Origin of the sequence: Escherichia sp. E2661 (assembly GCF_004745185.1) — a bacterium.
Classification (GTDB): Bacteria; Pseudomonadota; Gammaproteobacteria; order Enterobacterales; family Enterobacteriaceae; genus Escherichia.
Window position 1 is genome coordinate 1 of the sequence record NZ_PDIG01000018.1, and the last position, 57,671, is coordinate 57,671.

50 protein-coding genes, 1 tRNA gene, 12 pseudogenes and 1 CRISPR repeat array (1 of these 64 running past the window's edge) are annotated in these 57,671 nt (G+C 50.9%); of the genes and pseudogenes, 15 read left to right on the plus strand and 48 right to left on the minus strand.

What is annotated here, in order from left to right:
- The 10 genes and pseudogenes from CRI63_RS09250 to CRI63_RS24330 form a co-directional block, all read right to left on the minus strand.
- On the minus strand, positions 1 to 188 hold a 188-nt coding region (locus CRI63_RS09250), incomplete at its 3' end, for a transposase domain-containing protein (RefSeq protein ID WP_205713405.1).
- 111 nt (positions 189 to 299) lie between these two features.
- Positions 300 to 518 carry a prophage transcriptional regulator OgrK gene (gene ogrK / locus CRI63_RS09255; protein WP_000468308.1) on the minus strand — a complete coding sequence of 73 codons (219 nt, stop codon included), beginning with the start codon at positions 516 to 518 and terminating at the stop codon, positions 300 to 302.
- 81 nt (positions 519 to 599) lie between these two features.
- A complete protein-coding gene (locus CRI63_RS09260; protein WP_135519300.1) occupies positions 600 to 1,763 on the minus strand; it encodes a phage late control D family protein in 1,164 nt (387 codons plus the stop codon).
- Positions 1,763 to 2,242, minus strand: coding sequence for a phage tail protein (locus tag CRI63_RS09265; protein WP_016249379.1), 480 nt, complete (start codon positions 2,240 to 2,242; stop codon positions 1,763 to 1,765). Before CRI63_RS09265 ends, CRI63_RS09260 begins: the two co-directional genes overlap by 1 nt.
- A gap of 14 nt (positions 2,243 to 2,256) precedes the next feature.
- Positions 2,257 to 4,704 (minus strand): phage tail tape measure protein, encoded by a 2,448-nt coding sequence (locus tag CRI63_RS09270; RefSeq protein ID WP_135519303.1) that lies wholly within the window; start codon positions 4,702 to 4,704, stop codon positions 2,257 to 2,259.
- Complete coding sequence (locus CRI63_RS09275; RefSeq protein WP_000143830.1) at positions 4,697 to 4,852, minus strand: GpE family phage tail protein; 156 nt, start codon at positions 4,850 to 4,852, stop codon at positions 4,697 to 4,699. Before CRI63_RS09275 ends, CRI63_RS09270 begins: the two co-directional genes overlap by 8 nt.
- Complete coding sequence (locus CRI63_RS09280) at positions 4,849 to 5,124, minus strand: phage tail assembly protein (protein WP_001031303.1); 276 nt, start codon at positions 5,122 to 5,124, stop codon at positions 4,849 to 4,851. The genes CRI63_RS09275 and CRI63_RS09280 overlap by 4 nt, the downstream gene beginning before the upstream one ends.
- 56 nt (positions 5,125 to 5,180) lie before the next feature.
- Entirely contained in the window at positions 5,181 to 5,699 is a 519-nt protein-coding gene (locus CRI63_RS09285; protein WP_001251408.1) for a phage major tail tube protein, read from the minus strand.
- A gap of 12 nt (positions 5,700 to 5,711) precedes the next feature.
- A complete protein-coding gene (locus tag CRI63_RS09290; protein ID WP_001286716.1) occupies positions 5,712 to 6,902 on the minus strand; it encodes a phage tail sheath protein in 1,191 nt (396 codons plus the stop codon).
- Positions 6,903 to 7,052: 150 nt separating this feature from the next.
- A pseudogene (locus tag CRI63_RS24330) lies at positions 7,053 to 7,357 on the minus strand (hypothetical protein).
- Positions 7,358 to 7,944: 587 nt separating this feature from the next.
- Here CRI63_RS24330 and CRI63_RS09305 point away from each other — a divergent pair.
- Complete coding sequence (locus CRI63_RS09305) at positions 7,945 to 9,234, plus strand: glycosyltransferase family 2 protein (protein ID WP_240782738.1); 1,290 nt, start codon at positions 7,945 to 7,947, stop codon at positions 9,232 to 9,234.
- 222 nt (positions 9,235 to 9,456) lie between these two features.
- On the opposite strand, the gene CRI63_RS24335 is transcribed toward CRI63_RS09305, so the two are convergent.
- From CRI63_RS24335 to CRI63_RS09390, 18 genes and pseudogenes are all read right to left on the minus strand, one after another.
- The gene (locus CRI63_RS24335; protein WP_240782739.1) at positions 9,457 to 9,894 is read right to left on the minus strand and encodes a hypothetical protein; all 438 of its coding nucleotides are present in this window, start codon (positions 9,892 to 9,894) and stop codon (positions 9,457 to 9,459) included.
- Between the two features lie 1,958 nt (positions 9,895 to 11,852).
- A pseudogene (locus tag CRI63_RS24340) lies at positions 11,853 to 12,314 on the minus strand (phage tail protein); the annotation flags it as partial.
- Positions 12,315 to 12,324: 10 nt separating this feature from the next.
- Positions 12,325 to 12,855: a phage tail protein I gene (locus tag CRI63_RS09315; RefSeq protein ID WP_001285322.1), complete on the minus strand. Its 531-nt coding sequence runs from the start codon at positions 12,853 to 12,855 to the stop codon at positions 12,325 to 12,327.
- Positions 12,848 to 13,757 (minus strand): annotated as a pseudogene (locus tag CRI63_RS09320) (baseplate assembly protein). The gene CRI63_RS09315 and the pseudogene CRI63_RS09320 overlap by 8 nt, the downstream one beginning before the upstream one ends.
- A gap of 4 nt (positions 13,758 to 13,761) precedes the next feature.
- The gene (locus CRI63_RS09325) at positions 13,762 to 14,109 is read right to left on the minus strand and encodes a GPW/gp25 family protein (RefSeq protein WP_000127163.1); all 348 of its coding nucleotides are present in this window, start codon (positions 14,107 to 14,109) and stop codon (positions 13,762 to 13,764) included.
- Positions 14,106 to 14,747 carry a phage baseplate assembly protein V gene (locus CRI63_RS09330; protein ID WP_135519309.1) on the minus strand — a complete coding sequence of 214 codons (642 nt, stop codon included), beginning with the start codon at positions 14,745 to 14,747 and terminating at the stop codon, positions 14,106 to 14,108. The genes CRI63_RS09325 and CRI63_RS09330 overlap by 4 nt, the downstream gene beginning before the upstream one ends.
- 66 nt (positions 14,748 to 14,813) lie before the next feature.
- Positions 14,814 to 15,266 (minus strand): phage virion morphogenesis protein, encoded by a 453-nt coding sequence (locus CRI63_RS09335; protein WP_001001801.1) that lies wholly within the window; start codon positions 15,264 to 15,266, stop codon positions 14,814 to 14,816.
- Positions 15,259 to 15,726, minus strand: a complete 468-nt coding sequence (locus CRI63_RS09340; RefSeq protein WP_135519312.1) for a phage tail protein — start codon at positions 15,724 to 15,726, stop codon at positions 15,259 to 15,261. Before CRI63_RS09340 ends, CRI63_RS09335 begins: the two co-directional genes overlap by 8 nt.
- Positions 15,689 to 15,934 carry an Rz1-like lysis system protein LysC gene (gene lysC, locus CRI63_RS24345; protein WP_225103931.1) on the minus strand — a complete coding sequence of 82 codons (246 nt, stop codon included), beginning with the start codon at positions 15,932 to 15,934 and terminating at the stop codon, positions 15,689 to 15,691. The genes CRI63_RS09340 and lysC overlap by 38 nt, the downstream gene beginning before the upstream one ends.
- Positions 15,834 to 16,259 (minus strand): Rz-like lysis system protein LysB, encoded by a 426-nt coding sequence (gene lysB / locus CRI63_RS09350; RefSeq protein ID WP_135519315.1) that lies wholly within the window; start codon positions 16,257 to 16,259, stop codon positions 15,834 to 15,836. Before lysB ends, lysC begins: the two co-directional genes overlap by 101 nt.
- Positions 16,247 to 16,672: a DNZ54_00345 family protein gene (locus CRI63_RS09355; protein WP_135519318.1), complete on the minus strand. Its 426-nt coding sequence runs from the start codon at positions 16,670 to 16,672 to the stop codon at positions 16,247 to 16,249. The genes lysB and CRI63_RS09355 overlap by 13 nt, the downstream gene beginning before the upstream one ends.
- Before the next feature lie 14 nt (positions 16,673 to 16,686).
- Complete coding sequence (locus CRI63_RS09360; RefSeq protein ID WP_001144101.1) at positions 16,687 to 17,184, minus strand: glycoside hydrolase family 104 protein; 498 nt, start codon at positions 17,182 to 17,184, stop codon at positions 16,687 to 16,689.
- Positions 17,184 to 17,465 carry a phage holin family protein gene (locus CRI63_RS09365; RefSeq protein ID WP_000123124.1) on the minus strand — a complete coding sequence of 94 codons (282 nt, stop codon included), beginning with the start codon at positions 17,463 to 17,465 and terminating at the stop codon, positions 17,184 to 17,186. Before CRI63_RS09365 ends, CRI63_RS09360 begins: the two co-directional genes overlap by 1 nt.
- 3 nt (positions 17,466 to 17,468) lie before the next feature.
- Complete coding sequence (locus tag CRI63_RS09370; RefSeq protein ID WP_000846409.1) at positions 17,469 to 17,672, minus strand: tail protein X; 204 nt, start codon at positions 17,670 to 17,672, stop codon at positions 17,469 to 17,471.
- Positions 17,672 to 18,181 (minus strand): head completion/stabilization protein, encoded by a 510-nt coding sequence (locus tag CRI63_RS09375; protein WP_021517194.1) that lies wholly within the window; start codon positions 18,179 to 18,181, stop codon positions 17,672 to 17,674. Before CRI63_RS09375 ends, CRI63_RS09370 begins: the two co-directional genes overlap by 1 nt.
- A gap of 99 nt (positions 18,182 to 18,280) precedes the next feature.
- Positions 18,281 to 19,024 (minus strand): terminase endonuclease subunit, encoded by a 744-nt coding sequence (locus CRI63_RS09380; RefSeq protein ID WP_000203446.1) that lies wholly within the window; start codon positions 19,022 to 19,024, stop codon positions 18,281 to 18,283.
- Between the two features lie 3 nt (positions 19,025 to 19,027).
- Entirely contained in the window at positions 19,028 to 20,101 is a 1,074-nt protein-coding gene (locus CRI63_RS09385) for a phage major capsid protein, P2 family (protein WP_135519321.1), read from the minus strand.
- Between the two features lie 58 nt (positions 20,102 to 20,159).
- Positions 20,160 to 21,014: a GPO family capsid scaffolding protein gene (locus CRI63_RS09390; protein ID WP_001085976.1), complete on the minus strand. Its 855-nt coding sequence runs from the start codon at positions 21,012 to 21,014 to the stop codon at positions 20,160 to 20,162.
- 173 nt (positions 21,015 to 21,187) lie between these two features.
- Here CRI63_RS09390 and CRI63_RS09395 point away from each other — a divergent pair, with 173 nt between their 5' ends.
- Positions 21,188 to 22,960 (plus strand): terminase ATPase subunit family protein, encoded by a 1,773-nt coding sequence (locus CRI63_RS09395; RefSeq protein WP_000156872.1) that lies wholly within the window; start codon positions 21,188 to 21,190, stop codon positions 22,958 to 22,960.
- The gene (locus CRI63_RS09400) at positions 22,960 to 23,994 is read left to right on the plus strand and encodes a phage portal protein (RefSeq protein WP_135519324.1); all 1,035 of its coding nucleotides are present in this window, start codon (positions 22,960 to 22,962) and stop codon (positions 23,992 to 23,994) included. Before CRI63_RS09395 ends, CRI63_RS09400 begins: the two co-directional genes overlap by 1 nt.
- A 38-nt stretch (positions 23,995 to 24,032) precedes the next feature.
- Here CRI63_RS09400 and CRI63_RS09405 read toward each other — a convergent pair whose 3' ends face one another.
- Positions 24,033 to 24,218, minus strand: a complete 186-nt coding sequence (locus CRI63_RS09405) for a hypothetical protein (protein WP_135519328.1) — start codon at positions 24,216 to 24,218, stop codon at positions 24,033 to 24,035.
- Positions 24,219 to 24,372: 154 nt separating this feature from the next.
- On the opposite strand from CRI63_RS09405, the gene CRI63_RS24350 reads away from it, so the two are divergent.
- Positions 24,373 to 25,239, plus strand: a complete 867-nt coding sequence (locus CRI63_RS24350) for an RNA-directed DNA polymerase (protein WP_240782740.1) — start codon at positions 24,373 to 24,375, stop codon at positions 25,237 to 25,239.
- A gap of 28 nt (positions 25,240 to 25,267) precedes the next feature.
- Positions 25,268 to 25,921 carry a hypothetical protein gene (locus CRI63_RS24355; protein WP_240782741.1) on the plus strand — a complete coding sequence of 218 codons (654 nt, stop codon included), beginning with the start codon at positions 25,268 to 25,270 and terminating at the stop codon, positions 25,919 to 25,921.
- Positions 25,922 to 26,024: 103 nt separating this feature from the next.
- On the opposite strand, the gene CRI63_RS09415 is transcribed toward CRI63_RS24355, so the two are convergent.
- The 7 genes from CRI63_RS09415 to CRI63_RS09445 all read right to left on the minus strand — a co-directional run bounded on the left by CRI63_RS09415 (position 26,025) and on the right by CRI63_RS09445 (position 30,393).
- Entirely contained in the window at positions 26,025 to 28,310 is a 2,286-nt protein-coding gene (locus CRI63_RS09415) for a replication endonuclease (RefSeq protein ID WP_135519331.1), read from the minus strand.
- A complete protein-coding gene (locus CRI63_RS09420) occupies positions 28,300 to 28,575 on the minus strand; it encodes a DUF5405 family protein (RefSeq protein ID WP_001609311.1) in 276 nt (91 codons plus the stop codon). Before CRI63_RS09420 ends, CRI63_RS09415 begins: the two co-directional genes overlap by 11 nt.
- Entirely contained in the window at positions 28,572 to 28,796 is a 225-nt protein-coding gene (locus CRI63_RS09425) for a TraR/DksA family transcriptional regulator (RefSeq protein WP_001113273.1), read from the minus strand. Before CRI63_RS09425 ends, CRI63_RS09420 begins: the two co-directional genes overlap by 4 nt.
- Positions 28,796 to 29,098, minus strand: a complete 303-nt coding sequence (locus tag CRI63_RS09430; protein ID WP_001471828.1) for a DUF5405 family protein — start codon at positions 29,096 to 29,098, stop codon at positions 28,796 to 28,798. Before CRI63_RS09430 ends, CRI63_RS09425 begins: the two co-directional genes overlap by 1 nt.
- On the minus strand, positions 29,098 to 29,322 hold the full coding sequence (locus CRI63_RS09435; RefSeq protein WP_000557703.1) for a DUF2732 family protein: 225 nt from the start codon (positions 29,320 to 29,322) through the stop codon (positions 29,098 to 29,100). The genes CRI63_RS09430 and CRI63_RS09435 overlap by 1 nt, the downstream gene beginning before the upstream one ends.
- A gap of 63 nt (positions 29,323 to 29,385) precedes the next feature.
- Positions 29,386 to 29,886, minus strand: coding sequence for a hypothetical protein (locus CRI63_RS09440; protein ID WP_000217670.1), 501 nt, complete (start codon positions 29,884 to 29,886; stop codon positions 29,386 to 29,388).
- 177 nt (positions 29,887 to 30,063) lie between these two features.
- Positions 30,064 to 30,393 carry a Cox family DNA-binding protein gene (locus CRI63_RS09445; protein WP_240782742.1) on the minus strand — a complete coding sequence of 110 codons (330 nt, stop codon included), beginning with the start codon at positions 30,391 to 30,393 and terminating at the stop codon, positions 30,064 to 30,066.
- Between the two features lie 132 nt (positions 30,394 to 30,525).
- On the opposite strand from CRI63_RS09445, the gene CRI63_RS09450 reads away from it, so the two are divergent.
- The 3 genes and pseudogenes from CRI63_RS09450 (at position 30,526) to pflA (ending at position 32,756) form a co-directional block, all read left to right on the plus strand.
- Positions 30,526 to 30,837, plus strand: a complete 312-nt coding sequence (locus tag CRI63_RS09450; protein WP_135519334.1) for a helix-turn-helix transcriptional regulator — start codon at positions 30,526 to 30,528, stop codon at positions 30,835 to 30,837.
- A 93-nt stretch (positions 30,838 to 30,930) separates the two neighbouring features.
- A pseudogene (locus CRI63_RS09455) lies at positions 30,931 to 31,927 on the plus strand (tyrosine-type recombinase/integrase).
- Positions 31,928 to 31,958: 31 nt separating this feature from the next.
- A complete protein-coding gene (gene pflA / locus CRI63_RS09460; RefSeq protein ID WP_000067977.1) occupies positions 31,959 to 32,756 on the plus strand; it encodes a pyruvate formate lyase 1-activating protein in 798 nt (265 codons plus the stop codon).
- A 78-nt stretch (positions 32,757 to 32,834) separates the two neighbouring features.
- Here the strand turns inward: pflA and CRI63_RS09465 are convergent, their stop codons facing one another.
- Both CRI63_RS09465 and CRI63_RS09470 read right to left on the minus strand, forming a co-directional pair.
- Positions 32,835 to 34,265: an amino acid permease gene (locus CRI63_RS09465; RefSeq protein WP_135519337.1), complete on the minus strand. Its 1,431-nt coding sequence runs from the start codon at positions 34,263 to 34,265 to the stop codon at positions 32,835 to 32,837.
- A gap of 209 nt (positions 34,266 to 34,474) precedes the next feature.
- Positions 34,475 to 35,624: pseudogene (locus CRI63_RS09470) on the minus strand (MFS transporter).
- Positions 35,625 to 35,938: 314 nt separating this feature from the next.
- Here CRI63_RS09470 and ycaC point away from each other — a divergent pair.
- Positions 35,939 to 36,565 (plus strand): isochorismate family cysteine hydrolase YcaC, encoded by a 627-nt coding sequence (gene ycaC, locus CRI63_RS09475; protein ID WP_012133028.1) that lies wholly within the window; start codon positions 35,939 to 35,941, stop codon positions 36,563 to 36,565.
- Positions 36,566 to 36,600: 35 nt separating this feature from the next.
- Here the strand turns inward: ycaC and dmsC are convergent, their stop codons facing one another.
- The 8 genes and pseudogenes from dmsC to lrp all read right to left on the minus strand — a co-directional run bounded on the left by dmsC (position 36,601) and on the right by lrp (position 48,865).
- Positions 36,601 to 37,464: a dimethyl sulfoxide reductase anchor subunit DmsC gene (gene dmsC, locus CRI63_RS09480; RefSeq protein WP_130205291.1), complete on the minus strand. Its 864-nt coding sequence runs from the start codon at positions 37,462 to 37,464 to the stop codon at positions 36,601 to 36,603.
- A gap of 1 nt (position 37,465) precedes the next feature.
- Positions 37,466 to 38,083 (minus strand): dimethylsulfoxide reductase iron-sulfur subunit DmsB, encoded by a 618-nt coding sequence (gene dmsB, locus CRI63_RS09485; protein WP_135519340.1) that lies wholly within the window; start codon positions 38,081 to 38,083, stop codon positions 37,466 to 37,468.
- Between the two features lie 10 nt (positions 38,084 to 38,093).
- A pseudogene (dmsA, locus tag CRI63_RS09490) lies at positions 38,094 to 40,539 on the minus strand (dimethylsulfoxide reductase subunit A).
- Between the two features lie 240 nt (positions 40,540 to 40,779).
- Positions 40,780 to 42,072: a serine--tRNA ligase gene (serS, locus tag CRI63_RS09495; protein WP_000886683.1), complete on the minus strand. Its 1,293-nt coding sequence runs from the start codon at positions 42,070 to 42,072 to the stop codon at positions 40,780 to 40,782.
- Between the two features lie 90 nt (positions 42,073 to 42,162).
- Positions 42,163 to 43,507 (minus strand): annotated as a pseudogene (gene rarA / locus CRI63_RS09500) (replication-associated recombination protein RarA).
- Between the two features lie 10 nt (positions 43,508 to 43,517).
- Positions 43,518 to 44,129 (minus strand): outer membrane lipoprotein chaperone LolA, encoded by a 612-nt coding sequence (gene lolA, locus CRI63_RS09505; RefSeq protein WP_001295343.1) that lies wholly within the window; start codon positions 44,127 to 44,129, stop codon positions 43,518 to 43,520.
- Positions 44,130 to 44,287: 158 nt separating this feature from the next.
- Positions 44,288 to 48,236 (minus strand): annotated as a pseudogene (gene ftsK, locus CRI63_RS09510) (DNA translocase FtsK).
- Positions 48,237 to 48,370: 134 nt separating this feature from the next.
- Positions 48,371 to 48,865: a leucine-responsive transcriptional regulator Lrp gene (lrp, locus tag CRI63_RS09515; RefSeq protein ID WP_000228473.1), complete on the minus strand. Its 495-nt coding sequence runs from the start codon at positions 48,863 to 48,865 to the stop codon at positions 48,371 to 48,373.
- A 544-nt stretch (positions 48,866 to 49,409) separates the two neighbouring features.
- On the opposite strand from lrp, the pseudogene trxB reads away from it, so the two are divergent.
- The 6 genes and pseudogenes from trxB (at position 49,410) to CRI63_RS09545 (ending at position 56,106) form a co-directional block, all read left to right on the plus strand.
- Positions 49,410 to 50,376, plus strand: a pseudogene (trxB, locus tag CRI63_RS09520) (thioredoxin-disulfide reductase).
- A gap of 122 nt (positions 50,377 to 50,498) precedes the next feature.
- Positions 50,499 to 52,264 (plus strand): annotated as a pseudogene (cydD, locus tag CRI63_RS09525) (cysteine/glutathione ABC transporter permease/ATP-binding protein CydD).
- On the plus strand, positions 52,265 to 53,986 hold the full coding sequence (gene cydC / locus CRI63_RS09530; RefSeq protein ID WP_135519344.1) for a cysteine/glutathione ABC transporter ATP-binding protein/permease CydC: 1,722 nt from the start codon (positions 52,265 to 52,267) through the stop codon (positions 53,984 to 53,986). It begins immediately after the preceding pseudogene.
- Between the two features lie 44 nt (positions 53,987 to 54,030).
- Positions 54,031 to 54,734 (plus strand): annotated as a pseudogene (aat, locus tag CRI63_RS09535) (leucyl/phenylalanyl-tRNA--protein transferase).
- 284 nt (positions 54,735 to 55,018) lie between these two features.
- Positions 55,019 to 55,237 carry a translation initiation factor IF-1 gene (gene infA / locus CRI63_RS09540; RefSeq protein ID WP_001040187.1) on the plus strand — a complete coding sequence of 73 codons (219 nt, stop codon included), beginning with the start codon at positions 55,019 to 55,021 and terminating at the stop codon, positions 55,235 to 55,237.
- Positions 55,238 to 55,348: 111 nt separating this feature from the next.
- A CRISPR array of direct repeats spans positions 55,349 to 55,676; the repeat unit is 28 nt; unit sequence TTTCTAAGCTGCCTGTACGGCAGTGAAC.
- Positions 55,677 to 56,018: 342 nt separating this feature from the next.
- Positions 56,019 to 56,106: transfer RNA gene (locus tag CRI63_RS09545), tRNA-Ser, on the plus strand.
- Positions 56,107 to 56,227: 121 nt separating this feature from the next.
- Here CRI63_RS09545 and CRI63_RS09550 read toward each other — a convergent pair.
- Both CRI63_RS09550 and CRI63_RS09555 read right to left on the minus strand, forming a co-directional pair.
- Complete coding sequence (locus CRI63_RS09550; RefSeq protein WP_135519347.1) at positions 56,228 to 57,247, minus strand: fimbrial protein; 1,020 nt, start codon at positions 57,245 to 57,247, stop codon at positions 56,228 to 56,230.
- 11 nt (positions 57,248 to 57,258) lie between these two features.
- Positions 57,259 to 57,671: pseudogene (locus CRI63_RS09555) on the minus strand (fimbrial biogenesis outer membrane usher protein); it runs 2,073 nt beyond the window's last position.

The window sequence follows — 57,671 nt, forward strand, 5'->3', positions numbered from 1 at the left end:
GCCATGGCCACCACCATCCAGATAACCATGTCCCCCGGTAAACGACGGCGGCGAACGGTCGCATGCGCAGAAAGCGTCAGACAGTGCTGTATCCACTCGACGGGAAGGTGCTCTGCAAACAGTTGTGCAGAGGGCGGTGGCATAAGCGGATGGTCACTGAAATCGAGCAGATCATTTAGAAGTGGCATAAGAAAACGGCTCCCTGTTGTGGAAGCCGTTATAGTGCCGCAGTTTAAGGATCGGTCAACCGATCCTTAACTGATCGGCATTACCTCGACTGAGGGGCTTTCTGTTTGTAATTACATCCACATAATTTGCTGCCCTGACGGCAACGGGTGCGGCCTTACGGCGTGGACTTCTCCCGGCTTCACGATGTATCTCTGCACCGACTCATAGGTGATGAACGTGGCGCTGCAATTCACGTTCTGGCACTGGTGATAACGCTCTTTTGTCGTGTCAGTGATATAGCGGCTTGTACGCGCATGTGCGGCATGCTGGCATAAAGGACAATGAAACATCGCGAGCACCTCTTCCGGTTTTGTTGATGGTGCCATTTTAGTTAATTTATCCTTATAAAACAAACAGATAAAATAAAAACATCACTCATCATCTTCTGTTTCGTACTCCACATCAGAAAGCCTGACCTCAAGCTCTAAGGACGTCGTGAAGCCGCTATTATTCAGAAAATGTGTCACCTTAGTGATTGTCCAGTCCTGCTCGTCTATGACGCGCTTAAAGCCTGACACTCTGACCGGCGTTTCCGTGTAAATATCAGCCCGACCAGTGGCAAGGCTGATGGAGAACTCCGCAACGCCCCGTTGCAGTTTGTCCCACTTCGCCTGAGCGGCGCGCATTGCCTGCGCTTTCGTGGCATATACCGTGGTCAGGGCAAAAACGTTGTCAGCCTCACCGGCCATGTATTCACCTTCGCGCGCTTCCGGTACTTTTGGTGCTTTCTTCTGCGTGACCGGTTTCGCTTTCGGGTGCTCCAGTGCGCGCAGGTGTTTCTCTTTCTTTTTGCGTTTCAGTTTTACCTTCTGCTTTTGCGGCTTCGGGTCTTTGGTGTGAAGCCACTTTGCCGTTACGCCGGTATAGGCTCCACGGTCAGCAATCGCAAAATGATGACGGTCGCCGTCGCTGCGGGTGATGGTAATCTGCGGGATTTTTTTACCGCTGGCCGTCACCCCCTGCCCCGCTTTGAGAAACAACAGTTTTCCCATTTTTACCGACACCTCACCGCCGTTGCGTTCAGCAAGACGGGTCAGGAATTTCGCATCTGACTCCTGCGACTGGTCGATGTGCGGGATTTTAATTCCGGCCAGTGGCGGAGCGACACTGGCTTCCAGCCTGTTACGGGAGGCTATCGCTTCAACAATCGCACCGAGCGTGGTGTCATGCCAGGAGCCTTCACGGCGGGAATTGAGCGTCCCGCGAAAATCTGCACTCCGGGCGCGGATGGTAACCACATCCGGCGCGCCCCGGTGTTCAACCTCATCAACGGTAAATTTCCCTTTGCACACCAGGGCAAAACCTTTCCAGCCGATATACACCGTCAGGACAGCGCCACGAACCGGCAGCTCGACCTGCCCGTCGGCATCGTTCAGTTCAATATCAAGCTGGTCAGCCTCAAAGCCCCGGTTATCCGTCAGGGTCATGCTCATCAGACGGTCGCTGATATTGCCGGTAATATCCCTGCTGTCGAGCATCAGCATGTAATCCGGCGTCAGCGTACTGCCTGCATCAAATGTCAGCGTATCCAGCATTATCCCGCCCCCGTCATACCCGTGAATCTGGTCGCCATACTGCCAGCCTTACCGATGAGCGATTCCGCCTGTTTACCGATATCGCCATAAAGCGCGGCCAGTGATTCATCAACGCGGGTGAGCGACAGCGTAAAATCAATTTTCCGGGGTGTGCCGTCTGCAAAGAAAATACTCCCTGTTTCACTCACCTTGCTGATGACATACATGCCGTAAATCATGCCAGTGCCATCCAGCAACGGCCACGCCCGGCCTTCATCTGCCATCAGCCTGAGCGTGGTCATCGTCAGCTTTCCGCCGGTCAGTTCGGGATAAAGCACACCGGCAAGCGTCATGTTTTCCTCACCCACACCGAGAAACTGGTAGGCATCCCGTTTACCGATACGGGAATTTGACGGCCAGCGATAATCTGATTCACGCTGCATGGTCTGGTGTGGCAGCGTCTGGCGCATAAAAACAAACATACCTAACGCGAGCATCATTTTTCGTCACCTCCTTAACCGTCATGCATCATGCTGGCACGGGCGCGCGCACGTTTATCCCGCTCGTATTTTTCGAGCGCATCCTGTAACTGGCGGTCAAGCTGTGTCCCCGGCGCAGTACCCCCCGTCAGGCTGATGTGATATTCGTTTTTACTCTGGTCTACATAAGAGCGGCCAGCCGGTGCCGTGACCGGCTGATAAGCCTGATAACCTGCATAAGAGCTGGTCGCCGGAATATAACCACCGCTGCCATACGTGGCGGCTTGAGTTCTGGCGGCGGTCTGGTCAAGTGTGTCTGACTCTTTGTTGATGACACCGAGTTTTTCCAGTACCCAGTCAATACCGCTGCGCAGTTTGTTGAACGCATTAAGCGGCAGCATCAGCGCGTCAGCCAGTGCCTGCCCGAACATGACGCCCGTGTCACGGCAACGGTTCAGCGCGTCCTGAGTGGCTTTGACCGGGGCAATCAGGTTTTTAAACCACTGCCACGCGGCCTGTAACTTTTCGCCCAGCCAGTCAAACACCGGCTTAAGTGGCGTGAACAGTTCCCCCACCGGCGCAAATGCCGCTTTCAGCCCTTCCACCACACCGCCAAAGAATGCGCTGACAGGCTCCCAGTATTTACGGATAAGTAACGCCCCGGCGACAATGGCGGCCACCACGGCCACAACCGGCCAGCTAATCGCCCCGATGGCCGTCATAACAGCACTGCCAACCGTCGTGAAGATTGCACCCATTGCGCCTGCTGCCGCGATGATGGCATTGATGCCGGTGATAACCGGCCAGGCTACGAGGCCAATGGCACCGATGACACCAATCAGTGCCAGTGCACCACCGACAATGATGCCGATGGTTGACGCCAGTGATTTGTTTTTCTGGATCCAGCCGTCGAGTTTTAACACATACTTTGTGGCCGTCTGCGTGAGCTTACGCAGTGCGCCTTCCTGCTGGTCAAACAGGTCAGTCCCCACAGACTCATAAGCGGACTGAAACTCCTTAAAGTCACCGCCGAGGTTGTCCTGCATGATTTTAACCAGCTCTGCGGTCTTTCCGTCTGAGGCTTTAAACGCAGCGGTCAGTTTGTCCAGCTTTCCGGTTGAGGCGGCAGTCATCAGCACGGCGGCGGCTGAACTGGCCTCCTCCCCGAAAATGGTTTTCATATATTCAGCCTGCTGGGCAGTACCGAGCCGGTTTTTCTCAAAACTGGCCTGCATTTCTTTCAGAATGGTAAATATTGGTCTGGTGTTTCCCTTACTGTCTGAGGTTTTCACACCAAGCTCTTTCAGTGCATCCCATGCTTTTCCCGTCGGTGCCTGCAGGCGGCTTAACACGGCACGGCTTCCCGTCCCCGCCATTGAACCGGTAATTTTTGCATCATGCAGCGCCCCGACCATTGCGGCGGTTTCTTCAATGCTGACACCGGCATTTTTTGCCACAGGTGCGGCATAGGTCAGCGCATCGCTCATACCGTCAAAATCGGCGGCGGTTTTGTTCATCGTCATGGAGAGAACATCCCCGATATGAGCGACCTTATCGTTTGAAAGCTGAAAGGCGGATTTCATCCCCATCAGCAGGGCGGCGTTTTCTTCCATCGTGCGACGGTTCGCCAGCGCCATATTCAGCGTGACCGGCGTTGCCGCCTGAATGGCATCAACATCCCCACCGGCTTTCGCAATAATAATCTGCGCACCGGCTGCATCATCCGCCGAGGCGGCGGTATTATCGCCGAGCTGGCGCGCCTGCTTGCGGAGCGCGGCCATTTCGGCGGAGTCTTTTGCCACACCTAGCACGGCCTGCAATTCTGAGTTTTTCTGCGCAAACTCATAACCGGGCATCAGCAGCTTAACTCCGGCCATCGTTCCCGCAGCCGCAATCCCCACACCGGCAGCGCCAACTGAGGCCATATTTCCAGCCAGTTCCTTTCCGGCCTGATAACGCTGTTTGACTGCGTTAAGTTTTGCCTGTTGTGCACTGACACGCGCCAGCGCGTCACGCTGACGGTTAAGCTGTGCGGTGGTCTCACTGATACGGTTTTTCAGTCCCTGCTCATCATGTGCAAGATTGCGGGTATTAATTCCCACAGCGGCCAGTTCCCGCTGCTGGCGCTTAACGGAATCCGTCAGGCGGTTATATTTCGCCTGTAAGTCCTCCGCCGCACGCTTTGCGGATTCCAGCACTTTCGCCTGAGCACGGGTCGGACGTTCGGTGTTTTTAAACTGTGTGGCAAGGGCTTCGGCTTCCTGCCGAGCCTTTTCAAGTGCATGACCAGTCACGGCGAGCTGTGCACTGGTCTTGCGGAATCCCTCAATACGGGATGCGTGACCGTTCAGCTCGCGCAGTGATTTTTGTGTTTCCCGGATATCCCCCGACAGCGACTTGCTCGCTGTGCGGATGGATTTAAACGGGCGGGATGCCTGGTCAACAGCCCTGAGCAATACCTGTAATTTTACATTGTTACTCATTCGTGTTTCCGCTTCGCCGGAGCGCCTTTTCGCGCCATGTGATGAGTTCGGTCAGGCTCATGGGATACAGTTCTGATGGCGGCCAGTGAAATATCACTGCCACATCCGCCATCAGGTCATCGACCGACAGATTTTTCGGGAACGTCACTGCACCGAGTTCGGCGACAAAAAACCGACCACCTTACCGGCCAGCGCCACAAGGTCAGGCAGTTCCAGCGCGGCGACTTCCTGCTCGGTCAGCATCGGTGCCGTCATGCGCGGCAGCACCTTAATCAGTGCATCGACTTCGGAGTTCGCGACCGCTGCCAGACTGACACCGCGCAGCGTCCCGGCATTAGGTTTCATCAGCGTGACCTGTTCGATAACCTGCTCACCACGCTTGACCGGATTGTCCAGGGTAATCACATTTTCTTTGTTCATGGTTTTCTCACTTCTGAATCAGGGTTAACCGGTCAGCCAGGCTGACCGGATGAAAATCACAGGCCGATATTGCGGCGGTGTTGCTCCAGCCGGTCGACGCCGTTCACCTTCTCAATCATGTTGATGGTGTCAATTTCGACCAGCTCCTTACCGTCCATCGTCAGCCGGAAATAGGTGCAGACCACGGAGATTTTCGACTCGGTGTCTTCTCCCTGTTTACCCTCGCCGGTGTCGATTTCTTTCTGACGGCCACGCATGACCACTTCGACGGCCACCGTTTCGCCGGTATCGTCACGCTGGTAAGAGCCTGCAAAACGAATCGGCACGGCATCCACACCGGTTGCGGCGTAAAGTTCCCAGATAACCGAATCCGGGAAGCCCCCGAGCGACCACTCCATTGACAGCGCATCGTCATCAAGGCCGAGGTCTACCGGTGCGCTGCCGTTCATCCCCGCACCGCGATAGTTTTCGAGCTTACGGGTCAGTTTTGGCAGCGTGACGGACTTCGCGACGCCCTGATAGCTGTAGCCGTTCAGAAAGACGTTCATTAACTTGAGTTTGCGCGGCATTGCCATCGGTCAGGCTCCTTAATTGCTGTTAACCGAGGTGACCAGATTTGCCAGGTATTTATCGGTAATACGCTGGCGCAGGGTCAGGTTTTCAAGAGGAGGCACCGGGGTATAGTCGTAGTCGATATACAGTTTTCCGGCCTTGAGGGTTTCCGCATCGTTGGATTCTTCGCTGAACCAGCAGGTCGCATCCACGATATAGCCGTTTGTTTTCAGCTCACGGAATTTGGCATTGATACCGTCAACGATGTCGCGAATCAGCGTTGCGGTGATGGGCTTGTCCACCGCCCACATGTGCGCCTCAGCCATCGTGTCGGCCAGCACCTGCGCGGTGCGGGTGTAGTTTTCAAAGAGGAACAGCGGGTCATCAGAGCAGGTACGGTTACCCCAGAATCGGAAACCGTCGCGGCGAATCAGCGTAGTGACGCCTGACTCGTTAAGCAGGTCAGCATCAGTGCCGGACTCCTGCAAATCCCAGAATACAGATGCGCTGATGCCGGTAACACCGTTTACCCCGACGTTGGACAGCGTTTTATGCCAGCCCTGCTCCTGGTCGATTTTAGCGCGCAGACCCAGCGCACGGGCGGTGGCATACGCGGTGGCGGTGGTGCTGGTGACCGTATCCCATGCGAGGAAATCCGGCCAGATGACCATCAGCTCACGCTGGCTGAAATTCTGGCGGTAGGCTTTCACCTCGGAAATGGTTTTACAGCCCCATGCGCTGATATACCCGAAAGCGCGCAGCTTCTGACAGACAGATGCCAGTGCAACAGCCACCTCTTTGGTGTCCAGTCCCGGTACGCCGAGAATACGCGGTTTAACACCGGTTACCGACTCCGCCGCCAGCAGGGCTTTCAGTCCGGTGTACTGACCGTTTTCGTCGGTGGTGCCGATGATATTGGAAACGGTCTGCGCGAGTTTCGTTTCCTCGTCGTCGCCGGTGCCGTCTTCCACACGCACGACAACGGTGACCGGTTTTGACTGGTCGGCGATGGCCTGCAACGATGCCGCCAGCGTGCCTTTTTTACCGGCCTTTGCAATTGCGCTCTGCACATTGGTAATCAGCACCGGTTTATTGAGGGGGAAGGTTTCCGCATCCGCATCGCTGGCCGTGCAGACCATGCCGACAATGGCAGTGGATACGGTGGAAATGACGCGGGTGCCGTCGTTAATCTCCAGCACCTGCACGCCGTGATGATAGTCACTCATCCGTTTAACTCCGTGGTTAATGGGTGCAACTATTTTCTGTTGTGCAAAGCATGAGACGCTATTTGACCTGGATGGTCAGTGTATGAAACAACAGATAAAGGAAAGGTGGGCAACTTGCCCGCCTCTATTTATTGCGGTATTCCCGGCCATTCAGGATTTGTCGCAGCTCATAATTACCTGCAAAGAAACAAAGAAAAGATGAAAATACAAACTGTCTAGTACAAAGAAATCCATCAGACTTCCAACACCCCATACACGTGCCCCCACCACGGTATGCTGCTCCGCTTCCCTTTGCGGATATTTTCTATCCATCGACATTCAGTCAGGATATGCACGTGCGCGATGAAGAATGTACACACGACTATTGCCCTGTAAGCCCAGTTCCCGGTAAGAATAGCAACCAGCATCTGCGCTGCTACAGCACAAAGCGAGTGTATATTTGGGGGAATATCCATCATAAACTCTTCGACGAAACCACGCTGTGGTTTCTCTTGTTATCAAACCGAGCGGCATTATCACTAGGTTTACTAAATTGCCAGCTTCACTGTGAATGATATGCATGATAGAATCAGAGAATTAAATTATACAGAATTTAATCAATTCCGCGTTTTATGCCCGTTGCTTCCACGGGCTCTTTTTAAAAAACCATCTATAATAAATAATTGCATTCACTTTTATTCCAATACAGAATAGAATATGAAATCATCAATTTGCACCATTAATTTTCAAATCTTCCCCGCTTTCGAGTAAATGCGGTTTTTTTATATGAGCACAACTTCACATTAACTATTTTTATACTTATAATTTGCTTCGCTTAAAAATATTCAAAATGTACGCCAATAGATTTAATTATGTTGAACTTGTCACCAGCGAAACAATCACCACGCAAACAATCCCTCATGTTAGTTATACTGTAATGCGTTGCAGTATGATGTACAGATGACTTCATTAAATCATGTCACAATGTTCAGATATAATGCTTCATGTTATGAAGGTAGCGTTCTGAACATTCATAAACATTGTTAACGTTAGAGGTTGCATAATGAAAACCGATATCACTGCCATGTCTGAAAATATAGTGGAATTCTTTGAACAAACAACACTGCATGATTACATCAAAAAAACATGGCTATACAATGAAAATTGCTTCGTTATTGATTTCGAATACAAAGGCGTGAAATTTGCATTAGATTTCACAGCCAGCCAACCAGGTGTAAACGTGGATTTTGTTCTACGAAATAATTACTCTTTTTATACTATAAAAGGCAATACTAAAAAAGAAAACATTTCATCTTCTGCTATTTTAACAGCAGCCCTGCAAGCTTCTCTTCTAAAAATCACAACGGTAATTAATGAAATTAATTCTATTTATCCCTTTGATGTCTCAGTTATTATTCCGGTTCACAACCGAGAAACCCTTATTCTCGAATGCATTAAATCTTTAAACAATCAGACTATAGATAAAAATTGTTTTGAAGTTATTTTCATTGATGACTGTTCCACTGACAGGAGCATTGCCGCCATTGAATATAACATTTCGAGAGAAATAAATTATCGTATTATCCGTAGAGAAGTTGGTTCAGGAAATGCATCAGCGCCGCGAAATGAGGGAATAAAATCCGCAAAAGGTCGTTATGTGTTTTTCTTAGATTCTGATGATTCCATTCACTCTGACTTACTGTCCGATGGCATTCAGATGGCTTATAAAAATAATAGTGACATTGTATATTTCAAGCAGGTTTCCTCTACAGGAAGAGGGGTTCCCGTACGCCCATTTAAGGCAGACACAAATAAAGCGGACATTATAAAAAACCATCTTTTCAGATCATTAAAAATCTTCAAGCTCTTTAAAAAAGAGTTACTAATCAATAATAACATCTTATTTAACCCATCAATTTCAGTCTATGAGGACATGCTTTTTTCTTGCCAAGCTCTAACTGTAGCTAATACGATATCTATACTGGCAAGAAAAGGCTACTACTCTCTGAATCGCCATGAAGAACCACATCTATCTAAAACATCTTTCTCCATTAAACAAAGAGTCTTAGTATTACAAACAGGTTTGATTTATATCTTATCAAGTAATAAAAATGAAGCAGAAATAGTAAAAATGTTTAATGCGTGGTTGGTTATTTGCGTTGAACACCTGGCATCCATATTATCCAAAAAAAGTTTAACAACTAATGAGAAATCTCATATTTTCAACTTGATACATAAATCATTCTTACCATATACAGGGTTTGTAAATGAGCCCCAAATATATCCCGCACAAAGAGAGCTGGTCAGTTGTTTAATCTGTGGAGATTATTCTTCTTTTTGCGAAAAAATATAAAGAACACTTAGCTACAGATACTCCTCACTTTGTATCTGACGCATTTACCCCTCACTCTAAATTAAGGGGGAGGGGTTTCATAAAAATAATTATCTGATGTTATTTTTATGTGTCATCACGTCTTTTTTAACTCCAGTTGTTACGGGGAGGACAGTGACTCGTATCAACTAAAGTTTGATCTGTAGATAACACTATTTTAAGCAGATACTCATTAAGGCTTGTTTATTCTGAAGTCTCCAACTTCATCAAACGACGATTTAAGTCAACAAAACGTTCCATTAACAAATCCACCTGGCTGACAACAGCACGTAGACACCACCAGAGAAGCTCCTCTTTCCGGAAGCGATAACGGCTTCCAGCTTCGGTTGCAGGGCGAACAAGAACCCTTTCCGCCTGTCGGGTAAGCACACGGGTTGTCCCGCTCAACAGCTCCCCTTCATCCGAATAAATCGCTGGCTGAACCGGAATATCTTCATACTCTTCCGGTATATCTTCGTACTGTGCCTCCTCCGCTTCCCACGAATCCAGACAAAATGCGCTGTATTTCCGCCAGTCCAGACCGTGTTTCTCCATCACGGCTATCGCGGCCTGGACTGTCGGCCCGGCGTGCAGACGCGCGTCCTCGCCCTCCTCCTCAATTCTCTGTAACCAGCGCCACACCCCCGGAAGCCGTGCTATTTCTGCAAATGCCGCGTTTTCGGCTGCCGTCGCATCGCGCGGTGTATCCTTTACGTCGCATCCGACACAACGGTCGGCGAGTTGCAGAGATACACGCTCCGGAACGCTTTGTTGGGCGCACCCAGGTCGCTGGTATTGTTAACCGATGGCCGGAATGCGCCGTTAATATCTGTATCCATCTGCATGAATGCAGTGCCGTCACTACGGGCTGCAATTACATAAGCGTCAGCAGAATCGTCATAAATACCCAGATTCCCGGCTGTTGATACCTGGAAAGCTCCCGCCTTCAGCGTGGTGCTGATGGCCATGCGCTTCTGGGTTTCGTCATCCGATTTAATATTCACGCCCTGCAGGTATGCCACATTCCAGCGATTTGGCGATGACCCCAGATTCATTGCCTTGTCCTGGTCGGGATGAAATGACGGCGAGACCGGACTCAATAATACAGACCAGGTCTCACTGCCATCGGTACAATAAAGCCTTGTGCGTCCCGCCGACTGAGTATCGTTCATTGAGTAAAGGTTAATCCCGCCACCGCTCAACAAATCCACGTCAGCGCGTATTTCCAGACAATCGTGCACGGCGTTCAGGCGGTGTTTCCACTGAACGTAGCGGCCTGTGTATTCTCCGGTTCGGAACGCATCCCCGAACAAACGAAAAACAGCAGCAGAAGTGTCTGTATCCGGAGCCTCCTTTCTGACCTCAAATAACGGGCGATGCGAGCGCAGATTCTGCTCATAGGCTGCCACCTGGAAGTCTTCATTGGGTGACAGGGCTATATTTACAGCATTAGGACTCAGAAAAAGGCTGGCATGGCTGTCAGGAAACGCCACGCCGGAGTCCACCAGATAGCCTGTGCCGTCGTAAGCCTCCACGGAAACCACAGCTTTGCTGCGTTTTGTCGCCACGCCACACGTATAAGACTTCGTGGCATCATATTTCGTTGCAGCCGCCGTTCCATATGCTGTAGGCGTCCAGTAAGATGGATTCACCGGAGAACGGCCAGAAAAATTTGTTGCACGTGCTGCAAAGTATGCCCCCTCAAAAGAAACCACATCGGCTGTCTGACACCAGAAATCCATATCGAGCAGATACAGTTTTCCGTTATGGAGAGCCAGCCCTTCGGCTTCCTGCAAAACGGGATACCCCAGCTCTGCATTCCCCAGCATTTTCTGGCGACCATACCTGGCACGAACGCCATCCACATTGAACTGTCTGACAACTTCGCCCGTTGACAGGTTATATACAACAATGCGGTGAGTCAGAAATACGCCTGTATAACCGTAATAAGCAAACAGATAATGACCATCGCTGGCCATCCCCTGAAATGCCTGCGACACCATTGGCTGGGTGGACAGATAAATCCGGTGTTTAAACGTCAGAGAGGCGCGATCGAAAACATAAACTGTGCGGCGATCATCCCTGTTGTAATGAAGATGGACGGCCTCATCACCTGACTGAACAATTAACAGGCTTCCGTCTGCCGACAATGCCACCGTTATAATTTCATCCCCGGTAAAAAAGTCAGAGGTGAAAATCTCCGTACGGGTGACATCTGTCAGACTGGTGTCAGCCCCATTCCAGTTGATGATATTCACACCCTTGCCGTCAGCGGTCGGGGTATACAGCATCACGCGACCGTCTTCACATACAGCCCCGATACTCTGGTGACCAATATCAGCGAAAACGGGAGAAAACGAAATGACCGTCGGGTTTTCGTTTTCTCCGTCAGGGTTAAATGTCGTTTCAACAATCCTTACGCCACCCGATACAGGCTGATGCAGAAACATTCGGGTTCCCTGCGGCGTATCACAGATACAGAACCCCTGGCTCATCTTATCCGCGCCGTCAAAAATCCCGGCGTAGTCAATATCGTGGACAACTTTATGCTGAAGAACCACATCATCAATGACAGTACGATGAAGACTGGATATGGCTTTGTCGACGTAATCCTGCGTCGCCATCACTGTGCTGGCATCAATACTCAGCTCAACGGACGCCACGTTACTGACAATAATAACCATGCGGCAGGTCTGCGCACGTCCGGAACCTTCAGCCAGTTCAGGCTTATAGCTTTCCGCCATGTTGGCGACCGCAATCAGTGTTCCGGCATCGTCATACAGACCAAGCTCACGCATCCAGAAGCCGCCCACATCTGGCGGTACAACCAGTTCAGCCACAATATAGTTTTTATTCTTATTATCCACGCTGACTTTATTCAGGGCATGACGCCAGACCTCATGCACCAGCTTCGTCTGACCGGCATCCGGCACCGGCAATTTGCCATTACCGTCACCCACGGCCATTGCAGACAGGTTTACTTTTTTCCCGCCGGGGACAGTGGCGGCTGCCAGCTTTGCGGCTCCGGCAGTAGTGATAACGGTTTTAAATTTCGTGCTCATTGTTTCTCACTTATCCGGGATAAACAGTAATAACATCACCATCACAGACCACACCGCCTGTATACAGACAGCCGGGAATGTCCTGGATAATGTTCAGACCGATAAGGTGGCGACTTGCGGGTTTGGCATCGGCAATAAGCCGTTCCATTTCCAGATACATCTCCTCCGTGATGCCGCTTTCCAGCACACCGATATCAAGGCGAAAGGTTCCGGGCGGGTCGTTTGTCTCCCACCATTCCTTTACGTTAATGAGATAGCCGAGCGGCTCCACCACGCGTCGGATTGCGCCTATAGTGCCCTTATGACAGTGAATGAAATAGGCATCGCGGATAACGGCGCGTTTTGTCGCTTCCGGCCATTTTTCATCCCACCTGTCGACCGAAAACGCCCACGCCAGCCACGGCAGCAGATTTGCCGGGCAGGTGTCCGGGTTCCACAGTTCACGAATACTGACCGGCGTTTTTTCAATTTCCGCACAGGCTTTTGCGGCGGCGACTTCAAGCGGTGATGAGCCGGTCGGCAGCAGTCGCGAATCACTCATCCGAGCCTCCGGTCACGACGCTGTATTCGGTGCAGAAAGACGCCTGCGTACTGTTGAGCACAATGTCGGCCAGTGGTGCGGCCAGCTCGACACGCTGCACGCCTTCCACATGCAAAGCGGCATAAATGGCAGACAGACGGATGTCACGCCCCAGCCGGTGCTGTGCCGTGATGTACGCTTCCAGTTTTTTCACGGCAGCAGCGCGGATGGGTTCGCTTTCGGGACCAGGGTAAAGGTAAAGCGTGGCGTTTATCTGGTATTCAACAATGGCGGCAGACTGCACGGTCACGCGGTCGGCCACCGGCCTGACGTCCTCACCATTAAGGGCGTTGCGCACCACCGCCAGCAGGTCTTCGGATGCCACACCGTTATTTTCACGTGACAGCACGGAGATGGTGACACAGGCAGGAGACGGACTGGTGACAGAGATATCCGCGACACGCCCGTCGGCACTGCGACCATGATACTGATAGGCTCCCACCGACCCGGCGACGCTTAAACCTTCAAACGCCTGCTGAATACGCAGACGATAATCGGTGTCAGACTCCATCACTGCCGGTGTCGGCGGGGATGGTCGAATCATCTGCCGGGGTGATAGTCAGGCGCGTGGTGTTGTAATTGGCACCAATCACATCAAGGTCATTACCGGCGGCACAGGCCAGCATCACCGCCCGTGCGGCCTCATTCACACGCTGACGCCAGATAAGCTCACGATAAGCATTTTCCTCCAGCAGTTTGACGAGAGGCTCAGATTCCAGCGTCAGGGTACGGGCGACCGCCTCCTGCTGGTCTTCCGGGTAAAGGGAAATCAGTGTCGCCTTGCGTTCGGCAAGAATGGTTTCAAAGTCCAGCTCCTCGACCACATCCGGTGCGGGTAGCTGGTTCAGGTCGATAATCGGCATGGTTTCAACTCACAGGGATGGTTAACGAAAGTGGCTGGCCGGTGTCGTTGTGCTGGCCGGTTAACGTAACTGTCATTCGCCCGTCAAAGCTGCGCGCCGTGGTGACGGATGACAGGGTGACGCGGGGTTCCCATTTCAGCACCGCCATGTAACAGGCGACCTTAATCTGCAACTCAAGCGCCGGGGTCTGCGGCTGGTCAATCATTGATGCCAGCAACGAGCCGTAATCACGACGCATCACCCGTGAGCCGACCGGTGTGCGCAGGATATCGCCGATACTCTGGCTGATATGCTCAAGGTCAGTGACAGTCAGGCCATCACTGCGATTCATTCCGAGATAACGCGCTGTCATTTTGTCCCCTGTGTCCAGTTGTCTCCTGACTTAACACCACCGTGACCGTGGTCATCCACCTGAACGCCGTTAGACGTGAATTTCCCGTCGGTATGCTCGATGTTGCCGTGCATCTTCCCGCCCTTCTGCACTTCCAGCGTGCCGGTAGTCAGTTTGTTAGTGCAGACCACTTCCGGTGTGTCCAGGGTGATGCGGGTTGACGCTTTCACCATGACCACCGGCACCGTGGCAGTAACAGAATCAGAAGCCGTCACGCTGGCCGTTTTAATTCCGCTTACCGTGAGTGCACTGGTTTCGGGTTCATATTCAATCACCGCCCCGTCAGGGAAACGGATATGCAGGGCATCCGCCGACGCAGACGGCGCGGGGTTATCACCGGAATAAATCCCCGGCAGAACGAACGCCGTGTCGAGTTCACCGCCCACGGCCAGAATCAGCACCTGTTCCCCCACGGAAGGTGCCCACCACGTGCGCGAACGCCCGGCGCGACAGGTCAGCCACTGAAGCCAGTCGGTGCACATGCCGCCGGTCTGCACACGGCAGCGACCGGCGTTAAGGTCGGTTTCGACGACAAGGCCGGTACGAATCATGTTGCGCAGTACGCGCGCGAGTTCCTGAATATTTGCGAGAGTGTTCATAACGGGAAGGATGCCGCCGGGTCATACCGGCGGCAATGTGACGATGAGGTGTCGGGAATGGCACAACTAACGGTCGAGGTGAGCCAGGATAATCTCTTCAATCATCTGCACATCCTCACCGGTAAAGCCGAGCAGAGGACGCGCCGGATAATCAATTTTCTTACCGTCTTTCCGGGTTTCTTCCGACAGACCGAACTGATGCACACTGGCGATTTTCGGCGACTTCCCGCCGTAAAATTCCATTGATGCCTGCTCCGGGCTGGCGCGGATATGCAAAAAACGACTGGTGATAAGTTTCGCAAACATTTTTCGCTTAACGCGACCGGTCTTTTTTCTGGCGCTCTGCTGCTGGCGTGGCGCATAGGGTGTGCCGTCCGGGGCTTTCTGTGTCATCACCCGACGCTGCTGACTCTGCCGCAGGCGTTTCGCCAGTTCGGCACTCAGTCGCCGACGCCCTGACGGTGACAGCGACTCAATAAGTCCGGTCAGCCGGTCTTCAAAACGCTTAAACTCATTCATCCCACTTGCTCACCAGTTCGCCATTGATATACAGCTCCATCGGGCGGGTAACCGGCTCCGGCGGCGGAGGTTCCGGGATATTCTTCACATGCAGCGCGCCGTCCACCTCACTGACCAGCGTGCGCTCGGTCAGCATCAGGCTGATGCTGATATCAAAGCTGCTGTCATTGTTGATGTCTGCATAAAACGTGAAGCCCTTTTTCTGGCCTGCGTCGGTGGTCATGATGTCGGGCTGATTTTCCCGCAGCCACGCCAGCACCGGCACGATGAGCAGGTCAAAATCACCGGTAAAGTCGGTCACAATGACATTGAGCGTGTAACGCTTTTCGAATGACAACGACGCCGCCAGTGTGGAGGCAATACTCCCGTCATCCACGAATATCCGCAGCATCTCGGGACTGGTTTTCAGCACCGTGACGGCATCAGTCAGCGCCCTGCGCAGGCTGTCGGGTTTGAGCATCGTTTTCGTCCTGACAGTGTTTAATCATTTTTACCTGGCTGGCACAGCGTGCCAGCGCGTTCTCAAGCTGCCGGATATCGGCACTTAAATCACCGTTCGTCTCCGGGTCACTGCCCGGCATCGGGCAAAGGCTCACTTTCGGGCAGGCGTTGTGGACAATCACTGGCGTCGGTGCAGGCCGGGCGCTGGTGCAACCGGCGCACAGCATCAGGCAGGCCAGCGCCGTACCAGCGGCGAAAATCTTCGTTTTCATTGAGTAACCTCGTGATGGTTTTCTCGCGCTGTGCTTCACGCTTCGCGGCGTTCTCCAGCTCCTGACGCAGTGCAACCTGCGCCAGCTCGTTTTTGTCTGCCCTGGTGAGCGCAACATGAAGCTGGTTTCTCAGCATGGTGATGGTCGTCTGCTGCCCGCTGGCGACATTGTTTGCCCTGTCCAGTGAGGTGCGCAGGCTGGCGTTTTTATGCTTCGCCAGAAACAGACCCGCCACCGCCAGCGATAACAACACAACCATCACAATCATCAGCTTTGACATGGTTCCCGCCCCTCAAGACGCTGACGGCAGGCCGTATGTATCAGCCGGAAAAACAGCGACGCCACGAGATAAATCAGCGCGGTAAAAATCCACCCGGCAGCGACCAGCGAGATAAATGTCGCCACCATCACCACCAGAGCTACTGCCCGTCTGCGCCACGGCACCGGCTGCAAAAACAGCGACGTGACAATCTTCACGGCCAGTGATTCCGGCGGCAGCTCCCGCCTGTAGCGTTCCAGCACATACGCAGTGGCATACACGCCGACACCACCGGCAACCACACAGATAACCGTCGCCAGAATCGCCCAGGCAGCGACAAAATTGACGGCCACGCTCTGCGGGTAAATCAGGGACAGTGCCAGCATCAGCGCCAGCGACACGTTCAGCATCAGTAAAAGGGATAATTTCTTCATGGTGTTTACTCCGTTTAAGCCGGTACGCCGCCAGCGGTACGCCAGACGGTGACCAGTTTTTCCAGTGAATGCTCACGCTGACCGTAACCGGCACCCGGCAGGGACGCCCAGATATTGCGACAGCGTGAAATGGCGCGCTCAATGCGTCCCGCCCGGATGTCATCCAGTGCACCGCGTTCGCGGATCAACTGAATGGCGAGTCTGTCCTGTGACAACGGACTGAAATCAGGCAGGGCAAGCTGTTTGCGGTAATGCGGCCAGAACAGGTAAAGCTGCTGATAGCGACCGGAGGCCGTGGATTTTTCACCGCGACGGTTAAACACCTTCGCCGGTCGGCCATGGGCGAACGGGTGGTCACTGTAGTCGGTGAAAATTTCCGGCTTTCCGTCCAGTCCGGTGACTATCACGTCATAGCCCCGGTTTTTCGTCAGCGGATGATTCGCCGTCCCTTCGGACACCGCCAGCATGTCGAGAAAGGCCGCGATATTCTGATGCGTGTTAATTACCGGCATTACTGTTTCCCCCTGCCCTTAAAACGGCGCTGAATGGCAATCTCAATCACCTGATAACCGGCGATACCCAGCATGGAGCCGATGCCGCACACTGCAGGCAGTGACAGGTCAGGAAACTGCACCAGAACAACACCGGCAACCATCGAGACAAAACCACCGAGCAACATGCGCCCGATAAACAGACGCGGGGTGATGGGTTCACCACCGGCAAGCACCTTGCCGACAACAATCAGCACCCCAATCATGAAAAGCGACAGGACGCTTTTTTCTTCTGCTGTCATGCGTTACTCCCACAGATTGACAGTTTCAGCCACGGGCGCGGTCTGAACGTCGGGCAGTTCGACGGCGGTGCCGTGTGGCAGCACCGCACCCAGTTCAGCCAGTCCCGGATTTGCGGCGAGCACGGTCTCAACCACGCCCTCAGTGCGCCCGTAATACCGGACACAAATGGCGTCAAGCGTGTCGCCCTGTAGCGCAAAGGTCTTCATCAGATTTGACTCACGATGCAGCGCGGCTTGTCCTGGATGCGCGCCACTGCCCAGCGCATATCCCGCCACAGTTCATCAATGGTGCTGTCAATGCTGTCGGCCTTCTTGTCGCCTTTCGCACTGGCATCCACGCCGCGATAACGCTCATAAAGCGACGCGGTCGCCATCGCACACACGGCACGCTCGTAGTAAAAAACTTTGATGCTTTCACCGTCGATGTCGTCCGCCGGGACGTCCACCAGACGCGTAAAACCGGCAGCAATTTTCTGTTCGCGGTACTCGTACAGCTCCGCATTCGTTTCAGCCATGCCTGACTTGATGGCCTCTCGCAGACGGGCGGGGGCGACGGTCTGCTCAAGGCGCATACGTTCCCGGACGCGCTTCGGGTCGATATCGGGAAAAAAGAACGTGTTTTTAATCACCGGCTCGTCGCCTGCCGGTTGCGGGATGACCACCGTACCCTCACCGGACACGGGAGCCTCCTTTCGCGGAATAATCAGCGTCATCATGACTACCTCTGAAAAGTCGGGCGGTGGACGCCGGTGCAGTGTCAGGTGATTCACCCTCACTGACCGGCGTGCCGCCCTGGCGCGGGGCGCATTCGGTTGTTAACTGGCTTTCTTTTTCGGGCGTCCACGTTTTGCCGGTGTCACGCTCCGGGTCTTACGCGGGGTACGGGTGGCCGCTTTGGGCTGCGGCTCCGGCTTCGGTTTCAGCTCCCGCTCCAGTCGTTCAATCTCTTTTTTGACGCCTGCCTGACAGTCGAGCTGTGTCGCACGTTGCAGGTGCGCCAGCGCACCGGCGGCATCACCACCGTCACGCAGAAACAGACCGGTGATTTTGTGCAGCTTTGCGCGTACTTCATCAGGCATGTCAGCCGTGGCGGTCAGTTCGAGGGTGTCCGTCAGCAGGCGGGTATCCACAGACTCACCGGCAGCGTGAGCGCGCATGGCCGCGAGCGCCACCTCCTCGGTGAACATGTACGGCGGGGTGCGGCGGTGTTTACCCGGCATGGTCAGACCGTACTTCAGGGCATAACGGGCAATCTCCAGCGCACCGGCAATATCGCCGGTATCCAGACGCCACAGCATGACCGTCATCAGAATGTCATCCTGTGCGCCTTTGCCCTGCTCCAGCACGCCGTTCACCCACGGCAACCAGAACGGCAGCAGTTCGCGTTTTTTTGCGGCCTTCAGCTCTTTTGAATAAATCGCTTTCAGTGTGCGCTGGTCTGCGGCCAGCTTGACCAGCATCTGCTCATAGACAGTTGCATGTCGCAGCGGGGCGGCTTCCCGCTGCGCGGTCATCGCTGCCGAGACCCGCATCATGTGGCGCTGTGCGGGACTCGTCATCGGTTACGCTCCCGGCTCTGCGGTCGCCTTAGCCGGTGTGGAAAAATCACCGACCTTAATTTTTTCCACCAGACAACCGGCGGCGTAGTCTTCCACCACGTAATCAATGTTCATTGACTCGTAGTTCTCCACGCGGTCGAGTTTCGGGTTTTTCACAATCACGCGGCGATGGCTGTCATCCATGTAGTAGATGGACAGGTTTTCCAGCTTCGTGATGAGCATCGCATCTGCCGGGAAGTACGGGACGCGCACCGCCGGCAGGTTACCGATGCGTTTCTGGCTGATGATGACGTCAGCGGCCAGCATTTCGCTGTTGTCCTGCTCCTTGTTGACGATGGGGAAATACTTGTCCGCCAGTAGCTGACGCCCCACAATCACCACAAGGTCAGGGTCTTCCTGATACCACGGTTCAATCAGGTTATTGGTCGCATCCATCACCAGTGCATCAAGGCTGGCATAATCACCGCCCTTACCCACGCGGATGACCTCAGAGGTCGTGTGACCTTCCTCGTCAGTGACCTTGCTCATCACGCGCGCCGGTGCTTCATTGCGGTATTTCTGCAGCCAGCCGACCGCCACATCCTGCAACATCGGATTGCTGCTGCGGTCAGAGGTTTCGGCACGCTTCACGCCGTTAAAACCGGCCATGATGAAATCAAGGGACTGGCGTTTGATAATGGCGTTACGGATACGGAGCTGGAAATCCTGATAACGCGCCCACAGGTCAAGCGTTTTGTAGCGGATATAAAAATCGAAGTTAATCTGGTCGCATTCGTACTTGTTTGACGCCAGCTTCGAGAAGTCCTTCGGCTGACGCTCGGTGCCACCGGCGGTATCGGTGGTGCTGGCGATGGAGCCGGTGACACCGATGCCAATTTTTTCCCCTTTCATTTCGCTGACCGGCACAATGTTGATGCGGGTCAGGAAATCAGAGGACTCCTGCATGGTGTTCATCAGGGTCTGGGTGACCGACGGTTCAACGGTGAATTTTTTCGACACATCACCGGCGTCGATGCCGTTCAGTTCGGCAACACGGGACAGGTAGGCATTAAATTTAAAGCGGGTTTCCTGGCGCATAGTTTTTCCTGAAATTAAGGGTTAATCGTGAAGGTTTTCCCGGACTGACTGACGCCGGTCAGCAGTTCGTCATCAGGGCGTCACCGCCACCGCCGGTGGCCTTGCTGCGGCGCTGCTGGGTCAGACTTTCGGTGCTGTCGAGACTGTTTTTCAGGCGGGTGAATGCCTGGCTGGTTTCATCTGCCCTGTCAGTCACCTCCTGCTTAAGAGCGGAAAAGGCAGTTTCCATCTCAGCGAGGCGCTGCTCAGTGGCGCTCAGTTTTTCCTGCACATGTTCAGCAACAGCGGTCACCGCTTCATGCACGTCATTCAGACGGGCGTCATCGCTGGCCTGTTTGCGGCCAAAAATGGATTTCACCTTTTCGGTCAGGGCGGTGAACACGGTTTCAGGCAGGTCTTCAAATTCCAGCTCAACAGGCGTTGCCACTGAAATCAGGTTTTCAGGGCTTAATTTGAAGCGGTTCAGGGGGTTGTGTTTTGCCGTGCGGCAGAATTCCAGGTATTCCGTACCGAGGCTTGCCGGGTCATCGGTGACGGCCAGACCCACCAGATAACATTTGCCGGTGTTGGCAAAGTTCGGCTGAATTTCCATTGAGGTATAGACCTTCTGCGCGGCCTTGTTCATCGCGATAAGGTCATCGGTCGGGGTGATTTTCGCAAACAGCGCCCATTTGCCTTTCAGCGCCGAATCGTCGTCAATCTTTTCGGCCTTCAGTTCGACCACATCGCCATAACGTTTAAAAATACCGTCAGGCAGGATGCCGCGCAGATGTTCCAGGTTAATGCGGCAACCGTAGACACGCGGGTCAAAGGTTTCGGCCATTTCCTGAATATCCTGCGCACTGATGACACGCCCGTCACAGGTGTCACCCTCAACGCCGATACGAAAGAATTTTGAGACTTTTTTTGCCATTGTCAGGAGTCCTGAATAGTGATTAGAGGAGTCACATGTCGGCATCAGTTTCCCGACGATGCGCATCCTCCGCCATCAGTCCCGGATGGCTTATCACTGACACAACAGCACCTTAGCGAATCGCGGGGCGCGACTCAGTAGCCTTGCCGTGTATTCATCACGGCGAGGTATTCATGACCATCACCACAGACACCACTCTTTTACACGACCCGCGTCGTCAGGCGGCGCTGCTGTACTGGCAGGGATTTTCCGTGCCGCAGATTGCCGCCATGTTGCAGATGAAACGCCCGACGGTGCAGAGCTGGAAACAGCGCGACGGCTGGGACAGCGTTGCCCCCATCAGCCGTGTCGAAATGAGTCTGGAAGCGCGGCTGACCCAGCTCATCATCAAACCGCAGAAAACCGGCGGTGACTTCAAGGAAATTGACCTGCTGGGACGCCAGATTGAACGACTGGCACGGGTAAACCGTTACAGTCAGACCGGCAACGAGGCAGACCTTAATCCGAACGTTGCTAACCGCAACAAAGGCGGGCGCCGCAAACCGAAAAAGAATTTTTTCAGTGACGAGGCCATCGAAAAGCTGGAGCAGATTTTCTTTGAGCAGTCTTTTGAATATCAGTTGCACTGGTATCGCGCCGGGCTTGAGCACCGCATCCGCGATATTCTGAAATCCCGCCAGATTGGCGCAACGTTTTATTTTTCCCGCGAGGCGCTGCTGCGCGCCCTGAAAACCGGTCATAACCAGATTTTTCTGTCGGCCAGTAAAACGCAGGCGTATGTGTTCCGCGAATACATCATCGCCTTTGCCCGTCTGGTTGACGTTGACCTTACCGGTGACCCGATTGTCCTGGGCAATAACGGCGCAAAACTGATTTTTCTCGGCACCAACTCCAACACCGCACAGAGCCATAACGGCGACCTGTACGTCGACGAGATTTTCTGGATCCCGAATTTTCAGGTACTGCGTAAGGTGGCATCAGGTATGGCCTCACAGAGTCACCTGCGCTCGACCTATTTCTCCACCCCGTCCACGCTGGCGCACGACGCCTACCCGTTCTGGTCTGGTGAACTGTTCAACCGGGGACGCGCCAGCGCCGCCGAACGTGTGGAAATCGACGTCAGTCATAACGCCCTAGCCGGTGGGCTTCTCTGTGCGGACGGTCAGTGGCGGCAGATTGTCACCATTGAGGATGCCCTGAAAGGTGGCTGCACACTGTTCGACATTGAGCAGCTCAAACGCGAAAACAGCGCCGACGATTTTAAAAACCTGTTCATGTGTGAATTTGTTGACGACAAGGCGTCGGTGTTCCCGTTCGAGGAGCTGCAACGCTGCATGGTCGACACGCTGGAAGAATGGGAAGACTATGCGCCGTTTGCCGCGAATCCGTTCGGCTCCCGCCCGGTATGGATTGGTTACGACCCGTCACACCGTGGCGACAGCGCCGGATGCGTGGTACTGGCACCGCCGGTGGTGGCCGGTGGCAAATTCAGAATACTTGAGCGTCACCAGTGGAAAGGCATGGACTTTGCCACTCAGGCGGAATCCATCCGCAAACTCACCGAAAAATACAACGTCGAATACATCGGTATTGATGCCACCGGCCTCGGTGTCGGCGTGTTCCAGCTCGTGCGCTCGTTCTATCCCGCCGCGCGCGATATCCGCTACACACCGGAAATGAAAACCGCAATGGTGCTCAAGGCAAAAGACGTTATCCGCCGTGGCTGTCTGGAATATGACGTCAGCGCCACCGACATCACCAGCTCGTTTATGGCTATCCGCAAGACCATGACCAGCAGCGGACGCAGCGCCACCTATGAGGCCAGTCGCAGCGAGGAAGCCAGCCACGCCGACCTCGCCTGGGCGACCATGCACGCCCTGTTAAATGAGCCACTCACCGCCGGTATCAGCACCCCGCTGACATCCACCATTCTGGAGTTTTACTGATGAGCAAGAAAAAAGGGAAAACACCGCAACCTGCGGCAAAAAAAATGACCGCCAGCGCCCCGAAAATGGAGGCATTCACCTTTGGTGAGCCGGTGCCGGTACTCGACCGCCGTGACATTCTGGATTACGTCGAGTGCATCAGTAACGGCAGATGGTATGAGCCGCCGGTCAGCTTTACCGGTCTGGCAAAAAGCCTGCGTGCTGCCGTGCATCACAGCTCACCGATTTACGTCAAACGTAATATTCTGGCCTCGACATTTATCCCGCACCCGTGGCTGTCCCAGCAGGATTTCAGCCGCTTTGTGCTGGATTTTCTGGTGTTCGGTAATGCGTTTCTGGAAAAGCGTTACAGCACCACCGGTAAGGTCATCAGACTGGAAACCTCACCGGCAAAATATACCCGCCGTGGTGTGGAAGAGGATGTTTACTGGTGGGTGCCGTCCTTCAACGAGCCGACAGCCTTCGCGCCCGGTTCCGTGTTTCACCTGCTGGAGCCGGATATTAATCAGGAGCTGTACGGCCTGCCGGAATATCTCAGCGCCCTTAACTCTGCCTGGCTGAATGAGTCGGCCACGCTGTTCCGCCGCAAGTATTACGAAAACGGCGCTCATGCCGGATACATCATGTACGTCACCGATGCCGTGCAGGATCGCAACGATATCGAAATGCTTCGCGAAAACATGATCAAGTCGAAAGGCCGCAACAACTTTAAAAACCTGTTTCTCTATGCCCCGCAGGGAAAAGCCGACGGCATTAAAATTATCCCGCTCAGTGAAGTGGCAACGAAGGACGATTTTTTTAATATCAAAAAAGCCAGCGCCGCTGACCTGCTGGACGCGCACCGCATCCCCTTTCAGTTGATGGGTGGCAAGCCGGAAAACGTCGGGTCTCTGGGTGATATTGAGAAAGTGGCAAAGGTCTTTGTCCGCAATGAGCTTATCCCGCTACAGGACAGGATTCGGGAAATAAACGGCTGGCTCGGTCAGGAGGTCATCCGCTTTAAAAACTACTCACTGGACACTGACAACGGCTGAACATCGCCGCCTGCGGGCGGCTTTTTTACACCCCGTCATCACGCCCTCACACGCTCACCACCGCACAAAACACCCCGCAGACACACCAACGCCTCAACGGGCAGACTAAGCGCCTTCACGACGCGCTCAGACACTGAAAAAATAAAATCAGCACCACCGCCAGCGCGCAGTGCTTTCCCCGCCTCGCCCGCCCGCTTCATGGGGCTGTTTTGATGCAGATGCATTATGTCTCCCTCCCCAGTGCTGCGTTGCAGTCGGAACACAAAAACCGTTATCAAAATCACATGCAAATAGACGCAGTCAAATGCGCTGCCGCCCCTCGCAATACCTTCAATTTCATGATAAAAAAACACAATCCCTTAAAAGAGCATTATCCTCATGAAAAAAGTATATGAACTAACCAGTGAAGAAGCACTGTCATATTTTCTTCGCCATGATTCCTACACAACCTTAGAATTGCCAGCATATATTAATTTCGCTACGTTATTAAATAATATTAATTCGTCTATCCATAACAAAAAAATTAAAATTGAACCAACCGCCAAAGACCTGATGGGTAAAAATATCAATTATGAGGTGCTTGTCAGTAAAGATGGACTATATAGCTGGCGCAGGATAACACTTATCAATCCTCTTTATTATGTCTACTTCTGTAGAAAAATCACAGCACCAACAACTTGGGAAATCATAACAGAAAAATTCAAATCTTTTGAATCAAACGACCTTTTTACATGTTCAAGCATCCCCGTCAGGAAAGACGACTCATCAAACATTGCGGCGTCAGTAATGAATTGGTGGGGAGATTTTGAACAAAAAAGCCTTGCCCTTGCTCTTGAATATGAATTCATGTTCAGCACTGATATCTCAAACTTCTACCCATCAATATATACTCATAGTTTTGAATGGGTATTCATATCAAAAGAAGAGGCAAAGAAGAAAAAAGACAAAAACAACCCTGGCCGATTAATTGACAACCACATTCAAATGATGATGAACAATCAGACAAATGGTATTCCACTCGGCAGCACATTGATGGATACTTTTGCTGAGCTTATCCTGGGTAAAATCGATATAGAATTAAGAAAAAAAACTAACGAATTCAAGATTACAAACTACAAGGTTGTACGTTACCGTGATGATTACCGGATTTTTTCTAATAGTAAAGATGATTTAGACATAATATCCAAATGTTTAGTCAACGTGTTAGGTGATTTTGGTTTAGATCTAAAACTCAAAAAAAACTGAGCTATATGAAGATATTGTGCTTCACTCCTTGAAACAAGCCAAAAAAGACTATATCAAAGAAAAAAGACACAAGTCACTCCAGAAAATGCTCTACTCAATATATTTACTCTCACTAAAACATCCAAACTCGAAAACAATCGTTAGATATCTCAATGATTTTCTTAGAAAATTATTTAGAATGAATACAATTACAGATAACGGTCACCAAATAGATGCCATGCTTGGTATTATTTCAAGCATCATGGCAAAAAACCCTACAACGTACCCAGCAGGAACTGCCATTTTCTCAAAACTCCTCAGTTTTCTTTATACTGACGACACATATCCTAAATTCAAAAAACTAGAACAACTCCATAAAAAACTTGCTAAGCAACCCAATACAGAAATGCTTGATATATGGTTTCAGCGAATTCAAGCAAAAATAAACCCAGAGTGGGAAAGCTCTTATAAGTCAGCTCTATGCGTCCGTGTAAATGATGAACTCACGAAAAAGAAAACAGTTTCTGAAAATAATTTATGGAATATTGACTGGATTCCAGGAAAAGAAACGAACAGAAACAAAGCCCAAATATTATCATTACTAACGAAAACAAAAATTGTTGATGCAGAAAAATTTGAGAAAATGGATAATGACATAATACCCGAAGAAGTTGATTTATTCTTTAAAGAATACAGCAATTAATATCCCAAAGCCATGCTAGTAACATAACATGGCTTTTCAAATCATCCATTAAGCAGTTATCAAGAGCGAACACAATATTCTATTCTGATGAGTTAAATTATCATTAGCTCCACTTAATATCTGTTATATCCTCCGGCCACTCATCAGCGACCGGATACGTAAATTTTTCCCCACAATAGCTTACCGTTGCCCCACGCGCCAGCACCTCAAGCTCCCATCGCTGCGGCCTGATACCGTTCTGAGCAAGGTCAACGCGGATACGGGTAATTTGCATTCGTTCCGACCGGGTCAGTCTGGCCGATGGTGCAATTTCATGCGGTTTTAACGGGCTTCCGTTTCTTTGCTGACGATTTGGCGTTCTCAGCCCGTGTTTTAATGCGCCCCTGAGCGCCTTCACGACCTCCGGGTCATTCCATTCGATAACACCGTCATCAACCAGATTAAGCACTGCTGCGGCGTGCTCAGAAGGTGTGGGAGCCGGTAACGAAGTATCACCACCGGTGACCTTTCCACAGTTATTGACAGGACTCCGAGGCGCGGCGATGCCGCTTTTTAAAGTCAAAGGCTCAACGACCGGAACTTTCGGCACAATGCGCCAGTCCGTCGTTCTGGTGATATGAATATGACGCGCGCCGAGATGCGGCGCGTAAATGCCGACCACTCTCTCGACTTCTTCCTCGTACTCGTTAACGTCATCCGACGGGCTACGGGCGACCCTGACAGTCTGACAATCGCGCGGGACATTTGCCCCGCCCTGCGCGCTGATATACAACGCAAAATCACCACTGTCTGCAGCGGCGCGTGCAGCCTCGACGCGCTCGTCAAACTCATCAGCAATGCTGACGCCGCGAGGCAATTTGCGTAGTTCACGGTAAGCCCCCATTGTCGGCAGACCAACCGTTTTAAATTGCGGAATGCGCCACGTTGACGCCCATGCGGTAACAGCCGCAGCTGTGTCTTTCAGCGGCCTACCGGTATCATTATCGAGCTGACCATCCAGTGCATAGCCGTCGATGTTTTTTGAGATGTATTTCGCGATATATCCCGCAGCACCGCCCCGGTTAAGGTGTTTTGCCTGAAAACGGTTTCGCGCGGCTCCTCTTTCGTCGCCATCCTCTTTGAGCGCATAGCGACGCATGATTTCAATAATCTGGTTACGCTGGCGTGGATTACAAAAAAGCATCATATGCCAGTGCGGCGTTCCGTCGTGGTGTGGTTCAACAACACGCAAACCGTAGGCCTGTAAATCATTATCCTTGAATGCCGTGCGCATCAGGCTCCAGATACGGCAGAGATAACGCTGCGCATCCTTTGGATTAAATGCCTCATCATTCCAGCCGTGATTTAGCTGGACGGTTTTACTTTCGCCTTTTCTGACCTGACGTGTCGGGTGATACTTTGACGGCGCGGTCAGCGTGATAAACATCCCCACATCACCCTCTGCGGCAGCGTAACGCTCAATACCGGCGATGGTGTTCATCAGCTCCATCCGGCGAATTTCTGGATTAGAAATACTGCCCATCACCTTACTGATAAGGTCGATGCGCTCGCCGGTTTCCCTGTTTTCAAGGTCACACGATTTAAGAAATTCCAGATTTGCCTGGCGGCGCGCACGCACATCACGAATGGCATGTTTACTGGCATAAGGAGAACGGTCTTTATTGACCTCCCCGACAGCAATCAGTAACGCCTCATGCCAGCGCATACGCTGGCCTTTAAGCTGATGAGTCCACCATTCATCGTTAAACAGACGGGCAATGGCAGAATATGCCTGCCTCGTGGTCATCTGCCCTTTACGGTATTTTTTCCAGTAGAGCGGGGAAATATTGAAAGCACGTGCAGCGCCAGCAACATGACCATACAGGTGAGCCTGCGCCTCATCCGTAAACAGCGATTCTTTCTCGCCATGCGCATCCACCCAGGCATCGCAGAGTTCCTCATACATTATGAAAAGCTGCGATGAGATACGGGCGGCAAACTTTTTCAGCTCCTTGTCATTCATTCCAGGCAGGCGCGCATAGTGGTCACGCTCTGCCAGAAACAGCAACGACGCGTCGGTGTTCATTTCATGGCGCTGATTAACGCGCTCAATGCGCGGCCATAAACGACGCTGAAAAGTGGATGTGAGGAAATAAAACCCGTGCACCGGGCTTTTATTGCGCCGGATGTAGTCATAGCGTGAAGTAAACAGCGAGCGCAAAAAGTAAGGCAGGCGATTAATCGTGGATAAAACACCTTGCACCTGACGCATCTCGTCACGTGTAAGGGGTCTTTCGCGCCCGACGGCCTCGCGTGGCGCGTTCCATGCATAAGCACCGGTAAACGCCTTACCGGTGCCTACGGCAAATGCTGACGGAGGGACAAAACGCCCGGAGGCTTTAACGGCCATATGAGCCAAAAGCCTCTGAACAACGCCTGCTGAGTTGCTCAACCTGCGCGTTTAAATCAGCAAAAGACTTTGCGCTTCCGGTCAGAATATCGTGATGCATCAGGCCGGAAACGAGCTGGCTTAATTTCGGGTAATAACCAACCACCGACAGCCATTCCTGACCGGCGTTTTTACCGCTTTCCGCTCTCTTTTTCTCGTGGAGAATAAACTGAAAGCTGTCACTGGTAACGACATAACGTTCGCCAATTTCAATACGAATACTCATGCCGTTCTCCGGTAATGTTTGTTTTTTGCTTCAAAGACTGACTGACAGGAAACACAACGCGTGGCTGACGGATAAGCCGCACGACGGGCAGCAGGTATTGGCGCATCACACTCTTCGCAAACCAGCGAAGAAACACCGCAATGTTTTACCCTTGCCGCGTTAATCTGGCGCTCCAGTAATTCAGCCTGTTGTTCCTGAATAAAATCTACGTTGTCCGGCATTACCAGCTCCTTTTGTCGTTCAGCTTCTTAAATTCATCAGCGCAATAGCTGGCGATTTCTGTCGTTAATTTTGTCAGTTCATCCACGGATGAAATTTGCTTATGAAATACAGCGCGTTTAACAAGTAAATTGACCACATCAGACAGGAGGTTTAATTCATTCTGATAAATCGCGATAACAGATTCAGTTATGTCGCGTTTTTCTTTATCAAGACAAAGTTGAATAAGAGACAAATCACCATTTTCCATAACGGCGATTTTTAAGGCGTTATTCAGTAATACAACTGAATGAGAACAGGACATCAAAGTACCTCCCCGCGAGACAATCCGATATTGTGAAATTTTTCCGACTCCTGACTGAGCAGCTCGACTATCTCCACGCGGGATAACTCCGCCTTTGTGATGTGGCGAATCATGGCGTCAAGATGAGAAGAAAAGCGCGTCGCAGCGTCAGCCTGTGCTTCGGTTCTGGCCTGTTGCAGCAGTAATGCGTATTTACCGCACTGATTTTCAGAAACTGTATGCATAACTTTCTCCAGGCAAAAAGAAGCCCCGCACGATTAAGTGCGTTTAAAACTCTGGTTAATTATTTAATGCAGATATTGCTCTGGTTTTACCGACGTCAGAATTGTCGGTGCATACTCAAACAGGCTGAATAATTCACGTAATGCACGGAATAAAGCATCACGCCAGTAACATGACTCTTCATTAATTCGCCAGTATGGCTGGTTGAATTCTTTTTCAGTCAATCCGGCATGCATAAATAAAGTACGACGCTGACTGACTGTTAAAAAACTAATATATGCATACTCACTTGCGCCAACCTGACGGCGTTTTGAGAATGCCCCACGCAATTCATCAATTGCACAAACCAGCCGTTCACGTTCGACGTCGTTCATTTCTTCAAAACGCATCGTTGCATGACGTTGTTTTAACTGCGCATGAAAGCAAACCGTTAGCCGTTCGCGTTCCATCATCTGATTATAATAATCACATGTATCCTGCCAGCGAGGGACGGCCAGATGCTTACCAATTATCCGGCGCATAGCTGCTGGCTGTTTTTCAACGAGATTAAGCGTCATCACTGTCATTTCCAGACCCTCCGGCTTTTCAGAAAGGTCAGAGCCTTCTTTAACGGACTCTGTTTTTTGGTGCGGATAATGATTCCCTTGCGTCCCTTCCCGTGGGTGATGGTGAAGTCAATCGCCCTGGGGCTTTCGTTACGCAATAACTGAGCAATACAACGCGGCTCCTTCATCCTTTCCACCTTAAGCCGCACGGCCATGTCTTGATTTGCTATAACTAATGCGATTTTTCCAGTCGTGCCATTCTGATGGAGCTTCATCGACTAGCTGTGCTGCGTACTTGTCCCACTCACGACGATTAATCCATAACTCAGCATGACCTCCCGGCTTTAATGGGTCTGCCATGTAAAAGGCAGGCAGCTTGCCTGCTTTCGCCATTTCAGCTACAGCGCGAGGCGTCTTACCGATGTAAAGAGCAAAACCCTCTTTCGAGAGTAGATCCGACGGTGCGGCAGCGAGCTTGATGTCACATTTTTTTACTTTTTGTGAGATCAGATACTTTTTCTCCAACATCGTTATTCATTTCTGATCCAATACTCATTTTGATATCCTCAACTTTGGTGCCATTCAACCAGAGCTATTTGAAGCCGCTCTGCGTTGTTCTGGCTTGTCGCATGCAACATAAATTACGAGATACGACAATTCATGTCAAATACACAAATCAAATCTCAAGCAGAGAAACTCGCACTTATTAGGGAGTCAGAAAGGATGACAAGGAAGCAAGTCGCTGAATTAACTGGGATTAACTACAACACCTATGCTGGATATGAGCAGGGAAAAGTAAAGATGTCTTTTGACGCAGGTATGAAATTTTTCAAGCCAGAAAGATTTCGCAAGTACCGTGACTGGTTCATGTTTGATGAAACTGATCCCGCTGGCGGACAAATAGCCCCGGCGCTCGCGCACATTGGGCAAGACTCAACAACCTTGCACCACTCAGACCAAAAGACTGGCTGACGATTTATTCAGCATATGTGTGCAGTAAATGTACGAAAGAAAATTGCATTAATTTTCAAGTAGTAGAAGTAAACAGCGTCATCGGAGGGCTTTATGTCTATTAAAAAGCTCGATGATGGTCGTTATGAAGTGGACGTCAGACCGCAGGGTGCAGATGGAAAACGTATCAGGCGGAAATTTAAAACTAAGGGTGAAGCTCAAGCATTCGAACGTCATGTCCTGGTTAACTACCACAACAAAGAGTGGTTGGAGAAGCCAGCCGACCGCCGAACTCTTACAGAGTTGTTAGGCAGATGGTGGATATATCACGGAAAATCACATGAGCGTGGAGATATTGAACGGGGGGCGTTTGACGACAATAATCGCCAAATTTGCAGAAATGGGAGTGTCCAGAGCTGACCAGCTAACAAAGAAAACGATAACTGATTATCGCGTTGTAATGATGAACGATGGTCTTAAACCAGCCAGCGTAAATCGGCATCTGGCAATAATGAGCGGGATGTTCACCAAGTTAATTGACGCCGGTGAATACCACTCTCACAACCCGTTCCGTGAGGTTAAGCGGTTACGTGAAGCTGTTACGGAAATGGCTTTTTTGTCCAGTGAAGAGATTACGCGGCTGTTATCCATGCTTGATGGTGATGAATTAAATGCAACTCTGGTCTGCCTTTCTACTGGTGGACGCTGGAGTGAAGTGTCAAATTTAAAAGCTGAACACATCATTAACCAGATGGTTACGTTTATGAAAACTAAAAACGGAAAGCGCAGGACAATTCCCGTGTCGCAGGACCTGATTAAACGGATCAAGACCAAAAATTCAGGCAGGCTTTTTAATGCCAGTTACTACAAAGTGCGCAACGCTCTCAGGGAAGTAAAACCCGATTTACCTGACGGACAGGCAGTGCATGTTTTGAGGCATACATTTGCCACACATTTTATAATGAATGGAGGTAACATAATCACATTGCAGCGCATCCTGGGTCATTCTAACATTCAGCAAACTATGACCTACGCACACTTTGCACCGGATTTCTTACAAGATGCAGTGACTCTTAACCCGGTGTCAGGAATGTCCATAATGCGTCCATAAACCAGAGTTAACTAGAGCCAATTGAAGCGATATGAGTAATTTAACTAATTGTAATACAACAGAAAATACCGCTGCGGCGGGGGCTACCAAGTCAGTTATTGGTCGCATTCACTCCTTTGAATCCTGTGGAACCGTAGACGGCCCGGGTATTCGCTTTATCACCTTTTTCCAGGGCTGCCTGATGCGCTGCCTGTATTGCCATAACCGCGACACCTGGGACACGCATGGCGGCAAAGAAGTTACCGTTGAAGATTTAATGAAAGAGGTGGTGACCTATCGCCACTTTATGAATGCTTCAGGCGGTGGCGTTACCGCATCCGGCGGTGAAGCAATCCTGCAAGCTGAATTTGTTCGTGACTGGTTCCGCGCCTGCAAAAAAGAAGGCATTCATACCTGCCTGGACACCAACGGTTTTGTTCGTCGTTACGATCCAGTGATTGATGAACTGTTGGAAGTGACCGATCTGGTAATGCTCGATCTCAAACAGATGAACGACGAGATCCACCAGAATCTGGTCGGCGTTTCCAATCATCGTACGCTGGAGTTCGCCAAATATCTGGCGAACAAAAATGTGAAGGTCTGGATCCGCTACGTTGTTGTCCCAGGCTGGTCTGACGATGACGATTCAGCGCATCGTCTCGGTGAATTTACCCGTGATATGGGCAACGTTGAGAAAATTGAGCTTCTCCCCTACCACGAGCTGGGCAAACACAAATGGGTGGCGATGGGTGAAGAGTATAAACTCGACGGTGTTAAACCACCGAAGAAAGAGACCATGGAACGCGTGAAAGGTATTCTTGAGCAATATGGTCATAAAGTAATGTTCTAATTTCCCCGTAAAGCGGCAACTTTATTGAGTTGCCGCTTTGTTATTCCGCGCTTCATTCTGCAGAACTAACCACAATGATTAGTCCGTATTCGCTTTACGAGCCAATAGCGGGAATATCAACCCCAACCCCACCAGCACAAATGGTGTAGCGATATTCAGCGCTAGCTGGAAGGTCCACTCTGCAGTGAAGGCTTCCATTTTCGGGAAGATCCCCGTCAAACAGGCAAAAGCAGTAAAGGCAAAACACCAAATCCCGACAGTCATCGCCAGAGACTTATTACGAATAAAGACATATTCCGGTTTATATTTCTGCGCCAGGCGAACTACTGCAATAAACGCCACGAACACCCACAAATAACGCAGTGGCATCACGACTGAGTTCAAATTGAGCAGCCATTTGTAGAGATTATTCATGTCACCAATACCCAGTGTTGGCAGCATAATCAGAATCGCCACCAGCACCAGGGTCAGTAGATAACCATTAACCGGTGTACCTGAATCATTGGTCCGGCACAATCTGGCAGGAATATATTTACTATCCGCATCACCTAATAACACTTTCAGAGGAGCATCGATGGAGAACACCAGAGCGGCGACTTGTCCCAGGGTATTTGCAATGGCGTAAATCACCATTAGGGTATTCCCCATGTTGTAATACTCGCCCAGCTTCTGAAAAGCGTAATACTGACCGTTAGTCATTAAGTCATCAGGAATATTACGCGAGTCAAACATCATCCCCATTGCGAGAGAGCCCAGAATGGCACAAACCGCAACCATCACCGCCAGGCATAGCATCCCTTTTGGAAATTCTTTTCCTGGGTTGCGCGTTTGATTAACGTAGGGAGAAATCTTCTCTGCACCGCCAACCGCGAAAACCAGCATTGAAATAGTGGTAATGTAGGTAAAATCGATATGGGGAATGAACGTCTCCCAGGTAATGTTCGTGGTCGCAATATGCACTTCAGTAATCACAGGCGCGGTTACTGCCATCGCCACATACAGGAGCGACATGATAAACATCGCAATCCCTGCCACAGAACCGACGATTTTCAGCGATTTCATACCACGTGAAGCGATCCACATAAAGAAGACAAACAGCACCAGCGTTAACCCCTGTAACGCTACGACTGAATATTCTTTGATTAACGAACCGTCACCTTTCATCGCCCAGCCGAGCGCAATCAGAATGGCCTGTGGTTTTTGTGCCAGATAGGGTATATGCACCACCCAATAGGTCCACGCGGCAAGATAAGCCAATCCGGGGCCCATTGTGTGTTTAATCCAGGTACTGACTCCGCCTTTCCCATCTTTAAAAGTCGACCCCAACTGACCGACAATCAATGCATATGGTGTAAAATAGAGCGCAAATATAAACAGCCATGAAAAAACAACGACCAACCCCTGGTTGGCATAATTATTAACAACATTGCCAAATCCCCAAACCGTAATAAAAGACATCAGTGCAATGTTGTACCAGCGCAACTGTTTTTCCTGAACGTTCCCAGCCATAGATCGATCCTTCGCTATTTTTTTAATAGATATCTGTAAAACGAGGGATTATGCGCGGCTAATAAGAAGTACGAAAATAGCGGAATGAAAAATTATAACCTGCTGCACAATTTATTTTTCCATAAATGAAATTTGGTAAAAGCAAGTTGTATAGAGGAAACAAAAAAACAGAGTGCGATACAGCATGTTCACACTCTGCACTAATTCATTTACACATGAGCGACAGGTTTGGGTGTATGACTGGCGTTACGCAGCAGCATCAACAAGTAGATAAATGACACACTGGCAATCATAATAAATAACAGTTTATCGGAAAAATTCTGCATCAGTATGGCGGTAAAAGACGGACCAAGCAGACTACCGACTGTATAACTCAACAGTAAAGCCTGATTCATCGCCACCAGTTGATGATGTTCAACCTTCTCACAAGCCCAGGCCATCGCTACTGGATACAGCGTGAACCCCGCAGCACCAAGAATAAACAATGAAGGCGCCATCGCGGCCTGGCTTAACATTGCAATACTACCAAGAATGACAACAAAAACCTGAACGCGCAGTACCAGTAGACGACCAAATTTATCCGCCAGACGCCCAATAGGCCACTGCCCAAGGATTCCTGCGCTGACCAGTACAGCCATCCAGAAACCGATGCTGGCGTTATTGATCCCCTGATGGTTAAGATACAATGGCATCAGACCATACAGAGAGCCAAGGACAATCCCGGAGATAATACAGCCATTGACCCCAAGCCGTGCCTGACGGAGTTTAAGCATTGATGTAATCGGCGTAGCCGGATGTTTTTCCGTTTGCTGATTCAGAATACGAGTAAACAACAACGGTAAGATGCCTGCCAGTATCAAACCCGTTGCCCACGGTAACACGGCCATCAGCTCAGTCGACACTTTGCTGACCAGTAACTGGCCTAAAAAACGTCCCCACGTAATAAACCATCATATACGCAGCAAGCAGCCGCCCACGGTTACGGGACGTCCCACTGCACATCAGCGCGCTTTCAACCACGACCCAAATCATTGCGCAACCAACGCCTGCAACGAAACGCCAGGCAAGCCAGCTCCAGAAGCCAATCATAAGGCCAAGCCCGGCACATCCAGCCGCAAAAATAAACGACGCCAGATAGTAACTACGATTAAACCCAAATCGTTTAATGACATACCCTGTTAGCAGGGTACCAACGAGGTTACCTGTAAAATATGACGAGCTGACAACGCCGACCTGCCATGTGGGCAAGTGTTCCTGAGCGAGCCATAGAGGCACGAGCGTATTCAGCACCGCAATCGCCAAAGTCAACAAAAGCAGGCCAGACAGCAAGAGCATGACAGGCCGGGTATACGTGGACATGAATTAAAACCGTGAGGAAGTTCAAATTTCATGCGCATCATGCCACCAACCAAAACATTGTCAATGGGGGAAAATACGTACATAACGCAGCGGCTGTATTATCGATTTATATTACTCATTCATAACACTAATAACGAAAAGATAATCAGTCTCATCTAATTGTTTTTATTGATCTAACATAAAGTTCATATGGTTAGTTCAGTCGAAAAATTTCATGGTCACAGCAAACCTGAATTTCCCGTCTATGCTTTCAGGGCAACGCATCGCGTCTGAACGCTTTCAGGCGTACCACTGACTCTCAAAAGGAGAAGAGAATGACCAAACCGTATGTTCGTCTCGATAAAAATGATGCTGCTGTTTTGTTAGTTGATCACCAGGCTGGTTTGCTTTCCCTTGTGCGGGATATTGACCCCGACAAATTCAAAAATAACGTGCTGGCGCTGGGTGACTTAGCAAAATATTTCAATCTCCCCACCATTCTCACCACCAGTTTTGAAACCGGCCCTAACGGCCCATTAGTCCCCGAGCTGAAAGCACAGTTTCCGGATGCGCCTTATATTGCGCGTCCTGGAAATATTAACGCCTGGGATAACGAAGATTTTGTCAAAGCAGTTAAAGCGACAGGTAAAAAACAACTGATTATTGCAGGGGTGGTAACCGAGGTTTGCGTAGCATTCCCGGCGCTTTCGGCTATTGAAGAAGGGTTTGATGTCTTTGTGGTAACCGACGCTTCTGGAACCTTTAACGAGATTACCCGGCATTCAGCGTGGGATCGTATGTCACAAGCTGGCGCTCAATTGATGACATGGTTCGGCGTGGCTTGTGAACTGCACCGCGACTGGCGTAACGATATTGAGGGACTGGCAACGTTGTTCTCTAATCACATTCCTGATTATCGTAATTTGATGACCAGTTATGACACGTTAACGAAACAGAAATAAGAGATAACCGGGGCCGAAACCCCGGTTATTACACCTTAACTGGCAACAGCCATGCCAACGGTCATATGCAAACCGTAGAATACCCCGCGGCCGATTAATTCCCCTGCGAGAAGCAGGATGAATGATACGGAAAGCAGAGGCACCGCAGGCTGAAAGCCTTTCACCTGCGGTGCAATCCACAAGCACAGTGCCACGGCCAAAAGCACAATCCGCCAGGACATCAGCGCACCGTAGTCAGGCACCAGTGCAGCAGCCTGTTGCACTGAACTATGAATGGTCGCCAGTTCTGCGCCCTGCATTACTGACATCACGCCACTCACCACCAGTGCCAACACGGAAATTGCAGGCAGCAGACGCATCGCCCAGCCATCAACGCCAGCAAGACTCAGCAACAGGTAACCCAGCAACGGGCCGCCCATAAACATGGTCAGGAAGAAGCCCATCGGCGTCCAGATGCTGTACCAGGTCGGTACGGTATCGATGCTGTTATAGACACGCACCATCATCCAGACAAAGACCACGCCGAGAACCATCGTCACCACCAGCCAAAGCGTGCGTAATGCCGGTGACAATTTTTTCAGCATCGCCAACAACCAGCCGATTCCACCTACGGCAAAAAAGATCGAACCGCTGGCGATTTCGTTACTCAGTGCTGAAGCCCCTACCCGGTTAAGCGAGTTAAAGGCGCGCATTGGTGAGCCAAGATGGAGCATAGAGGCGATAAACCCAATGCCCATCAGAACCCATAAACCAAACATGCAGGCGATAACACGCTGCTGGGCTTCTGCTCGCAGGTCACCTTTGAGCAGTGCCAAAGCCAGAACGATAAAACCGCCCGCCACACATTGCCCAAAGACCGTGAAGATCATCAGCGGCCATTCATGCCATCCACTTCCCATCTCACACCTCCTTCGGGTTTGCCAGATAGCCAGTGGTATCCCCGGTTGGGCGGCTATTGGCGTTAGGTTTAATCACAATATTCGGTTTGGTGAAGTGCGCACGCGGCAACGGCGCAACAGCCGCCAGATCGCCGTGTTTTTTACGCAGCTCATCGATAGGTCCGAAATCCAGCGCCCGTAGCGGGCAAGATTCGACGCAGATCGGTTTTTTACCTTCTGCGACGCGGTCATAGCAACCATCACATTTGGTCATATGACCTTTGGTTGCGTTGTACTGCGGTGCGCCATACGGGCAGGCCATATGGCAGTAACGACAGCCAATACACACATCTTCATCGACAACGACAAAACCATCTTCACGTTTATGCATCGCACCACTTGGGCAGACTTTGGTACAAGCCGGATCTTCGCAGTGGTTGCATGAAATCGACAAATAGTAGGCAAATACGTTTTGATGCCAGACGCCGTTACCTTCCTGCCAGTCTCCACCAGCATATTCATAAATGCGGCGGAAACTAACTTCCGGCTTCAGATCTTTGTAGTCTTTACAGGCCAGCTCGCAGGTTTTGCAACCGGTGCAACGGCTGGAATCAATAAAAAATCCATACTGGGTTGTCATCGGTTACTCCTTACACCTTTTCAACCTGAACAAGGTTCGTATGTGATGGATTCCCCTTGGCAAGAGGAGACGGACGTTGAGTGGTCAGTACGTTAATACAACCGCCCTTATCGACACGTTTCGCATCCGGGTCATACCAGGCACCTTCGCCCAATGCGACCACGCCCGGCATCATTCGTGGCGTCACCTTCGCCTCAATATGGACTTCACCACGATCGTTAAAGATCCGCACCTTATCGCCGTTGCTGATACCACGTTTTTGCGCATCAAGTGGGTTGATCCACATTTCCTGACGGCAAGCTGCTTTCAGCACGTCTACGTTACCGTAAGTCGAGTGAACACGAGATTTGTAATGGAACCCCGTAAGCTGCAGCGGATACTGTTTGTTGAGCGGATCCTGATAACTTTCAAAGCCCGGTGTATAGATCGGCAGCGGATCGATCACATCGCCTTCCGGCAATTCCCAGGTGGCGGCAATGTCAGCCAGCGCCTGTGAATAGATCTCAATTTTGCCCGATGGCGTGGTCAATGGATTAGCCTGCGGATCTTCACGGAAGGCTTTGTAAGCAACGTGATGCCCTTGCGGATCGCGCTTTTTAAAGATCCCCTGTTTGCGGAACTCTTCAAATGTTGGCAGTTCCGGAATCGCTTCGCGCGACTGGGCATACAGGTGACGCATCCACTCTTCCTGGGTACGACCTTCAGTAAACTGTTGCTCGACGCCAAGACGTTTTGCCAGTTCGCTGGTCATCTCATAGATAGTCTTACATTCAAAGCGCGGTTTAATGACCTGGTCGTTGAAAATGACGTAAGACATATTCCCGCAGGAGGCATCCAGCGCAAAGTCCATCTGTTCGGAGGCAGTGCAGTCCGGCAGCAGGATGTCAGCATATTTTGCCGATGAGGTCATGTGGCAGTCGATAACCACAATCAGCTCACACTTCTTATCATCCTGGAGTATTTCATGGGTACGGTTGATTTCCGAATGCTGGTTAATCAGGCAGTTACCGGCATAGTTCCAGATCATCTTGATCGGAACATCCAGCTTATCTTTCCCGCGCACACCATCACGCAGTGCCGTCATTTCCGGGCCACGCTCAATGGCATCGGTCCACATAAACATGGAAATGCTGGTCTGAATCGGGTTTTCCAGAGTAGGCATCCGCACAAACGGTAAGCTGTATGAACCTTCTCGCGCACCGCTGTTACCACCGTTAATACCGACATTCCCGGTGAGGATTGCCAGCATCGAAATGGCACGCGTGGCGATTTCGCCGTTGGCATGGCGCTGCGGCCCCCACCCCTGGCTGATAAATGCCGGTTTGGTGCTACCGATTTCACGAGCAAGTTTGATGATTTTATCTGCCGGGATACCGGTAATTTGCGAGGCCCATTCCGGTGTTTTAGCAACACCGTCTGGCCCATCACCCAGAATATACGCTTTGTAGTGACCATTTTTCGGCGCGCTGGCAGGCAACGTTTTTTTCGTCGTAGCCGACACAATATTTGTCGAGGAATTCCTGATCAACCAGGTTTTCGGTGATCATGACATACGCCAGACCGTTAACCAGTGCCGCATCTGTTCCCGGACGAATCGGGATCCATTCATCTTCGCGTCCGGCGCCCGTATCGGTATAGCGCGGATCGATAATGATCATACGTGCATTTGATTTTTGCCGCGCCTGCTCCAGGTAATAGGTCACCCCGCCGCCGCTCATACGCGTCTCGCCAGGGTTGTTACCAAACAGCACCACCAGTTTACTGTTTTCGATATCTGACGGACTGTTGCCATCGGCCCAGCCGCCATAGGTATAGTTCAAACCTTCGGCTATTTGCGCCGAGGAGTAGTCACCATAATGGTTCAGATAACCGCCGCAGCAGTTCATCAAACGCGCAACCAGAGTATTTCCCGGCGGCCAGGAACGGGTCATGGTGCCGCCCAGCGTACCGGTACCATAGTTCAGATAGATGGATTCGTTACCGTACTCTTTTATCAGGCGCTGCATATTCGTGGCGATGATATCGTAGGCTTCTTCCCAACTAATACGCTCAAACTTACCTTCACCACGAGCACCTACTCGTTTCATCGGATATTTCAGGCGGTCGGGATTGTAAACGCGGCGACGCATAGAACGCCCACGCAGGCACGCGCGCACCTGGTGCAGTCCTTCGTAATTGTCATCCCCGGTATTATCCGTTTCGACATATTTGATTTCGCCGTCCACTACATGCATACGCAGCGGACAGCGGCTGCCACAGTTAACTGTACAGGCGCTCCATATCACCTTTTCGTCTGAATTTGCCGGAGCGACACTATTAGCAGCGTGCGCAATCCGGCTAAAGGGTAATGTTAACGCGCTGCTGGCCATCGCCAGGCCGCCGATCGCTGTCGTTTTTACCAAACCACGGCGACTCACCTCAGCAGCCAATACCGCATCAGGAATTTTCGTTTTCATAATGGCTCACTCAAGCTTGCTTACGATTGATTCCAGTAACAAACCGTCTTGTGTAATTATTTTCATAGCGGTGCGCTATATAGGTTTGTATACATCGAATGATTTGAAAATCAACGAGATAGGAAGATTTTCACTCGAAAGTAGTATTGCGCTTAAGTGACGAGTAATTATTGTTTGGTATCAAAGGGAGAATAAAAAAAGCGCCCGCAGGCGCTTTTTTAGATTCAGAATAGTTGGATATTAGCCGATATATTCCAGTCCGTTCATATACGGGCGCAGAACTTCTGGTACTTCAATACGACCATCAGCCTGCTGATAGTTTTCCATTACCGCAACCAGCGTACGACCAACAGCCAGACCAGAACCGTTCAGGGTATGAACCAGACGGGTTTTCTTGTCAGACTTACTGCGGCAACGTGCCTGCATACGACGCGCCTGGAAATCCCAGACGTTGGAGCAGGAAGAGATCTCGCGGTAGGTGTTCTGTGCCGGGATCCATACTTCCAGGTCGTAAGTTTTGCAAGCGCCAAAGCCCATGTCGCCAGTGCAAAGGATGATTTTGCGGTACGGCAGGCCCAGCAGTTGCAGGACTTTCTCCGCATGACCAGTCATCTCTTCAAGTGCCGCCATTGAATCTTCCGGACGCACGATCTGAACCATTTCAACTTTGTCGAACTGGTGCATACGAATCAGACCACGGGTATCACGACCATAAGAACCGGCTTCAGAACGGAAGCATGGGGTATGAGCGGTCATTTTGATCGGCAGATCATCTTCATCGATGATTTCACCGCGAACCAGGTTGGTCAGCGGAACTTCTGCAGTTGGGATCAGCGCGTAGTTACTGGTATCAGCTTCTTCTTCCAGCGGACGAGTATGGAACAGATCGCCAGCAAACTTCGGCAACTGACCCGTACCGTACAGCGTATCCTGGTTAACCAGGTACGGGACATAGTTTTCGCTATAGCCATGCTGCTCGGTGTGCAGGTCCAGCATAAACTGCGACAGTGCGCGGTGCATGCGAGCGATCTGCCCTTTCATCACCACAAAGCGCGAACCTGTCAGCTTAACCGCTGCCGCAAAGTCGAGGCCGGAGTGCATTTCACCCAGCGTCACGTGGTCACGAACTTCGAAGTCAAATTCACGCGGGGTACCCCAGCGGCTGACTTCAACGTTGTCATTTTCATCTTTACCAACCGGCACTTCATCTGCAGGCAGGTTAGGGATTGTCAGCGCGATATCGCGAATTTCAGCCTGTAAAGCATCCAGCTCGGCTTTTGCTGCATCCAGCTCTTCGCCCAGTTTGTTCACTTCCAGACGTAAAGGCTCGATATCTTCCCCGCGCGCTTTCGCCTGGCCGATGGATTTCGATCGAGAGTTACGCTCTGCTTGCAGGTTTTCCGTTTTGACCTGCAATACTTTACGACGCTCTTCAAGAGCGCCCAGCTTATCTACATCCAGCTTAAAGCCCCGGCGTGCCAGTTTTTCAGCGACTGCGTCTGGCTCATTACGCAGCAGATTGGGATCGAGCATGCTTATCCTGTGCTTATCGAATTAAATGGGAGATGTGGCCACAGCCTGCGACCACAGGGATACAGTAACAACATTACCGCAACGATAACATTAACGGTAGCGTTTTATGGGGCTATTTTGATCCTGTTCAGCCAGCCAGGCGAGCTTTTCGCCAATCTTGCCTTCAAGGCCTCTGTTTGTCGGGAAATAATAGCGCGTTTGTGCTATTTCCGGCGGGAAGTAAACCTCACCGGCAGCATAAGCGTTTGCTTCATCGTGGGCGTAACGATATTCCTGCCCGTAGCCCATTTCCTTCATCAGTTTGGTTGGCGCATTACGCAGGTGTACCGGCACGTCATAATCCGGACGTTCACGGGCATCAGCTAACGCGGCTTTAAACGCGGTGTAGACAGCGTTACTTTTTGGCGCACAAGCGAGATAAACAATCGCCTGGGCAATGGCGCGTTCACCTTCTGCCGGGCCTACGCGGGTAAAGCAATCCCAGGCCGCAATCGCCACTTGCATTGCCCGCGGATCGGCATTACCGATATCTTCTGAAGCAATCGCCAGGCAGCGACGAGCGACATATAACGGATCACCGCCCGCAGTAATAATCCGCGCATACCAGTAAAGCGCTGCATCGGGGTGCGCTACCGCGTACCGATTTATGCAGCGCGGAAATCAGATCGTAAAAGCGATCGCCTTTGTTATCAAAACGAGCGCTACGCTCACCAGCAATTTCGGTGAGTAACTCAGGCTTCAGGACACGTTTGCCGCTGTCATCGACTTCGGCCATATCCGCCATCATTTCCAGCGTATTTAACGCCCGGCGCGCGTCGCCATTCACCAGTTCAGCAATCGCGCGGCGTGTTTCATCTGGCAGAACAATATCCTGCCCACCGTAGCCACGGGTTTTGTCTTCCATCGCCTGAGTCAGTACTTGCTCTATATCCTCGGTGGTCAGGGATTTGAGCAAATAGACACGAGCACGGGAAAGCAGCGCCGAATTAAGCTCAAACGACGGGTTTTCAGTGGTTGCACCAATAAACGTGATGGTGCCATCTTCAATGTGCGGCAGAAACGCATCCTGTTGGCTTTTATTAAAGCGATGCACTTCATCGACAAACAAAATGGTACGGCGACCGGCATTGCGGTTTTGCCGCGCGCGCTCTATCGCTTCGCGAATTTCTTTCACGCCAGAAGTGACAGCAGAAATACGTTCCACATCAGCATTTGCATAGCGGGCGATCACTTCCGCAAGGGTAGTTTTACCGGTACCTGGCGGCCCCCAGAGGATCATGGAATGCAGATGTCCGGCTTCGATAGCCCGCGGCAACGGCTTCCCCGCAGCCAGCAAATGTTGCTGACCGATATACTGTGCTAAATTTTCTGGCCGCATACGTGCGGCCAGAGGTTGAAAAGTATTATCCGAAAAATCGAGCGACAGATTGCTCACTCAGGTGCCTCTACTTACGTTGATCATCTACCGTTACGCCTTGCGGCGGGGTGAAGGTAAATTTCGCTGCATCCACAGCCCCATTTTGCTGGGATTTCAGCTGATAACTGCTGCGTTGATCGTCCTGTTCCACCGCGCTGAATTGATGGATGGTGCCATCACGGCCCACGTTAATAGTGAACTGCTTCAGATTGCCATTGCTGGCTTTCGGCGTGAGGACAAAATCATCGCCGTTCTGTTTGATGTTGTACTGCTGCCAGTCGCTGGACTGGTTACGTGCGATCAGCATAAATGGCGTATTCCCGGTGGCATCTTTCAGCCAGGTCGCCGTAGCCTGTTCAACAAACGGGTTATAGAACCACAGTGTTTTACCATCAGAAACCAGAATGCTTTCATCAGGTTGCGTCATATGCCAGTTGAACAAATTAGGGCGTTTGACCCACAAATCACCCTGACCTTCCTGCACCGCAGCACCGCTACCGTCAGTCACTTTTTGTGTGAAGCTGGCGTGGAAGCTGCTGACTTTATCCAGACGGCTTTTCAGATCGCTTGCGGCATCAGCCCAAACACTGGACGCCACTAAACTTGAGAGTAATGCACAGGTGATGGCAATTTTTTTCATCATTGTTCCTCAAATTACGTCACTCCCGATCGGGAGTTCCCTCTACTCTCTATTCCAGGCTAATAATCAGCTTGAGGAAAGAAGAAAATACTGAATTTTCAGTTGATAGAGTGCCGGATGCGACACTATCGCGTCTTATCCGGCCTACGATGCACTAATTAGTCAAACGGTGGCGGGGCCAGCACTTCACGATTACCGTTGTGTCCCTGCTCGCTGACGATCCCTTGCGCTTCCATCTGTTCAACAATGCGTGCTGCACGGTTGTAACCGATGCGGAACTGACGCTGAACACCAGAAATAGACGCTTTGCGTTTTTCAGTGACAAACGCCACCGCCTGATCGAACAGCGGATCCAGTTCTTCAGCACCGTCGAAACCACCAGCTCCGCCTTCGCTTTCGCTGTCGGAGGTGATGCCATCTACATACTGCGGACGACCACGCGCTTTCCAGTCCTGCACCACGGCATGAACTTCCTGATCGCGAACAAAAGCACCATGGACACGTACCGGCATGGTTGAGTTCGGCCCGGAGTAAAGCATATCCCCCATACCAAGCAGTGATTCCGCGCCAGCCTGATCAAGAATGGTACGTGAGTCGATCTTGCTGGATACAGTAAAGGCTATACGGGTTGGAATGTTCGCTTTAATCAGCCCCGTAATAACATCCACCGAAGGGCGCTGCGTTGCCAGCACGAGGTGAATACCTGCGGCACGGGCTTTTTGCGCCAGACGCGCAATCAACTCTTCCACTTTTTTACCTACCGTCATCATCAGGTCGGCAAATTCATCCACCAGCACTACAATGTTACGGCTCTTTTTTCAGCACTGGATGCTGGGCATCCATACTGTCACCTGGCTTCCAGTACGGGTCTGGAATCGGACGCATCATTCGGTCCGCTTCAGCAATTTTTTCGTTATACCCCGCAAGATTACGCACTCCCAGGGCCGACATCAGCTTATAACGGCGTTCCATTTCATTTACGCACCAGCGCAGAGCGTTGGCAGCATCTTTCATGTCGGTAACGACTTCCGTTAACAGATGCGGGATGCCTTCATAAACCGAAAGCTCCAGCATTTTCGGGTCGATCATAATGAAACGAACATCTTCCGGCTGCGCTTTATAGAGCATGCTCAGGATCATGGCGTTTACTCCCACCGACTTACCGGAACCAGTGGTCCCCGCAACCAGCAAGTGAGGCATTTTAGCCAGATCGGCTACGACCGGATCGCCTGCGATATCTTTACCCAAAACAATCGTCAGCGGCGATGGGTTATCACGGAACTTCGCGTTATCCAGCACTTCGCGCAGATAAACGGTTTGGCGTTTTTTGTTCGGCAACTCCAGACCTACGTAAGGTTTGCCAGGAATGACTTCAACCACGCGCACCGCCACGGTCGACAATGAACGGGCAAGGTCGCGTGACAGGTTAGAAATACGTGCTGCTTTTACGCCCGGCGCCAGGTTCAACTCAAAACGGGTGATTACAGGCCCTGGTGAATAATTGACCACATCAGCTTTAATGCGGAAATCGGCCAGCCGTGCTTCTACCAGACGCGCCATTTGCTCAAGCGCAAAGGTATCTACTGGCTCAACTTCGCTTGGCGGTGGTGTCAGCAAATCCAGCGAGGGTAGTGGCGTCGTTGGTTTATGCAACGGACGGCTATCACCGTTGCGCATTAACAACGGATGAAGCAGGGTATCCTGCGGCTGTGGCGCTACCGGTTGCTGCGGCTGCTGATATTGCGGCTGCGGCGCTACTGGCTGCTGCGGCTGNTGATACTGCTGCTGCGGCGCTACCGGTTGCTGTGGCTGCTGATACTGCTGCTGCGGCGCTACCGGTTGCTGTGGTTCAACAATGGGCGTAAACAGTGGCTCGTGTGGGCCATCATCCACCAACGCTTTCATCGGTGAAAATTCAAAATCATTCAGCGAGAATGGATTTGCTCCCGCAGGTTGTTCACCGGAATAACGTTGCTGCTGAGTCTGGGCAAACTGACGAGCCAGTTCAGCCTCCGCCGCTGCATCTTCATCTTCAGGGTTAACTGGCGCATCATGCTGATACTGTTCACCATAGCGTTGCTGCTGTGCCTGGGCAAACTGACGTGCCAACTCATCTTGCTGCATCGCATCGATTTCATCATCGTTATACTGATCGCCAGAATCGTATTGATTGCGCTGCGCTTCGCGAGCTTTCTCTTCGGCGGCTCGTTGTGAAGGTAGTTTAATGCCATACGATGCCAGTTCACGACGAGTCGGAACACGAATACGCTTTGGTCGTGGCAACTGCGGGCCTATCCCCTCTTTCACTTGTGGTCGAGGTCCACCGCTATTTGCCAGGCTAAAAACAGGTGCAGCAACCGTTGCTGCGGCCCCCGTCGCCAGAGTCGCTTTCTTCACGCCCGATGCCAGCGGCGAAACACCAGCCACGGCTTCTACCGGAGGGACTGCGGCAGCAGTCGGCGATGACTGAACAGATTTAGCTGACTGAACAGGTCTAACAGGCTCAGGTTCTTTAACTGGTTCAGGAATAGGCTGATACCAGGCGGCGAGCTGCTCACGTTCGCGCGCACGCTTCTCTTCAACTTCTTCAAAGTAGTAAAGCGGCGGACGCGCAGGTTTTGTTTCTTCAACAACCGGTTCAGGTTCTACAACAGGCGGCTGTTCAACCGGTTGCGGCTGTTGACGCAACGTCTCCTGAACGGCTGGCTGCTGGTAGGTTTGCTCAGGCTGGTATGTAGACTGCGCCGCAAAAGTGGATTGTGTCCCCTCGGCTTGCCACCCGTTATCAGCCACTGGTTGTTCAGGCACTGGTGCATAATAGGGTTGTTGAACAGGTTGTTCTGCAGCAGGCGCATAATATGGCTGCTGAACCGACTGTTCAGGCACTGGCGCATAATATGGTTGTTGAACAGGTTGTTCCGCAGCTGGCGCATAATATGGCTGCTGTGACTGCACAGGTTGTTGCGGATAACCGTCCGGCGCTGGAGCAATGACCGGCTCGCCCGTTTGCGGCCCTGGCGCAGGCTGCCAGGCAACAGCAGGTTGAGCAGGTGGAACATCAACCGACGCAACAGGCGGCGTCTGAGTAACAGGCCCAACCGGAGCAGCCCAGCTTTGCGTCGCCGTGGTAGCAGCAGCAACTGCAGCAACAGGTTCGGTAATTGGTGCACCGTTTAATAATGGATCGTATTCGTCATATTCTGGCTGCGTTGCACGGTTGCCCGAAAAGAGGACATCATCAGGATCAGCGGCTACGCCGCGCGCAGTGTAGGTAATGTCGTCTTCATCATCCATCCGCTTACCCGAGAACAATGCAGCGTCTGTTTGCCGCCCCATCGGATTGATGAATTTTTCCGCCAGACGTTTACGACGCGCTAACGCGCCACGAAGAATACGAGCACGGCGCGATTCATGCTGTTTGCCGTTTTTTTCGTCTTCATACTCTTCGTCGTCTTCATACTCTTCTTCATCAACCCAGGTATCATCGCGACGAGTGCGGTTACTGGCGAAAGTGAGGAGGTTTAAAATCCAGCCCCCCAGTTTTTCGGCAATGGTCACCCAGGACCAGCCGGTAAACAGCGTCAGGCCAGCCGCCCAAACACAGAGCAGCGCAATGGTCCCACCACTGCTGTGCAACAGCGGCTGCAGCGTAGTGCTTAATAAACTACCGATTACACCACCGGAGGCAAAATACCAGATGTCGTCCGCGTTGATTGCCGCAAGGCCACAGGACGTAAGGATAAGCGCCAGCACGCCAATAATTCGTAGTGAAACGGCGAAATAGTCAACGTACTCATCGCTGGACTGATGACGCCAGGCAAACCAACAGCCGCCAACAATAATGACCGGGATGGTGTAAGCCATCACGCCAAAAATGAAGAACAGCGTATCTGCCAGCCACGCGCCAGGCGTCCCGCCTAAATTATGGATAGGCTCATGCCAGGCCGTTTGCGACCAGCTGGGGTCCGAAGGGTTAAAGCTTAATAAGGCTGCCATCAACCAGACGGCAAACAGGACAATAAGAATCAGCAACGCCTCCAGAAGTCGGCGCCCGCTGCTTAACTTTGTCAATGTGACTTCTTTGTCTTCAGTGTATTCCTGGCTCAAGAAAGGCTCTCCAGGTTACAGGCTTTTCCTGCCCGATGCTAAAACGGACAACAGCACCAGGTTACCCCAGTACTGTTGCTGTATGGATTAACAGGAGTGTAATCAAAATACGCTTATTTTGCACCTGTTCCGTGTTAGCGCGTCTTAATAACCAGACGATTACTCTGCTTGACTTCTTCCATAACAACATATGTCCGTGTGTCATTGACGCCAGGCAGACGCAGCAGGGTTTCCCCTAGCAGCTTACGATAAGCTGACATATCCGGCACGCGTGTTTTCAACAGGTAGTCGAAATCACCGGATACTAAATGACACTCCTGAATTTCTTCAAGTTTTTGCACAGCAGTATTGAATTGTTCAAACACATCCGGAGCGCCACGATTCAGAGTAATCTCAACGAATACCAGAAGTGATGCATCCAGATAATGCGGGTTCAACAGCGCCGTATAGCCCTGAATAAACCCTTGTCTTTCCAGCCGACGCACACGCTCAAGGCACGGCGTTGGGGAAAGTCCCACACGTTTAGAAAGCTCGACGTTAGAAATACGCCCATCCTTTTGCAACTCATTAAGAATGTTACGATCGATACGGTCGAGATCTTTGCCAGGGCGCTTCTTGCTATCTACCATTATTATTGTCTCTCTGTATTCCTTCCCTACTCCTGTCTGACCCTGAAGACATCACTGTTCAGAGTCGCTACCTGTCACGATAGACCGAAATCATTAAGATTCACGGCTCGCAATGCCTGGGTCTACGGTGAGAAGACCGTTGCCTTGAGGCAGCTATCGACATCACGAATGGCGTCTGTCCACGCCATGCGTAGATTTCACTAGCACGGTAAACATGGTATTTACATGCATGATTATGCGCACATAACAATACTGTTTTTTTCTTCCTCGAATGTTTTCGCAAAACACCAGGTGATTGTCAAAGCAAAACATCGTTTTTTAGTACAACATGCCAGTTATTCATTAACAGTGACGTTTAATCATCATTTAATCGGCTTATAAACCGGAAAAATTAAGTAGCAGACGTGATAATGACGGGAGAATTTGACACGATTATCGCTTTTGACGATTGCACAAATCGTTAACAAAATCGTCATACTCTTTTTTTACGTCTGTAAATTCCCTACAATCCTGCCCATTGTCTGCCAACAACTATGGGGATCTCATGGGCACGACCAAACACAGTAAACTGCTTATCCTGGGCTCAGGCCCGGCGGGATATACCGCTGCTGTCTACGCGGCACGCGCCAACCTGCAACCGGTGCTGATTACCGGCATGGAAAAAGGCGGCCAGCTGACGACGACCACTGAAGTAGAAAAACTGGCCAGGAGATCCAAATGATCTGACCGGCCCGTTACTCATGGAACGCATGCATGAACATGCTACCAAGTTTGAAACTGAAATTATTTTTGACCACATTAATAAAGTGGATTTGCAGAATCGTCCGTTCCGCCTGACTGGCGATAATGGCGAATATACCTGCGATGCGCTGATTATTGCCACCGGGGCTTCTGCACGCTATCTCGGCCTGCCCTCTGAAGAAGCCTTTAAAGGCCGTGGGGTTTCTGCCTGTGCAACCTGCGATGGATTTTTCTATCGCAACCAAAAAGTGGCGGTTATCGGCGGCGGCAATACTGCAGTTGAAGAGGCGCTGTATCTGTCTAACATCGCTTCCGAAGTACATTTGATCCACCGCCGCGATGGTTTCCGTGCGGAAAAAATCCTCATTAAGCGTCTTATGGACAAAGTGGAGAACGGCAACATCATTCTGCACACCAACCGTACGCTGGAAGAAGTGATCGGCGATCAGATGGGCGTCACTGGCGTTCGTCTGCGCGATACGCAAAACAGCGATAATATCGAGTCTCTCGACGTTGCTGGTCTGTTTGTTGCTATCGGTCACAGTCCGAACACGGCTATTTTTGAAGGACAACTGGAACTGGAAAACGGCTACATCAAAGTGCAGTCGGGTATTCATGGTAATGCCACCCAGACCAGCATTCCGGGCGTCTTTGCCGCAGGTGACGTGATGGATCATATTTATCGCCAGGCCATTACTTCTGCCGGTACAGGCTGCATGGCAGCACTTGATGCGGAACGCTACCTCGACGGTTTAGCTGATGCAAAATAATTTTACAAATCAGTAACAAAAGTAAAGAAGGCGACACCATGCGACTATGGGTCGCCTTTATTTTTTCCCCGTTGTAACATTGCTCTGCAAATAATTCTGATAACTCACCTGCTAAGCGTGCAATGAATAAATCCCGTCAAAAAGAGTTAACCCGCTGGTTAAAACAGCAAAGCGTCATCTCCCAACGTTGGCTGAATATTTCTCGTCTGCTGGGCTTTGTGAGCGGCATATTAATAATTGCCCAGGCCTGGTTTATGGCGCGAATTCTGCAACATATGATCATGGAGAACATCCCCCGAGAAGCCTTGCTGCTTCCCTTTACCTTGCTGGTGATGACCTTTGTGCTGCGTGCATGGGTGGTCTGGTTACGCGAACGGGTGGCTATCACGCCGGGCAACATATTCGTTTTGCCATCCGCCGCCAGGTTCTTGACCGTTTGCAGCAGGCGGGGCCTGCCTGGATTCAGGGCAAACCTGCGGGGAGCTGGGCGACGCTGGTGCTCGAGCAAATTGACGATATGCATGATTACTACGCTCGCTACCTACCGCAAATGGCGCTGGCAGTCTCAGTGCCACTACTGATTGTCGTCGCAATTTTTCCTTCTAACTGGGCCGCGGCACTTATTTTACTCGGCACTGCACCGTTAATTCCGTTGTTTATGGCTTTAGTTGGGATGGGTGCTGCCGATGCTAACCGACGCAACTTTCTCGCGCTTGCTCGCTTAAGCGGGCATTTTCTCGATCGTCTGCGCGGCATGGAAACCCTGCGTATTTTTGGTCGTGGCGAGGCTGAAATTGAAAGTATCCGTTCGGCTTCGGAAGATTTTCGCCAACGGACCATGGAAGTATTACGCCTGGCGTTTTTATCCTCCGGTATTCTTGAATTCTTTACCTCGCTGTCGATTGCCCTGGTCGCGGTGTATTTTGGTTTCTCTTATCTTGGTGAGCTGGATTTCGGTCACTACAGCACGGGCGTGACGTTGTCTGCGGGCTTCCTTGCGTTGATCCTCGCCCCCGAGTTTTTCCAGCCGTTACGTGATCTCGGCACGTTTTATCATGCCAAAGCCCAGGCTGTTGGCGCGGCTGACAGCCTGAAAACTTTTATGGAAACACCGCTCGCCCATCCACAGCGTGGTGACGTTGAGTTAACGTCTACCGAACCAGTGACCATTGAAGCCAAAGATCTGTTTATCACATCGCCTGAAGGTAAAACACTGGCTGGCCCGCTGAACTTTACACTACCTGCAGGCAAACGTGCGGTACTGGTGGGACGAAGCGGATCCGGGAAAAGTTCACTATTAAATGCGCTTTCCGGTTTTCTCTCTTATCAAGGCTCGCTGCAGATCAACGGCATTGAATTGCGGGATTTATCTCCGGAATCATGGCGAAAATATCTCTCATGGGTTGGCCAAAATCCGCAATTACCCGCGGCAACAGTACGAGACAATGTGCTGCTGGCACGACCGGATGCCAGCGAGCAAGAGTTACAAATGGCCCTGGATAACGCCTGGGTCAGTGAGTTTCTGCCGCTCCTGCCGCAAGGCATCGATACTCCCGTGGGCGATCAGGCAGCCCGCCTTTCCGTAGGTCAGGCACAACGTGTGGCCGTAGCGCGTGCATTACTTCATCCCTGCTCACTGTTATTACTGGATGAACCTGCAGCCAGCCTCGATGCACATAGCGAGCAGCGTGTGATGCAGGCGCTAAACGCTGCCTCGCAGCGCCAGACAACGCTGATGGTCACCCACCAGTTAGAAGATCTCGCCGACTGGGATGTCATTTGGGTGATGCAGGATGGCCAAATTATCGAGCAAGGTTGTTACGCTGATTTAAGCGTGGCTAACGGTCCATTCGCCACGTTGCTGGCCCACCGTCAGGAGGAGATTTAAATGCGCGCGTTGCTTCCTTATCTGGCTCTATATAAGCGTCATAAGTGGATGTTAAGCCTTGGTATTGTGCTGGCAATTGTCACACTGCTCGCCAGTATCGGCTTGTTGACGCTTTCTGGTTGGTTCCTCTCCGCTTCGGCAGTGGCGGGAGTTGCAGGGCTGTACAGCTTTAACTACATGCTGCCTGCCGCAGGTGTACGTGGCGCGGCAATCACCCGCACTGCCGGGCGTTATTTTGAACGTCTGGTAAGTCACGACGCGACTTTCCGCGTGTTGCAGCATTTGCGCATTTACACCTTCAGCAAGCTGTTGCCTCTCTCCCCTGCCGGGCTGGCCCGCTATCGCCAGGGCGAATTGCTCAACCGCGTCGTCGCCGATGTTGATACGCTCGATCATCTGTACTTGCGCGTTATCTCACCGCTGGTAGGGGCTTTTGTGGTAATTATTGTGGTGACTGTCGGGTTAAGTTTTCTTGATTTCACCCTCGCCTTCACGCTGGGCGGCATTATGTTGCTGACGCTTTTCCTGATGCCGCCGCTGTTTTATCGAGCGGGGAAAAGCACCGGGCAAAACCTTACCCATCTTCGCGGTCAGTATCGCCAACAGTTAACCGCCTGGCTGCAAGGGCAAGCTGAACTGACCATTTTTGGTGCCAGCGATCGTTATCGTACGCAGTTAGAGAACACCGAAATTCAGTGGCTGGAAGCGCAGCGTCGTCAGTCCGAACTGACCGCGCTCTCGCAGGCAATTATGCTGTTGATTGGCGCGCTGGCGGTGATTCTGATGCTATGGATGGCCTCCGGCGGCGTTGGCGGTAATAGCCAGCCAGGCGCGTTAATTGCGCTGTTTGTCTTCTGTGCATTGGCTGCATTCGAAGCCCTGGCCCCGGTGACAAGTGCATTTCAGCATCTGGGGCAAGTTATTGCTTCTGCCGTGCGTATCACTGACTTAACGGACCAAAAACCAGAAGTGACCTTCCCGGATACTCAGTCCGCCGTTCCTGAGCAGGTTTCCCTGACGTTACGGGATGTTGCGTTCACTTATCCGGAACAATCCCAACAAGCGCTTAAAGGGATTTCTCTTCAGGCAAACGCCGGAGAACATATTGCGATTCTCGGGCGAACCGGATGCGGCAAATCAACGTTGTTACAACTGCTAACCCGTGCATGGGACCCGCAACAGGGTGAGATTTTGCTTAACGGCAGCCCGATCTCTGACCTGAATGAATCGACATTGCGCCAGACCATCAGCGTTGTGCCGCAGCGAGTGCATCTGTTTAGCGCCACACTGCGCGATAATCTGTTACTCGCCGCACCTGGCGCTACTGATGAGACTCTTGCTGAAATTCTCCGTCGCGTCGGTCTGGAGAAACTACTCGAAGACACAGGGCTCAACAGTTGGTTGGGAGAAGGCGGACGTCAGCTTTCCGGCGGCGAACTGCGTCGTCTGGCTATCGCCCGTGCGCTATTGCACGATGCGCCGTTAGTATTGCTGGATGAACCAACCGAAGGCTTAGATGCCACGACTGAAAGTCAGATCCTCGAATTACTGGCTGAAATGATGCGTGAGAAAACGCTATTGATGGTTACACATCGGCTGCGTGGACTTTCACATTTTCAGCAAATAATAGTGATGGACAACGGGCAAATTATTGAACAAGGTACCCATGCAGAACTGCTTGCCAGACAGGGGCGTTATTACCAGTTTAAGCAGGGTTTGTAAGCTATTATTGAACGATCCGACTTGCGTAGTGGAGTTTTGCAGTCATGCGCCTGGTTCAGCTTTCTCGCCATTCAATAGCCTTCCCTTCCCCGGAAGGCGCATTACGTGAGCCTAACGGTCTGCTGGCGCTGGGAGGCGATCTTAGCCCTGCTCGGCTACTCATGGCTTATCAGCGCGGTATTTTCCCGTGGTTTTCTCCGGGCGATCCTATTCTCTGGTGGTCGCCTGATCCACGTGCGGTTTTATGGCCAGAATCACTGCATATCAGCCGCAGCATGAAACGTTTTCATAAGCGCTCTCCCTATCGCGTCACGCTGAATTACGCGTTTGGTCAGGTCATTGAAGCTGCGCCAGCGATCGCGAAGAAGGGACCTGGATTACGCGTGACGTCGTCGAAGCCTACCATCGTCTTCACGAGTTGGGCCATGCCCATTCCATAGAAGTGTGGCGTGAAGGCGAAATTGTCGGCGGCATGTACGGCGTAGCGCAGGGAACACTGTTTTGTGGCGAGTCGATGTTCAGCCGCATGGAGAATGCCTCGAAAACGGCGCTCCTGGTGTTTTGTGACGAATTTATCCGCCACGGCGGTAAGCTTATCGACTGCCAGGTATTAAATGACCATACGGCCTCGCTTGGTGCCTGCGAAATCCCTCGCCGGGATTACCTCAATTATCTCAATCAACTGCGCCCCGAACGGTTACCAAATAATTTCTGGGTACCACGGCGATTGTTTTCACCACAAGAATGAATGTTTTCGGCACATTTCTCCCCAGAGTGTTATAATTGCGGTCGCAGAGTTGGTTATGCTCATTACTCCGCTGCCGATAAGGAATTTTTCGCGTCAGGTAACGCCCACCGTTTATCTCACCGCTCCCTTATACGTTGCGCTTATAGTGCGGCTTAGCCGTGTGTTTTCGGAGTTATGTGCCAAACCTGTTTGTTGCGAATTAGCGCACAAATCTTTACTTATTTACAGAACTTCGGCATTATCTTGCCGGTTCAAATTACGGTAGTGATACCCCAGAGGATTAGATGGCCAAAGAAGACAATATTGAAATGCAAGGTACCGTTCTTGAAACGTTGCCTAATACCATGTTCCGCGTAGAGTTAGAAAACGGTCACGTGGTTACTGCACACATCTCCGGTAAAATGCGCAAAAACTACATCCGCATCCTGACGGGCGACAAAGTGACTGTTGAACTGACCCCGTACGACCTGAGCAAAGGCCGCATTGTCTTCCGTAGTCGCTGATTGTTTTACCGCCTGATGGGCGAAGAGAAAGAACGAGTAAAAGGTCGGTTTAACCGGCCTTTTTTGCGTTTGGGGTCAAGGGGAATAAATACTGGAGGATGGTGTGTTAAGTTTGAAAACTGCCTGTACGGCAGTGAACACTTGGCAAAGGTGGATGGGGTCACGAAGTGATTTCTAAGCTGCCTGTACGGCAGTGAACCCAGCCAGCCAGATGATGATGCAGCCGTCGCATTTCTAAGCTGCCTGTACGGCAGTGAACTTGATCGGCACCACGATCATGATTTTTGCTGCTTTCTAAGCTGCCTGTACGGCAGTGAACTGTATTTAAACGCGACGGCGGCGGACATGTTGTTTCTAAGCTCCTGTACGGCAGTGAACTCAGCACGATAAAAACATCGCCAGAACGCGTTTTTCTAAGCTGCCTGTACGGCAGTGAACTGGAATAATAGCAGACTATCCGATTGATTTACTGTTAAAACTTACAAAATCGCAGATTCAAACCCTTTTTCCAGACTTCAAAATAGCAATAAACAAAATCAATGAGTTACATTTCAACCTAAAAAAAGGGTCGATTTGGTACTTCTTCAATCTCATATTTTATGCATAGCTTTTGATAAACAATTGAACAGAACACATACGGTCATAATCTCCGTCACGCAAACAGCGTGTTCATTGCGTAACCAAACGAATCAATCTCTATAAATTCTTCTTGACCGTTTTACTCCAACTCCCTATAGTAGCGCCCCGTTGCCACCCATGAGGTCAGGCAGCAAAACAATTTGGTGAGGTGTCCGAGTGGCTGAAGGAGCACGCCTGGAAAGTGTGTATACGGCAACGTATCCGGGGTTCGAATCCCCGCCTCACCGCCATATTTTAAGAAGAGCTCGTACGAAAGTACGGGCTTTTTTTTCACATTGATGTGCCTTAAATAAAAAACACGTACTTCCTCTTCGAAAGTACGTGAAAATCAGTGGCTGATTACTATACCCACTAGTCGTAGGATACGGCAAATATGGCTTTGCTTTGGACTTCTCCTGGCTGTAGTGCTTCCTCATTCACGCGGACATATTTCGCGGTAATCGGGAAGGTGTACTGATTCTCAATGGCCGCCATTTTAGTTAGTTTGTTCATCAGAGTATCACCCAGCTTTAGCGGTGTCGTTTCGTTACCATTATAAATCTGGAACCCAACCCCCTTAGCACCATTAAGCGATGTGTTTTTCAGAATGGTTCCACTATCATCCCATTCTCCGCGCGCAACTTTAAAAGTCACTGGATTAGTCGTGACGTTATAAACACTGTCACAATTTAAAACCAGATCTATAGAACCTGATTTTGTGTTATTGGCAGATTGCATCTCACTTATCGTTGTTTCTGGCATTCTTATTTCGTAAGTCGGTTGCGAGAAACTACAGGTTGTAGGTTTGTGTTTTGTTATATTAACATTTAAATTCTGTTGATAAGCAGCATCTGTTGGTAACCTATTGCTCACCAAACATATAAAATAAAAGATAATGTTTTGATAGCAAAAATTAGTTGCTGAACCATTTTCAAATGGAAAGACAACCGCCGGAGCATTCAAGATGAATGAATTAGAATATACTGTTTGAACATTCGCATTACTTTCAGGCGATTTTATATATGAAGCTGTTAATGCTATACTTTTATTATTAATAGTATCGTTAACTGAATAAGTTTTCCTATCTCCCGTGTCAACAGGAAATCCATCTCCGACATCAAGATTAAACTTAATATAAATTGATTGATTGCTGTTTTGATTTTCTTTCATCTCTACAACATAATTATCTAATGTTTTAAGCACATTCACCTTATCTTGAGCCGAATTACATGTGAATTCCCCCGTCAGATTAGGAGAAAATGTAACCGTTGCATTTCCCGCAGTTAAGTCTAAATTAACTCCCTGTATTGCAGTAGAATTTCCGTTGATAGTACATTTAGCCTGCCCCAAAAAAGGCAAAGCCAGTAGAAACAAAAACCAATATTTCTTCATAAACAAATCCCTTAACGACAAATATAAACTTTATTCTCATCAATAACGTTATCAAAGGTAATAGTGCAGAATTGTTCCTGCTGTTTATTAACCGAGACGCGAATCGACGCGGGAACATCATTGGTGCGAATAAATATCCGGCTTCCCTGTCCTACTAAGCCCACATTGTTGCCGCTTTCATCTTCAACCTCATAACCAAACGGCAACGGAGAGCCATCAGGTCGTTGGGAGATGAAATACCAGGGTTTGCGTTTATCAGTCTCAAACTGCGTCATCACTACCGCACCACGATAAGGAACGCTGTTTTTACGGTTACCCAGTAGCGCCACATCGCTTTTACTGTCGGCAATATCCAACATCAACGTATTTTCACGATACGGCGTCAGGTTGTCATAAATAGCGTAGCCTCTGCTATCCGTTGTCA

Coding starts and splice junctions, on each gene's coding strand:
- CRI63_RS09270 (WP_135519303.1), bottom strand. CDS start 4,704: ATGAGTAACAATGTAAAATTACAGGTATTGCTCAGGGCTGTTGACCAG.
- CRI63_RS09405 (WP_135519328.1), bottom strand. CDS start 24,218: ATGCATCTGCATCAAAACAGCCCCATGAAGCGGGCGGGCGAGGCGGGG.
- CRI63_RS09425 (WP_001113273.1), bottom strand. CDS start 28,796: ATGCCGGACAACGTAGATTTTATTCAGGAACAACAGGCTGAATTACTG.
- CRI63_RS09325 (WP_000127163.1), bottom strand. CDS start 14,109: ATGACAGCGCGTTATCTCGGAATGAATCGCAGTGATGGCCTGACTGTC.
- CRI63_RS09375 (WP_021517194.1), bottom strand. CDS start 18,181: ATGATGACGCTGATTATTCCGCGAAAGGAGGCTCCCGTGTCCGGTGAG.
- CRI63_RS09390 (WP_001085976.1), bottom strand. CDS start 21,014: ATGGCAAAAAAAGTCTCAAAATTCTTTCGTATCGGCGTTGAGGGTGAC.
- CRI63_RS09440 (WP_000217670.1), bottom strand. CDS start 29,886: ATGACAGTGATGACGCTTAATCTCGTTGAAAAACAGCCAGCAGCTATG.
- CRI63_RS09445 (WP_240782742.1), bottom strand. CDS start 30,393: ATGTTGGAGAAAAAGTATCTGATCTCACAAAAAGTAAAAAAATGTGAC.
- pflA (WP_000067977.1), top strand. CDS start 31,959: ATGAGTAATTTAACTAATTGTAATACAACAGAAAATACCGCTGCGGCG.
- CRI63_RS24350 (WP_240782740.1), top strand. CDS start 24,373: ATGAAAAAAGTATATGAACTAACCAGTGAAGAAGCACTGTCATATTTT.
- CRI63_RS09415 (WP_135519331.1), bottom strand. CDS start 28,310: ATGGCCGTTAAAGCCTCCGGGCGTTTTGTCCCTCCGTCAGCATTTGCC.
- CRI63_RS09420 (WP_001609311.1), bottom strand. CDS start 28,575: ATGAGTATTCGTATTGAAATTGGCGAACGTTATGTCGTTACCAGTGAC.
- CRI63_RS09360 (WP_001144101.1), bottom strand. CDS start 17,184: ATGCCGGTAATTAACACGCATCAGAATATCGCGGCCTTTCTCGACATG.
- infA (WP_001040187.1), top strand. CDS start 55,019: ATGGCCAAAGAAGACAATATTGAAATGCAAGGTACCGTTCTTGAAACG.
- ogrK (WP_000468308.1), bottom strand. CDS start 518: ATGTTTCATTGTCCTTTATGCCAGCATGCCGCACATGCGCGTACAAGC.
- CRI63_RS09315 (WP_001285322.1), bottom strand. CDS start 12,855: ATGAGTGATTCGCGACTGCTGCCGACCGGCTCATCACCGCTTGAAGTC.
- CRI63_RS09450 (WP_135519334.1), top strand. CDS start 30,526: ATGTCAAATACACAAATCAAATCTCAAGCAGAGAAACTCGCACTTATT.
- CRI63_RS09330 (WP_135519309.1), bottom strand. CDS start 14,747: ATGAACACTCTCGCAAATATTCAGGAACTCGCGCGCGTACTGCGCAAC.
- CRI63_RS09370 (WP_000846409.1), bottom strand. CDS start 17,672: ATGAAGACCTTTGCGCTACAGGGCGACACGCTTGACGCCATTTGTGTC.
- CRI63_RS09305 (WP_240782738.1), top strand. CDS start 7,945: ATGAAAACCGATATCACTGCCATGTCTGAAAATATAGTGGAATTCTTT.
- dmsC (WP_130205291.1), bottom strand. CDS start 37,464: ATGGGAAGTGGATGGCATGAATGGCCGCTGATGATCTTCACGGTCTTT.
- lrp (WP_000228473.1), bottom strand. CDS start 48,865: ATGGTAGATAGCAAGAAGCGCCCTGGCAAAGATCTCGACCGTATCGAT.
- CRI63_RS09385 (WP_135519321.1), bottom strand. CDS start 20,101: ATGCGCCAGGAAACCCGCTTTAAATTTAATGCCTACCTGTCCCGTGTT.
- CRI63_RS09335 (WP_001001801.1), bottom strand. CDS start 15,266: ATGAATGAGTTTAAGCGTTTTGAAGACCGGCTGACCGGACTTATTGAG.
- CRI63_RS09465 (WP_135519337.1), bottom strand. CDS start 34,265: ATGGCTGGGAACGTTCAGGAAAAACAGTTGCGCTGGTACAACATTGCA.
- CRI63_RS09260 (WP_135519300.1), bottom strand. CDS start 1,763: ATGCTGGATACGCTGACATTTGATGCAGGCAGTACGCTGACGCCGGAT.
- CRI63_RS09340 (WP_135519312.1), bottom strand. CDS start 15,726: ATGCTCAAACCCGACAGCCTGCGCAGGGCGCTGACTGATGCCGTCACG.
- dmsB (WP_135519340.1), bottom strand. CDS start 38,083: ATGACAACCCAGTATGGATTTTTTATTGATTCCAGCCGTTGCACCGGT.
- lolA (WP_001295343.1), bottom strand. CDS start 44,129: ATGAAAAAAATTGCCATCACCTGTGCATTACTCTCAAGTTTAGTGGCG.
- CRI63_RS09290 (WP_001286716.1), bottom strand. CDS start 6,902: ATGAGTGACTATCATCACGGCGTGCAGGTGCTGGAGATTAACGACGGC.
- lysB (WP_135519315.1), bottom strand. CDS start 16,259: ATGTCAAAGCTGATGATTGTGATGGTTGTGTTGTTATCGCTGGCGGTG.
- cydC (WP_135519344.1), top strand. CDS start 52,265: ATGCGCGCGTTGCTTCCTTATCTGGCTCTATATAAGCGTCATAAGTGG.
- CRI63_RS09380 (WP_000203446.1), bottom strand. CDS start 19,024: ATGACGAGTCCCGCACAGCGCCACATGATGCGGGTCTCGGCAGCGATG.
- CRI63_RS09435 (WP_000557703.1), bottom strand. CDS start 29,322: ATGCATACAGTTTCTGAAAATCAGTGCGGTAAATACGCATTACTGCTG.
- CRI63_RS09355 (WP_135519318.1), bottom strand. CDS start 16,672: ATGAAGAAATTATCCCTTTTACTGATGCTGAACGTGTCGCTGGCGCTG.
- serS (WP_000886683.1), bottom strand. CDS start 42,072: ATGCTCGATCCCAATCTGCTGCGTAATGAGCCAGACGCAGTCGCTGAA.
- CRI63_RS09430 (WP_001471828.1), bottom strand. CDS start 29,098: ATGTCCTGTTCTCATTCAGTTGTATTACTGAATAACGCCTTAAAAATC.
- lysC (WP_225103931.1), bottom strand. CDS start 15,934: ATGCTGTGCGCCGGTTGCACCAGCGCCCGGCCTGCACCGACGCCAGTG.
- ycaC (WP_012133028.1), top strand. CDS start 35,939: ATGACCAAACCGTATGTTCGTCTCGATAAAAATGATGCTGCTGTTTTG.
- CRI63_RS09265 (WP_016249379.1), bottom strand. CDS start 2,242: ATGATGCTCGCGTTAGGTATGTTTGTTTTTATGCGCCAGACGCTGCCA.
- CRI63_RS09280 (WP_001031303.1), bottom strand. CDS start 5,124: ATGAACAAAGAAAATGTGATTACCCTGGACAATCCGGTCAAGCGTGGT.
- CRI63_RS09285 (WP_001251408.1), bottom strand. CDS start 5,699: ATGGCAATGCCGCGCAAACTCAAGTTAATGAACGTCTTTCTGAACGGC.
- CRI63_RS09400 (WP_135519324.1), top strand. CDS start 22,960: ATGAGCAAGAAAAAAGGGAAAACACCGCAACCTGCGGCAAAAAAAATG.
- CRI63_RS09365 (WP_000123124.1), bottom strand. CDS start 17,465: ATGACAGCAGAAGAAAAAAGCGTCCTGTCGCTTTTCATGATTGGGGTG.
- CRI63_RS09550 (WP_135519347.1), bottom strand. CDS start 57,247: ATGAAGAAATATTGGTTTTTGTTTCTACTGGCTTTGCCTTTTTTGGGG.
- CRI63_RS09395 (WP_000156872.1), top strand. CDS start 21,188: ATGACCATCACCACAGACACCACTCTTTTACACGACCCGCGTCGTCAG.